This window comes from Snodgrassella sp. W8158 (genome assembly GCF_016100435.1).
In the GTDB taxonomy this organism is placed as follows: domain Bacteria; phylum Pseudomonadota; class Gammaproteobacteria; order Burkholderiales; family Neisseriaceae; genus Snodgrassella; species Snodgrassella alvi.
In genome coordinates this window covers 57488-115158 of record NZ_JACFSM010000004.1, presented here as the reverse complement: position 1 = coordinate 115158, position 57671 = coordinate 57488, and the positions used below count along the sequence as shown (strand labels likewise).

Annotated in this window: 43 protein-coding genes (2 of these 43 running past the window's edge); 33 read left to right on the top strand and 10 right to left on the bottom strand. The window is 43.9% G+C overall.

Annotated elements, in window-relative coordinates:
- The 10 genes from H3V11_RS09655 to H3V11_RS09610 form a co-directional block, all read left to right on the top strand.
- Positions 1-1009, top strand: partial view of a PLP-dependent aspartate aminotransferase family protein gene (locus H3V11_RS09655; RefSeq protein ID WP_025329993.1) — the 3' portion only. The gene continues 149 nt to the left of window position 1, outside the view; 1009 of the gene's 1158 nt are visible here — the last part of the coding sequence; its start codon lies beyond the left edge, outside the window; the stop codon is at positions 1007-1009.
- 20 nt (positions 1010-1029) lie between these two features.
- Entirely contained in the window at positions 1030-1812 is a 783-nt protein-coding gene (locus H3V11_RS09650) for a J domain-containing protein (RefSeq protein WP_198224679.1), read from the top strand.
- Positions 1813-1859: 47 nt separating this feature from the next.
- Positions 1860-2636: a ferredoxin--NADP reductase gene (locus tag H3V11_RS09645; RefSeq protein ID WP_084550758.1), complete on the top strand. Its 777-nt coding sequence runs from the start codon at positions 1860-1862 to the stop codon at positions 2634-2636.
- A gap of 107 nt (positions 2637-2743) precedes the next feature.
- Complete coding sequence (locus tag H3V11_RS09640) at positions 2744-3160, top strand: DciA family protein (protein WP_198224678.1); 417 nt, start codon at positions 2744-2746, stop codon at positions 3158-3160.
- Positions 3161-3608: 448 nt separating this feature from the next.
- Complete coding sequence (gene secA / locus H3V11_RS09635) at positions 3609-6278, top strand: preprotein translocase subunit SecA (RefSeq protein WP_084585976.1); 2670 nt, start codon at positions 3609-3611, stop codon at positions 6276-6278.
- Positions 6279-6546: 268 nt separating this feature from the next.
- Complete coding sequence (locus H3V11_RS09630) at positions 6547-7323, top strand: ferredoxin--NADP reductase (protein WP_084562489.1); 777 nt, start codon at positions 6547-6549, stop codon at positions 7321-7323.
- Positions 7324-7435: 112 nt separating this feature from the next.
- Entirely contained in the window at positions 7436-8353 is a 918-nt protein-coding gene (locus H3V11_RS09625; protein WP_198211559.1) for a lysine exporter LysO family protein, read from the top strand.
- Between the two features lie 1336 nt (positions 8354-9689).
- Positions 9690-10958, top strand: a complete 1269-nt coding sequence (locus H3V11_RS09620; RefSeq protein WP_084549702.1) for an MFS transporter — start codon at positions 9690-9692, stop codon at positions 10956-10958.
- Positions 10959-10980: 22 nt separating this feature from the next.
- Entirely contained in the window at positions 10981-11805 is an 825-nt protein-coding gene (locus H3V11_RS09615) for an amidohydrolase (protein ID WP_198224676.1), read from the top strand.
- A 275-nt stretch (positions 11806-12080) separates the two neighbouring features.
- Complete coding sequence (locus tag H3V11_RS09610; RefSeq protein WP_198224674.1) at positions 12081-12629, top strand: hypothetical protein; 549 nt, start codon at positions 12081-12083, stop codon at positions 12627-12629.
- 133 nt (positions 12630-12762) lie between these two features.
- Here the strand turns inward: H3V11_RS09610 and H3V11_RS09605 are convergent, their stop codons facing one another.
- Positions 12763-14217 carry a P-loop NTPase fold protein gene (locus H3V11_RS09605; RefSeq protein ID WP_198224672.1) on the bottom strand — a complete coding sequence of 485 codons (1455 nt, stop codon included), beginning with the start codon at positions 14215-14217 and terminating at the stop codon, positions 12763-12765.
- 458 nt (positions 14218-14675) lie between these two features.
- On the opposite strand from H3V11_RS09605, the gene uvrB reads away from it, so the two are divergent.
- From uvrB to mqo, 3 genes are all read left to right on the top strand, one after another.
- Positions 14676-16703: an excinuclease ABC subunit UvrB gene (gene uvrB / locus H3V11_RS09600; protein ID WP_084585002.1), complete on the top strand. Its 2028-nt coding sequence runs from the start codon at positions 14676-14678 to the stop codon at positions 16701-16703.
- 164 nt (positions 16704-16867) lie between these two features.
- Positions 16868-17308, top strand: coding sequence for a hypothetical protein (locus H3V11_RS09595; protein ID WP_084564126.1), 441 nt, complete (start codon positions 16868-16870; stop codon positions 17306-17308).
- A gap of 399 nt (positions 17309-17707) precedes the next feature.
- Positions 17708-19219 (top strand): malate dehydrogenase (quinone), encoded by a 1512-nt coding sequence (gene mqo / locus H3V11_RS09590; protein WP_084550029.1) that lies wholly within the window; start codon positions 17708-17710, stop codon positions 19217-19219.
- A gap of 933 nt (positions 19220-20152) precedes the next feature.
- Here the strand turns inward: mqo and H3V11_RS09585 are convergent.
- Positions 20153-20500: a helix-turn-helix domain-containing protein gene (locus H3V11_RS09585; protein ID WP_198207664.1), complete on the bottom strand. Its 348-nt coding sequence runs from the start codon at positions 20498-20500 to the stop codon at positions 20153-20155.
- 114 nt (positions 20501-20614) lie between these two features.
- On the opposite strand from H3V11_RS09585, the gene H3V11_RS09580 reads away from it, so the two are divergent.
- Positions 20615-21175, top strand: a complete 561-nt coding sequence (locus H3V11_RS09580) for an NAD(P)H-dependent oxidoreductase (RefSeq protein ID WP_198224670.1) — start codon at positions 20615-20617, stop codon at positions 21173-21175.
- 261 nt (positions 21176-21436) lie between these two features.
- Here H3V11_RS09580 and rnz read toward each other — a convergent pair whose 3' ends face one another.
- The 3 genes from rnz to H3V11_RS12085 form a co-directional block, all read right to left on the bottom strand.
- On the bottom strand, positions 21437-22354 hold the full coding sequence (gene rnz / locus H3V11_RS09575) for a ribonuclease Z (protein WP_025330012.1): 918 nt from the start codon (positions 22352-22354) through the stop codon (positions 21437-21439).
- Between the two features lie 103 nt (positions 22355-22457).
- The gene (locus tag H3V11_RS09570) at positions 22458-22691 is read right to left on the bottom strand and encodes a lysozyme inhibitor LprI family protein (RefSeq protein ID WP_198224668.1); all 234 of its coding nucleotides are present in this window, start codon (positions 22689-22691) and stop codon (positions 22458-22460) included.
- A gap of 64 nt (positions 22692-22755) precedes the next feature.
- Positions 22756-22959: an MFS transporter gene (locus H3V11_RS12085; protein ID WP_370570183.1), complete on the bottom strand. Its 204-nt coding sequence runs from the start codon at positions 22957-22959 to the stop codon at positions 22756-22758.
- 582 nt (positions 22960-23541) lie between these two features.
- Here H3V11_RS12085 and H3V11_RS09560 point away from each other — a divergent pair.
- The 13 genes from H3V11_RS09560 (at position 23542) to H3V11_RS09500 (ending at position 44506) form a co-directional block, all read left to right on the top strand.
- Positions 23542-24318: a DUF3304 domain-containing protein gene (locus H3V11_RS09560; RefSeq protein WP_198207655.1), complete on the top strand. Its 777-nt coding sequence runs from the start codon at positions 23542-23544 to the stop codon at positions 24316-24318.
- Positions 24319-24719: 401 nt separating this feature from the next.
- Positions 24720-25502 (top strand): DUF3304 domain-containing protein, encoded by a 783-nt coding sequence (locus tag H3V11_RS09555; protein WP_198207653.1) that lies wholly within the window; start codon positions 24720-24722, stop codon positions 25500-25502.
- Between the two features lie 400 nt (positions 25503-25902).
- Positions 25903-26685: a DUF3304 domain-containing protein gene (locus H3V11_RS09550; protein WP_198224664.1), complete on the top strand. Its 783-nt coding sequence runs from the start codon at positions 25903-25905 to the stop codon at positions 26683-26685.
- Between the two features lie 296 nt (positions 26686-26981).
- A complete protein-coding gene (locus tag H3V11_RS09545) occupies positions 26982-31373 on the top strand; it encodes a phospholipase effector Tle1 domain-containing protein (RefSeq protein ID WP_198224662.1) in 4392 nt (1463 codons plus the stop codon).
- 337 nt (positions 31374-31710) lie between these two features.
- Complete coding sequence (locus H3V11_RS09540; protein ID WP_198224660.1) at positions 31711-32493, top strand: DUF3304 domain-containing protein; 783 nt, start codon at positions 31711-31713, stop codon at positions 32491-32493.
- Between the two features lie 389 nt (positions 32494-32882).
- Complete coding sequence (locus tag H3V11_RS09535; protein ID WP_198224658.1) at positions 32883-33665, top strand: DUF3304 domain-containing protein; 783 nt, start codon at positions 32883-32885, stop codon at positions 33663-33665.
- A 404-nt stretch (positions 33666-34069) separates the two neighbouring features.
- Complete coding sequence (locus H3V11_RS09530; RefSeq protein ID WP_198224656.1) at positions 34070-34846, top strand: DUF3304 domain-containing protein; 777 nt, start codon at positions 34070-34072, stop codon at positions 34844-34846.
- Positions 34847-34916: 70 nt separating this feature from the next.
- Positions 34917-35699: a DUF3304 domain-containing protein gene (locus H3V11_RS09525; protein ID WP_198224654.1), complete on the top strand. Its 783-nt coding sequence runs from the start codon at positions 34917-34919 to the stop codon at positions 35697-35699.
- A 70-nt stretch (positions 35700-35769) separates the two neighbouring features.
- Positions 35770-36552 (top strand): DUF3304 domain-containing protein, encoded by a 783-nt coding sequence (locus tag H3V11_RS09520; protein WP_198224652.1) that lies wholly within the window; start codon positions 35770-35772, stop codon positions 36550-36552.
- Positions 36553-36622: 70 nt separating this feature from the next.
- Positions 36623-37399 carry a DUF3304 domain-containing protein gene (locus H3V11_RS09515; RefSeq protein ID WP_198224650.1) on the top strand — a complete coding sequence of 259 codons (777 nt, stop codon included), beginning with the start codon at positions 36623-36625 and terminating at the stop codon, positions 37397-37399.
- Between the two features lie 311 nt (positions 37400-37710).
- Positions 37711-42219 (top strand): phospholipase effector Tle1 domain-containing protein, encoded by a 4509-nt coding sequence (locus H3V11_RS09510; protein WP_198224648.1) that lies wholly within the window; start codon positions 37711-37713, stop codon positions 42217-42219.
- A 325-nt stretch (positions 42220-42544) separates the two neighbouring features.
- Positions 42545-43327: a DUF3304 domain-containing protein gene (locus H3V11_RS09505; protein ID WP_198224646.1), complete on the top strand. Its 783-nt coding sequence runs from the start codon at positions 42545-42547 to the stop codon at positions 43325-43327.
- 396 nt (positions 43328-43723) lie between these two features.
- Complete coding sequence (locus tag H3V11_RS09500; protein WP_198224645.1) at positions 43724-44506, top strand: DUF3304 domain-containing protein; 783 nt, start codon at positions 43724-43726, stop codon at positions 44504-44506.
- Between the two features lie 494 nt (positions 44507-45000).
- Here H3V11_RS09500 and H3V11_RS09495 read toward each other — a convergent pair whose 3' ends face one another.
- Complete coding sequence (locus H3V11_RS09495; protein ID WP_144235832.1) at positions 45001-45429, bottom strand: hypothetical protein; 429 nt, start codon at positions 45427-45429, stop codon at positions 45001-45003.
- A 420-nt stretch (positions 45430-45849) separates the two neighbouring features.
- Here H3V11_RS09495 and H3V11_RS09490 point away from each other — a divergent pair, with 420 nt between their 5' ends.
- From H3V11_RS09490 to H3V11_RS09470, 5 genes are all read left to right on the top strand, one after another.
- The gene (locus H3V11_RS09490; RefSeq protein WP_198224643.1) at positions 45850-46071 is read left to right on the top strand and encodes a hypothetical protein; all 222 of its coding nucleotides are present in this window, start codon (positions 45850-45852) and stop codon (positions 46069-46071) included.
- Between the two features lie 198 nt (positions 46072-46269).
- Complete coding sequence (locus H3V11_RS09485; RefSeq protein WP_198209848.1) at positions 46270-47961, top strand: glutamine--tRNA ligase/YqeY domain fusion protein; 1692 nt, start codon at positions 46270-46272, stop codon at positions 47959-47961.
- A gap of 128 nt (positions 47962-48089) precedes the next feature.
- A complete protein-coding gene (gene yccS, locus H3V11_RS09480) occupies positions 48090-50246 on the top strand; it encodes a YccS family putative transporter (RefSeq protein WP_110413893.1) in 2157 nt (718 codons plus the stop codon).
- 191 nt (positions 50247-50437) lie between these two features.
- Entirely contained in the window at positions 50438-52003 is a 1566-nt protein-coding gene (gene proP / locus H3V11_RS09475; protein ID WP_198224641.1) for a glycine betaine/L-proline transporter ProP, read from the top strand.
- A gap of 107 nt (positions 52004-52110) precedes the next feature.
- Entirely contained in the window at positions 52111-53055 is a 945-nt protein-coding gene (locus tag H3V11_RS09470; protein WP_198224639.1) for a hypothetical protein, read from the top strand.
- A gap of 319 nt (positions 53056-53374) precedes the next feature.
- Here the strand turns inward: H3V11_RS09470 and H3V11_RS09465 are convergent, their stop codons facing one another.
- The 4 genes from H3V11_RS09465 to tsaD are packed head-to-tail and all read right to left on the bottom strand — an operon-like array spanning position 53375 to position 57300.
- Entirely contained in the window at positions 53375-53803 is a 429-nt protein-coding gene (locus tag H3V11_RS09465; RefSeq protein ID WP_174829794.1) for a DUF4124 domain-containing protein, read from the bottom strand.
- Between the two features lie 20 nt (positions 53804-53823).
- The gene (locus tag H3V11_RS09460; RefSeq protein WP_025330034.1) at positions 53824-54309 is read right to left on the bottom strand and encodes a hypothetical protein; all 486 of its coding nucleotides are present in this window, start codon (positions 54307-54309) and stop codon (positions 53824-53826) included.
- A 24-nt stretch (positions 54310-54333) separates the two neighbouring features.
- Positions 54334-56238 carry an ATP-binding cassette domain-containing protein gene (locus H3V11_RS09455; RefSeq protein WP_198224637.1) on the bottom strand — a complete coding sequence of 635 codons (1905 nt, stop codon included), beginning with the start codon at positions 56236-56238 and terminating at the stop codon, positions 54334-54336.
- 39 nt (positions 56239-56277) lie between these two features.
- The gene (gene tsaD, locus H3V11_RS09450) at positions 56278-57300 is read right to left on the bottom strand and encodes a tRNA (adenosine(37)-N6)-threonylcarbamoyltransferase complex transferase subunit TsaD (protein ID WP_198224628.1); all 1023 of its coding nucleotides are present in this window, start codon (positions 57298-57300) and stop codon (positions 56278-56280) included.
- 201 nt (positions 57301-57501) lie between these two features.
- Here tsaD and queC point away from each other — a divergent pair, with 201 nt between their 5' ends.
- Positions 57502-57671, top strand: the start of a protein-coding gene (queC, locus tag H3V11_RS09445; RefSeq protein ID WP_198224626.1) for a 7-cyano-7-deazaguanine synthase QueC. 493 nt of this gene lie beyond the right edge of the window; only the first 170 of its 663 coding nucleotides appear in the window; its start codon is at positions 57502-57504; the stop codon falls past the right edge of the window.

The window sequence follows — 57671 nt, the reverse complement described above, 5'->3', positions numbered from 1 at the left end:
GACACGGCAAGTACTTGAAGACACAGTCGCCGAGCTGGAAAATGGCTGTGCCGGTTTTGCCTATGGCAGTGGTATGGCCGGAATCGATGCTGTGTGGCGTACTTTTCTGCGGCCGGGTGATACCATTGTTGCGGTAGCCGATATTTATGGCGGAGCTTATGATTTATTAACCGAAGTATATGCCCAGTGGGGTGTTAACGTTATTTTTGCCGATCTTACCAATCCGGATAATCTGGACCGGATACTGGCACAGACCAAAGTAAAAATGGTATGGCTGGAAACCCCGAGTAATCCGCTGCTGCGTCTGGTAGACATCGCCGAACTGTCTGCTAAAGCCAAAGCTGCCGGTGCCATTGTCGGTATGGATAATACTTTTGCGACACCCTACGTACAGAATCCGCTGAATCTGGGTGTGGATATCGTCTTTCATTCCGCAACCAAATACCTGTGCGGACATTCAGATGTGCTGATGGGTATTGTTGTGGTAAAAGATCCTGCACATGCAAAATTATTACGTGCCTTAAGTATTAATACCGGCGGCGTGGCCGGTCCGATGGACTGTGCACTGGTATTACGCGGTATCAAAACACTGGTTGTACGTATGGACCGGCATTTATCCAATGCGGCTGAGCTGGCCAGACGCTTGCAGCAGCACCCTGCGGTAGAAAAAGTATTTTATCCGGGTCTGGCGGAACATGAACACCATGATATCGCCTGTAAACAGATGCAGCATGGTTTTGGCGGAGTGGTCTCCATTTATTTACGTCAGAACAGTCGTGAAGCAGCCAATAGTGTGATAAAAAATCTGCGCATGATTCGGATGGCGGCCAGCCTTGGCGGCGTCGAAAGCCTGATTAATCACAGTGCCAGCCAGTCGCATAGCGGCATGAGTAAAGAAGTTAAAGAATCACTGGGCATCCGTGAAGGCCTGCTGCGTATTTCAGCCGGTATCGAAGATATTGAAGATATCTGGGATGATATCAATCATGCACTCAATACCTTGATTTAACCTGTGTAAGTGAAAAATCCGTGCACAATTATTATGAAGTATTAAATGTTGCTCAAGGGGCATCCGACGAAGTCATTCGTGCGGCCTATCGGGCTTTGTCACAAAAATACCATCCTGACCGCAATCCGCATAATCCGCAGGCACATCAGCGTATGGCTGAGATTAATAAAGCATATGCAGTATTGTCTGATCCGGAGCAGCGCCATCATCATGATGTGTGGATTGCGCGGCAAAGCCTGCAGGCAAGGTTGTCACCGGCATTGCTGGCGCGCCGGCAGACACCATTTGCGCCTCCGGTTTTATTGCCTAACCATCAGGATAAAGTTGTTGACCTGCACGAACGCGGTCATGGCTGGTTATGGATTGTGGGGATTGCCGTACTGATTGCTATGGGCGGAGTGTGGTGGAGGCTGGCATATCCGCCGGCTAATAATGTTAATGAACAGAGCAGCATGCCAGTTACCGCGGCACCCAATGGACAGCTTTTCCCGCTTAAAGCTGCTTATGTATCCGGCTATCCGATTTTGCGTGAGCGCGGCAATAACAATATTGTCGTACATGCCACCTCCTTGCAATCGCCGGTATTTGCCCAATTATACGAATTGCACGCCGGTAAATTTACTGCTATACGCACCTTTTATATTCCGGCGGGCGAAACCTTTACCCTGCATAAAATCGGTGATGGCAGTTTCAGCCTGCAATACCAGCGTATTAATGATGGAAAATGGGCAGTAAGTGATGGTATTGAAATCAGTCATACCGAAGCCAGCCGAAAATATCAGGATATCGATATCAGACTGTAATCATACTGTCACCGCTCAGGCGGTGGTACACACACAGGAATAACTGCATGCAGGCTGCCGCAGAAGCCAAATTTACTGAAGAAACCGTACTCTGGGTCAAACAGCATACCCCTAAACTGCTGACTTTTGCCATCACCCGGCCTGAAGCCTATCGCTTCAGTGCCGGTCAGTTTTCGCGTCTGGGTTTTCGAGACGGCGCAGGTTTTATCTGGCGTGCCTATTCTGTTGTATCTGCCGAATATGCAGATACACTCGAATACTTTGTGGTATTGATTGAAGGCGGACCGATGAGTGCCCGGCTGGCACAATTGCAGGCGGGCGATTCTATATTGCTGGATAAAACCGCTTTTGGCTTTTTTCTGCCAGGGCGGTTTACTGATGGCGAGCAGCTGATCATGCTCAGTACCGGCAGCGGCATTGCGCCGTTTCTGTCTATGCTGCAACAGCCTGCTGTCTGGGAACGTTTCCGGCATATCGGACTGGTACATTCCGTTTCACATGCCAATGAACTGATTTTCAGCCAGCATATAAACGAGTTAATCCATCACCCTCTGATTGGCGAATATACAGATCAACTGACTTACCAGCCGGTGGTTACCCGTGAACCTACTGCCGGAGCACTCGGTCAGCGTCTGCCGCAATTATTGCAGAATGGTACGCTGGCAGAGGGACTGGGTTTGAATTTCAACCCTGAACAAACCCGTTTTATGCTGTGTGGTAATCCGGCCATGGTCACCGATACTTTTCAGACCTTACTGGATGTGGGGTATAGCATGCACCGTAACAGAGTACCGGGACAGATTATTATGGAAAACGGCTTTTAATCACCGGATAAAATCAGCTCCTGATATAACGAGTGTAAACTTAGCTATAACTTTCAAACTAAACCAAATATTCTGATGTCACCGGCAAATTAAGTTAGTATGGCAGTATGAACCTGAATCAATTCGGCAAAAAAAACGCCCAGCTTAATCAATTATTGCAGCAATCCGCACACTGGCAACGCCTGAGTAACTGTCTGAAACAAGAGTTGCCGGCAAGTATGCGAACTCAGTTTAATGTTGCCTGTGTACGCACCGGCTGTCTGGTGGTGATTGCGCAAAATAGTATGGCTGCTTCACGTTTACGTATGGTGTTGCCGGCATTATTGCCGCAACTGCGGCAGATTGATGCTTCAATTGAAACTGTAAAGGTTAAAGTTCAGCCGGCAGAATCAAAACCCGAAGCAGTAAAGCATGCCAGTTTAAGCCCTGTGGCGCGCGATACGCTGGCACGTTCGGCACAGGCTTTAACACATCATCCAGAGCTAGCGGCAGCACTGCGCCGTTTAAGTGAAAAGAGCAATTGAGCTATTTCAGCCTGTGTATTTGTCAGACGCTTTAAGCAATGATAAAAAATAATTTAATCAGGATGACAAAATTAAAGAAATATAAATAATATTTATTCAGTTCTGATTATGAATCAATATCCTTCTACTGGTGTGCAATCAATTATTTTTAAACAAAATTCAGTTGCCGGAACAGTAATAATCGGTATTGCATATAAATTTTTTCATCTTCATATAGCAGCGTTAAAGACATGAACAGCTTCTGTTGTGTCAGACAATGCTTGGAAAAAAGGGTTTTACCATTATATTAAGCACCATAAACAGCAATCAGTAACTTCTGAACAGCTTCAGATTGCACATAATTGACACAGGCATGCAAACAGCCGCACAGCAGCGTAGGCGCTTGTGTTAAAATCTCCTATTTCCAGCTTACTATTTATTGCGCCAGCAGGTGCCGGACTGTTGATTTATGTTGAAAAACTTAGCAAAAAAAATTCTCGGAAGCCGCAACGACCGGCTTTTGAAACAATATCGTAAAGAAGTATCCAGAATCAATGCGCTCGAACCACAACTTCAAGCTTTAAGCGATACTGAACTACAGGCTAAAACTGCTGAATTCAAACAACGTCTGGCTGATGGAGAAAAACTCGATAGCCTGCTGGTAGAAGCTTTTGCCGTATGCCGTGAAGCCAGTAAGCGTGTACTCGGTATGCGGCATTTTGATGTGCAGCTTATCGGCGGTATGGTACTGCATTATGGCAAAATTGCCGAAATGCGTACCGGTGAAGGGAAAACACTGGTTGCCACGACAGCCGTCTATCTGAATGCTCTGACCGGTAAAGGCGTACATGTAGTTACCGTGAATGATTATCTGGCTGCACGTGATGCCGGAATCATGCGTCCGCTGTATGAATTTCTGGGCATGTCTGTCGGCATCATTATCAGCAACATGGATCATGCCGATAAAAAAGCCGCTTATCTGGCTGATATTACCTACGGTACCAACAATGAATACGGCTTCGATTATTTACGCGATAACATGGTAAGTGATCAAAGCGAAAAAGTGCAGCGTGAGCTGTCATTTGCAGTAGTTGATGAAGTAGACTCCATTCTGATTGACGAAGCCCGTACACCGTTGATTATTTCCGGTCAGGCTGACGATAACGTCACCCTTTATCAGGTAATGAATCAGATTCCGCCACTGCTGATTGCCCAAAAAAGCGAAGACGGTGAGGGCGATTACTGGGTAGACGAAAAAGCACGGCAGGTAGTGCTCAGTGATCAGGGGCATGAGCATGCCGAGCAGATTCTCACCAAAATGGGATTACTGCAGGAAGGCGATTCCCTGTATTCCACCACCAATATCATGCTGATGCATCATCTGATGGCTGCGCTGCGTGCTTATACACTCTACCAGCGCGACCAGCATTATGTGGTACAGGATGGGGAAGTAATTATTGTTGACGAATTTACCGGCCGCCTGATGGCCGGCCGGCGCTGGTCTGATGGTCTGCATCAGGCTGTTGAAGCCAAAGAAGGTGTGGAAATCAACAAAGAAAACCAGACACTGGCTTCCATTACTTTCCAGAATTTCTTCCGTCTGTATGACAAACTGGCCGGCATGACCGGTACTGCCGACACCGAAGCCTTTGAATTCCAGAATATTTACGGTCTGGAAACCGTTATCATCCCGCCAAACCGCCCGATGATACGTAAAGATCTGAACGACCAGATATATCGTTCTATCGAAGAAAAATACGAAGCTGTGGTTGCCGATATCAAAGAGCGCCATGCCAAAGGTCAGCCAATCCTTGTTGGTACCACCAGTATTGAAAATTCCGAACTGGTATCCGCCTTACTGGATAAAGAGCACCTCAGGCACAATGTTCTCAACGCCAAAGAACATGCGCGTGAAGCGGATATTATTGCTCAGGCAGGCCGCCCCGGCATGATTACCGTAGCCACCAACATGGCCGGTCGTGGTACGGATATTGTGCTTGGTGGCAATATCAAGCCGCAAATAGATGCCATTAATGCCGACGACAGCCTCACCGAAGAAGCGAAAAAAAGCGAAATCGACAAATTACAGCAGCAATGGCAGATTGACCACGATGCCGTGATTGCAGCTGGCGGTTTACACATTATCGGTACCGAACGCCATGAAAGCCGCCGTATTGATAATCAGCTGCGCGGCCGTGCCGGTCGTCAGGGTGATGCCGGTTCCAGCCGCTTTTACCTGTCGTTTGAAGATCCGCTGTTGCGCCTGTTTGCACTTGACCGTGCAACAGCCATTCTTAACCGTCTGGCTCCTGAACGCGGCGTAGCCATAGAAGCCGGAATGCTCAACCGTCAGATTGAAGGAGCACAGCGCAAAGTCGAAAACCGTAACTTCGACATGCGCAAACAAGTACTTGAATACGATGATGTAGCCAACGACCAGCGTAAGGTTATTTATCATCAGCGTGCCGATATTCTGGCCAGCAACGATATTGACGGTATGATGCAGGAAATACGCCATGATGCAATTGTTGATACTGTAGACAGCTTTATTCCGCCGGATAGTATGGAGGAGCAGTGGGATATTTCCGGTCTGGAAAACAAACTGGCTGCTGATTACAACATTGAAGTTTCCATCAATGACTGGCTTAAAGAAGACAACAGCCTCGACAACGAAAGCATTTCTGAACGTCTGCTGGATATAGTAGAAAAAGATTATGCTTATAAAGTCGAACTGGTTGGCATCGACACCATGCGCAAATTTGAACGCGACATCATGCTGCAAATCATTGACAGCCGCTGGCGCGAACATCTGGCCGATATGGATTACCTGCGTCAGGGTATTCATCTGCGCGGTTATGCCCAGAAAAACCCGAAACAGGAATACAAACGTGAAGCATTTGAAATGTTTCAGGCCATGTGGAGCAATATTCGCCATACCGTTGCTTCATTGCTGATTTCAGTGCGTTTTCAACCGGCCTCTGAAGAAGAGCAGCAAGAAGTATTCGCTGCTGATAATGCAGCAGAAGATGAAGATTTCAGCCCCGAAGCTCTGGAAGCACGCGGTATTGTTATTCGTCGTAACGATCCGTGCCCGTGTGGCAGCGGTTTGAAATACAAACTGTGCCATGGCCGTCTGTAACTGCGGATAAACCAGCTTAACATCAACAGGTTGCTATATTTATGGCAACCTGTTGATATATTTACTGCTGTTTAGATAAAACTGCCTGAAACAGAGTACTTTTATTAAAGTGAATACTCTAAAACCCATTGAACAGCACATCAAATTGTCTTAAAATTCACACCTTACGTCAGCAACCAGAGCATAAAATGTCCCTGAATGGCAACAGAAAGCTGGCGTGTTTTCGGTTTACGCTAATAATACCGCTTTCCTTAACCATGGATAATTAATGGCAGCCTATAACACACAAAAAGTATTGTCTGTACACCACTGGACAGACGCATATTTCACATTTACCTGCACACGGGACGAATCATTACGTTTTCAGAATGGTCAGTTTGTGATGATTGGTCTGATGGTAGACGGTAAACCCCTGATGAGAGCCTACAGTATTGCCAGTGCCAATTGGGAAGAAGAGCTGGCTTTTTTCAGTATTAAAGTACAGGATGGTCCGTTAACCAGCCGCTTACAGCATCTGAAACCGGGTGACGAAGTACTGGTGAGTAAAAAGCCCACCGGTACCCTGATTGTCGGTGACCTTAACCCCGGCAAACATCTGTATCTGCTGTCTACCGGTACCGGTCTGGCACCATTTCTCAGCGTAACCAAAGATCCGGACATCTATGAACAGTTTGAAAAAATTATTCTGATTCACGGCGTGCGCTATAAAAAAGATCTGGCCTATTTTGATCATTTCACCACAGAGTTACCCAATCATGAATATCTGGGTGAATTAGTACGTGAAAAACTGATTTACTATCCGGTGGTTTCCCGGGAAGATTTCATCCATCACGGACGCCTGACTGATTTAATGAAATCGGGTAAACTGTTTACCGACATTGGCTTGCCGCCGATTAATCCTGCTGACGACCGGGCGATGATTTGCGGCAGCCCCGAAATGCTCAGAGACAGCTGTGAAACACTTAATAGTTTTGGTTTGACTATTTCCCCGAAAATGGGGCAGCGTGGTGACTACGTTATCGAACGCGCTTTCGTTGACCAGTAAAACCTGAACGTGTATTTCACAGGCAGCCATTGTCACACAATGTGCTGCCTGTTTTGTACCTGCCTGTAGCTAAACCGTTTATTATCCCTAATTCTGCCGTACACAATTATCCATGCAACATTTAATCTCCCTGCTAATCATCCTGATTCCCTTGTTTATCGGATTTTGCATACCCACGCCGGCACGGGTTGTAAACTGGCTGAATTACGGGCTGGCATGGCTGGTGTATCTGATTTTATTTCTAATAGGATTATCTCTGGCGCAAGAGCCCGATCTGGGCGCACAACTGGCTAATATCAGCTTAACTGTAGCGGTATTATTCGTCTGCCTTATCGCAGCCAACCTCCTGATATTTATCTGGTTTGACCGTCGTTATCCGTGGCGGCTGAACCGGCAGCAGCAAACAGGCCAGTCCGGCAATACCAGTATTATGGGCAGTCTCAAGCAGGTTGGCTGTCTGCTTGCAGGGCTGATCGCCGGCAATTACCTCTCTTTTGACTGGCTGGGCAGCCCGCTGGCTGCTGTTAATAAAGCGCTGATAATTTTACTTTTACTGGTGGGCATGCAGTTGCGCAGCAGCGGCATTACCCTGCATCAGGTATTTCTCAATCGCCGCGGCGTTATCTGTGCCGGATTATTCACACTGGCCAGCCTGCTTGGCGGTTTGCTATTTGCCCTGATTATGCCTGATGTGTCTGTAAGTAAAGGGCTGGCACTTAGCAGCGGTTATGGCTGGTATTCACTTTCCAGCATTATCATGAGTCAGGCTTACGGGGCTGTCTGGGGCAGTATTGCCATGTTTAATGATCTGGCACGCGAATTCTTTGCGCTTATTTTTATTCCCGTACTGATGCGTCGTTATCCTACTACAGCCGTCAGCGTAGGTGGTGCAACCAGTCTGGATTTTACTTTGCCGGTAATACAGTCTTCCGGCGGCATTACTGCTGTACCGGTGGCAATCAGCTTTGGTTTTATTGTTAATATTACTTCGCCAGTATTGATGGTGTTTTTTTCATCACTACAGTTTTAGAGAATAATAATAATTGCTGTTACAGAATTATCCTGAAAATCTTGTATAAAGATTGATATTTGAAAACATAGCTATTTTCTTCCACTGTATATTTGCCCGAAAATAAATAATTATTGAATTCGTATTTAGATAATCACGAAGTAAGAGAAAGTCAGTTTGTATAAAGAAAATAATTATTTTTAAAACCAATACTGGGAAGAGGAGTATTACAGCACATTCTCACAATTAACATTGGTGGGTTTAAATGATTAAAAAATAGAGTGTTTGCTTACTGAAAAATAAAATAAAGGTGCAAATAAAAATATTCTTAGCTGAAATTTCATATTAACTTTAATAAATTATAAAAAATGGAATTCGGTTTCTTAATCTTATCAGGTATGGAAATTGCAGAAATTATTCTGTTTAGTATTCATACACTATATTTATTATCAAATTCAAAACTTTCATCTGTTTTATAGGTAATTTTTGAAAAAAATTTCAGCGGTATTAAAAACCTTAAATTATAGCAATAAATAAAGTAAAATTATTTAATGTTAAAATTAAATTTTTTATGTAAAAATTAATTTGATTAGATATATTGTTTAAAAATATAATCTGATATATGGGTTTGTTTTAATTTAATCAAAGTTTAAACTCAGGGAGAATAAGATGGATTATAAATAAACATCAAGACAAAGATATATATAATTTTTTATAAAAATAAAATAAAAATATATATTGTCTGACCATAAAATGGTTCATTCACCATAATAATCATTTAATATTATTTGCATAAATTGTATGCCAAATAAAATGAATGTTTTAACGCTTGTCAGGGACAACTACGGATAGATATTGGATATTTATTGGTATTTATTTTTAAAAAAATATTATTATTAATATAATATTCTTTATTAAGAATAAATTTTCATAATTTGTTGCTAAAACAAATGTAATAGAAAAAAAGGTGCACAAAATGTACCAATTTTATTAGAATTAAAATAATTTATTAATTAATAACCTTTGTGTGCAATAAAGACTTAAAGATTTGCTTAAAATCAAAACTTTATTGTATATAATTGTAGTTAAATGGAAAAAGATTAATATACTAGTGTATATATCTGGAAAGATAAATCTTGTATATCTTAATGTTTAATAGATTGATTATCAAAAAAAGGGTTATTAATGAAAAATTTTATCTGTTTTATTTTGTTTTGAATAACATTATGTTTTTTTATTGGCTTTAAATGCTATTAAGCGTAAATTAAAGACATAAAGTTTTAAAAGTTAAGTTCTATCTCTGCTGCAAGCACAACAAATTGATCTTCTCTAAATTAGATAAAGAAAGAGAAACTTTATGTTTACGTGGTACCGAGCAGTATCAGGAAATGAAAGAAAAACCTTTTGGGCATGCTTTAGTGGCTGGGCACTCGATGCTCTGGAAACACAGATGTTTGGTTTGGTGATTCCGTCACTACTTGTATATTTTGCTATCAGTAAAGGGGAGGCCGGCTTATTCAGTAGTGCCACACTTGTCACTTCAGCACTGGGTGGCTGGTTTGCAGGAGCTCTTTCAGACCGGTACGGACGCGTTAAAACATTGCAAATTATGATTATATGGTTTGCAATTTTTACATTTCTGGCGGCATTTGTTACCGAATATCACTGGTTGCTGGCGCTGAAAGCTTTACAGGGATTTGGTATTGGCGGTGAATGGGCAGCCGGAGCTGTACTGATGGCAGAAACCATTTCCAGCCAGTATCGCGGCAAAGTGATGGCAACAGTACAAAGTGCATGGGCAGTGGGATGGGGACTGGCCGTTATACTGTTTTCCGTTGTATTCAGTCTGGCTCCGGAAACTTTCGCCTGGCGCATCATGTTTGCAGTTGGTTTATTGCCGGCATTACTGATTTTCTATGTACGCCGGCATGTACAGGAGCCGGTAAAACAAACTAGCGTAGTTTCGAAAAACGAAAACAGCATGCCTATTACCGAAGCACTGTTCGGCATCTTTTCTCCTTCACTGATTCGTACTACTTTACTAGGTGGTTTACTGGGTTTGGGCGCCCATGGCGGTTATCATGCGATCATGTCGTGGCTGCCTACATATCTGAAAGCAGAACGCCACCTTTCTGTGCTCAATTCCAGTGCTTATCTGGCAGTAATCATCATTGCCTTCTGGTGTGGCTGTATGGCCAGTTCAGTTTTAATCGACAAAATTGGCAGGCGTTTTAATGTTGCCTGCTTTGCTATATGTTGTGTGATTACTGTACGTATTTATCTGTTTGTCCCCTTAACCAATACCCAGATGCTGTTTCTGGGTTTTCCGCTGGGATTTTTTGCTGCCGGTATTCCTTCCAGTCTGGGCGCATTATTTAATGAATTGTATCCGCAGAAGTACAGAGGTGCCGGAGTAGGCTTCTGTTATAACTTCGGCCGTATTCTTTCCTCAGTATTTCCATTTCTGGTCGGGCATATGAGTGCTTCAATGTCGCTGGGTTCCGCCATCGGTATAGATGCCAGCTGGGCTTATTCAATCGTGGTCATTAGCGTATTGCTGTTACCGGAAACCAAAGGGCGCAACTTAAGCGAAATTAATCAGGACGGTCAGATATCTGACAAATAGCAGATTGAAAAAGAGGAATAACATGAATCAGGAGTCGGTGGGTATTATAGACAGCCACGCCCATGTTTTTATGCTGGATTTACCGATGGTGTCCGGCCGCCGCTACACACCGGCACAAAATGCGCCGCTCGCTGATTATCTGGCACATCTGGATGCTCATGGCTGCACACATGGCGTATTGATTCAGCCCAGTTTTCTGGGTTATGACAATAGCTTTATGCTTCAGGCTATTGCACAGACTAAACCCCGTCTCAGAGGCGTTGCCTGTGTTGAGCCCTCTATCACAATGCCTGAACTTGCAGCACTGGATAAAGGCGGTATTGTCGGTATACGCCTGAATATTATTGATGGTGTCCAGCCGGATTTACAAACCGGTTCATGGCAAAATCTGCTTGATAAAGTAAAAAAGCTTAACTGGCATGTAGAAGTACATTGCCGCAGTAACAAACTCAGTGACATGATTGCAACACTGCTCAAACAGGATGTGAAAGTGGTGATTGATCATTTCGGCCGGCCTTTGGATTGTCTGCCTGCCCGAGATTATGGTTTTCAGCAGTTACTCGAGTGGGGGCGTAGCGGAATGATATGGTGTAAACTGTCCGGAGCATACCGGATTAGTGCTGCCGCAGCAGAAGGTCATAAATTCTTTGCTTCTGCCATCCCTTTATTAGTAGAAAATCTGGGCAGCCACCGGCTGATGTGGGGCAGTGACTGGCCGCATACCCAATTTGAACAGCAGATTACCCCTGATTATCTGTCTGCACAGCTGAATATGCTGTTGCAGGATAAACAGCTGACACACAATATACTCTGGGATACACCGGCAAAGCTATTCAGATTTATCTAAAAAATGCTGATTTGACTAACTGAAATCACTTAGGTAAGTAATCAGCTCAGTATGCGGAGAAAATGACTTCGGCAGACAAAAAAATATAAAACTTATTTACCATATAAACTATATCTTTAAACATTAATCATTCATTGATATCTTTATGGTGAAGTTATCATGGATTAAGAGAAACAGAATTTAAGTTTTATTGTCCGCTGTTGGCATGGAAGCTTTGGCTTTATCTGACTTGATATATAAAGTTAAAGCAATATCTGATTAACCAGGAAAACCGTATGAACAAACTGCTGCTTACCTCAGTCTTATTTTTTTGTATATCCGCCAGTGCCGCTGCCAAAGAATACAATTATGAAACCAGCGATGTGAATGATCTACCGCCGCAGTGCATTACATTAAAAGCTTTTGTATCCACAGCCAACAATCAGTATGACATGGCTTATAAAGGGCAGAAATCTTTATCTGCTGCCGATAATGTTGTTTCCACCGAAATCAGAGCGGCGTTTCTGAAAGGCACGCCGGAAGAATATCTGAATAATGGCATGCTGCAATATTATAATCTGATAAAAAGAAACGGCCTTGAAAAGGAAATTGCAGAGAACCGGATTTATAATCTGACTGGTTTTATGTCACGTGAGGATTTAATCGATATCGCTAAAAAAATCAAAAATCAGGCCTTAAGCGGTAAACTGGACAGTAAACAGTTCAGACTGAATGATGAAACAGTGATTAATGCCTGTCTTAAAAAAGCAGCCAAACCGCCGGCAGGCAGTGGTGCAGATTATTACAAAGCCATTGATTATTCTAAACGTACACCGAAAAAATAAATATTTAAACCGCCTGTATGGCGGTTTTTTTATTCAAATGTTATTTTTGCCAGCAGTTTTCAATATTTCTGGATATTAATTCTTCATTCGGAAACAGAAGATAAAAAATGTAGATAAGTACCTATCCGGAAAATTAATTAAATTTGAATGAATTAGAAATTTCAATGGCTTTTTTTATGTTTAACACCATTTGTAAATTTATGCTAGGTTTTTCGTATTCATATTCAATTTCAATGTCACTTAGTCTTTCTATTTTATTTTCATCAAAATTAAATTTTCTTACATTTTGCTCAATTTCATCTTCTGATGAATATAAATCATAAATATATGGTGATGTTCTTAACAATAAAAATTCTAATAATTCCAAATAATAATTAGAATTTTTATCATCTGAAGCACAATGTGAATCAATATTTTTTATTGTTTCATCAAGAAAATCACTAAAATTTTTATTACCCAAATTTTTATAAATATCCGGAAATTTTAATTTTAATATAATTAAAAAGATAAATATAATAAGTGTCCAATTTTTTAAACGAATATTAATTTTCGTTCTAATAACGACATTAAAAATATTACAAAGAGCTTCTTGTTCTCTTAAGCTTAATGTGTATTTGTGAACAATATCTACTAAAAATTCACTAGCCGGAACGTTTGTATCTTTTGTTTGAAAATACTTTCCAAGTGAAAATTTATTTATTAAATGAGTAATATATTTTCGATTTGATAGCGGAAGCTGATAATCAAAATCAATAAACCGGCGCAGATAGCCGTTAACATCCAGCCCTTGACCGTACACAGCCCTGATAGAATGGCCGAGCTGAGTTTTATCCGTAGCCAGTACAAAAATAATATTGTCTACGTTAAACAAATGTTTGGCTTTTTCCAGCACCTCAATCGCAAAATCAGGGCGGCAGCGATCCAATTCATCTATAAAAATTACCAACGGCTTTTGTTTATCGCCACCCGTATAGCATTTTGCCAGCTTACTTAATTCTTCTTTAAATTTGCTTAAAGTTTTCCGAGATTCTTCGTATTTTTTAATCTGTTCTTTCACCAGTGATTCCCCCAATGCACTTAAGGTTTTGGATAGTTCATCAGCATTAGTTAAACCACCTGAAATAGCTTTGATACTTAGATTGGCAGCAGAAGGTGCAACAGCTTTAGCAAATTTGGCTGCATATTTATAGATAGGCGCAATGATTTTTTCGGCCTTAGTTTTATCCTGAACTTTTAATTTTTCTATAGATAAACTAATTTCCCCAATCAGCGCAATTAAGGCATCCTCAGTATAATCACTTTCCCATGCGTTAAAATAAATAGTAGTTATATTCCGTTTCTTCAGATACTGCTGCCACATTTTGATAAAGGTGGTTTTACCTTGTCCCCAGCCACCATCAATACACAGTACAATAGACTGTTCAAAGCTGGTAATAAATTGAGTCAGAACGGTGATATTCTCCTCTCTGCCCAGTACATCGTTTTTAAATGGATTATCGGCATCAATTTCGATCGGTTGGCATTTGCTCAGACTAAGTTTACCCATAATATTTTTTCCCCTGTATAGCAATATTCTGCCGGTACTCACCGGTTATTCCGGTTGGTGTAATCAATGATTTGATTATAATGTTTCTAAATGGCTGTAATACAGAAATCAATCTGGAAAAGCGCATAAAAATATCCCTGTTAGCGGGGTTTACAACACAGCCAGACAAGGCGCAGTATGATTACGCCAACCATCTATTGCCTGCTGTCGTTCAACGCAAAACCACCGGCCGGCAGGGCAGGCTCGGCATAATATGCATAATTGGCTGCTGTGGAATATTAACTTTCTGATTAAATAACTGATTTGTTAGAAAACCACCATAAAAAGTAAAGTCTGGCAGCAGCCGGTTTTTCAGCAGGCAGAAGTGATATAAAGCATTATGTTCAAACTTGCTTTTTACCTGTAATGGCCTTATTTATAAGCCAAAACCGCTGCCGGCGGTTTTGGCTGTTTCAGCCGTGATTTTTTGCTGAGTTGAATTTTATTTAGGTTACAAACTTATGGATGTTATTCAGTATCCGGGTAGTGTGTTTAAACTGCACCAGCCATTTCCCCCTGCCGGTGATCAGCCGGCTGCAATCAAAGGATTGCTGGAGGGGCTGGAAGACGGTTTGTCCGGCCAGACTCTGCTCGGCGTTACCGGTTCCGGTAAAACATTCACCATGGCCAATGTGATTGCCCGAAGCGGCCGGCCGGCAATTATCATGGCGCATAACAAAACGCTTGCCGCCCAGTTATATGCGGAAATGCGTGAGTTTTTTCCGGAAAACGCTGTCGAGTATTTTGTTTCCTATTATGATTACTATCAGCCGGAAGCCTATGTCCCCAGCCGAGACCTGTTTATTGAAAAAGATTCGGCCATTAACGAGCATATTGAGCAGATGCGTCTGAGTGCCACCAAAAGCCTGATGCAGCGTCAGGATGTGGTGATTGTGGCAACTGTATCGGCCATTTATGGTATTGGTGACCCTAATGAGTATCACCAGATGATTCTGCACCTGAAAGAAGGGCAGAAAATCGACCAGCGCGATATCATCGCACGTTTGGTAGCCATGCAGTATGAGCGGGGCGATATCGACTTTGCCCGTGGTTCTTTCCGCGTGCGCGGTGATGTGATTGATATTTTCCCCGCGGAAAGCTCTGAGCTGGCTTTGCGTGTCAGTCTGTTTGACGACGAAGTAGACCGTATGCAGCTGTTCGACCCGATATCCGGCAGCCTGCAACAGCGGGTAGGGCGCTATACTGTATTCCCGTCCAGCCACTATGTCACCCCGCGCGAAACCGTATTGCGGGCATGCGAAAACATCAAGCAGGAGCTGGGCGACCGGATTAAATGGTTTACCCATGAAGGACGACTGGTCGAAGCGCAGCGCATTGAACAGCGCACCCGCTTTGATCTGGAAATGCTCTATGAAATGGGTTTTTGCAAAGGTATTGAAAACTACTCACGCCACTTTTCCGGCAAACCGGAAGGAGAGCCGCCGCCTACATTAATGGATTATCTGCCCAAAAATGCACTGATGTTTATCGATGAGAGCCATGTTACCGTCAGCCAGATTGGCGGTATGTACAAGGGCGATGCTTCACGTAAGCAGAATCTGGTGGATTATGGCTTTCGCCTGCCGTCTGCGCGGGATAACCGGCCGTTAAAATTCAATGAATTTGAGCGGGTGATGCCGCAAACCATATTTGTGTCGGCTACACCGGCGAAATATGAAGAAGAACATGCCGGTCAGGTAGTCGAGCAGGTGGTGCGACCCACCGGTCTGGTGGATCCGGAAATCATTATCCGTCCTGTGGCTACACAGGTAGACGACTTACTCTCGGAAATCAATATCCGCCGCGAGCTGGGCGAGCGCGTGCTGGTCACCACGCTAACCAAACGCATGGCCGAACAGCTTACCGATTACTACGCCGAGCTGGGTGTAAAAGTGCGCTATCTGCACAGTGACATTGATACCGTCGAACGGGTAGAAATCATTCGTGACCTGCGTCTGGGATTGTTTGATGTACTGGTAGGCATTAACCTGCTGCGTGAAGGGCTGGATATTCCCGAAGTTTCACTGGTGGCAATTCTGGATGCGGATAAAGAAGGTTTTCTGCGCAGTCACCGCAGCCTGATTCAGACCATAGGTCGCGCTGCACGCAATGTTAACGGTAAAGCTATACTGTATGCCGATAAAATTACCGATTCCATGAAAGCCGCCATAGACGAAACCGAGCGCCGCCGTGCCCGTCAGATATCCTTTAATGCAGAACACGGTATCGTGCCTCAGCAAATTAAAAAACAGGTACGCGACCTGATAGATGGCGTTTACCACGATGAAAACGGCAGCAAAGGGCGAGGTCGCAGCAAACTCAAAGTCGGAGAAATCCATAACGAAGATGATGCTGTTAAAGAAATCGCCAAACTGGAAAAAGCCATGCAGGCTGCTGCACGTGATTTACAGTTTGAAGAGGCAGCACAGATTCGGGACAAAATCCGTGCGATTAAAGAAAATCTGTTATTTGGTGCCAGCGAAGCTTAATCACTGGCTTTTTCTGCACCGGCTGCGGTAAAGTATCTAGTATCATGCCGGAGTAGTCAGAGATACTTAATAACCAGACAGCATACTTGCATACGGCATTGTCAGGTACACTGAATAACACAAGCCGGCTCCTGTTAGCCGGCCGGTCAGAACGGGACAGCATCATGCAGCACAAGCAGATCCATACCCATCATCCATCAGCTTTGGCCAGACTGCCCGCAATTATGCTGCAAACGCTAAGCAGTGTAATCATCACCGCTTTATTCTGTACTATATTATTTTACTGGCGCGCCAATAGTGAACTGCCCTTGATGCAGATCAGCTTACTTAATTTCAATGATATCAAGCTTATTCTTGTACTTATCTGTGGCTGCATGCTTTTTGCGTTAGTCCCTTCACTATTGGCGGCCGTATTCTGCTCTTATTTTATCTGGCGTCTGCCGCGCTTTCTGCTCAGCGCAGCCGCAGCCGCAGCCATTATTGCCTTTTCAGTCGCACTCCTGCAAAACTGGCTATTTAGCTGGCCGCTGGACTGGATACCGATACTGTTTAATGCACTGGCCGCCGCCATCAGTGCGCTGTGTGTAAGCCGTTTGCAACAATAGGCACAGAAAAAATAGCCATAACCGCAGCGGTCATAGCCGGTATAGTTATAATACCCTTGTTATTGATTTGTAAAAATTTGTATAAAAATATATAAAAATTAATTTAAAACAATAAAGATATAATCATTTGCTGTTACTATAAAATAGCATTGTCATGCTAATAAAAAACAATTTTCTTAATAAACAATAAAATAGTTAATAAAAAGCCATAGAGTCTGGTACATACCGTATTTTGCTATTGCTGCCTGTTAGTAAAAGTGCTTAAATTAACCACTTGTTATTGTCAATGATTTAAGTCAAAAACAAGTAAATCACACCAATATTGATTACTCCGTGTGCGAACTTCCAGATAAACATTTAATCAGAGTAGCCTGAAGAGAAGAGAAAAGAGTTTGCGTTATGAAAAACACCAATAGCGATAGCTCAGCAGACGTAGTATTAATCGGCGCCGGCATAATGAGCGCGACACTGGGAACCTTTCTTAAGGGGTTACAGCCAGACTGGCAGATTAATATCTACGAACGTCTCGCTGGAGTGGCTACAGAAAGCTCAGATGCATGGAATAATGCCGGTACCGGTCATTCAGCCCTATGCGAACTCAACTACACCCCTGAGCTGAAAGACGGTACAATCGAAGTATCCAAAGCAATTAAAATTATCGAACAGTTTGAATTGTCCAAACAATTCTGGGCATCACTTGTCGATGCCGGCATGATTGCCAATCCCAGTGAATTTATCCGCAGTGTGCCGCATATGAGCCTTGTACGCGGTGAAACTGATGTTGCTTTTCTGCGTAAACGTTTTGCCGCCTTGCAGCAATACCGCCTGTTTCAGGATATGGTTTATACCGAAGATAAAGAGCAGATTAGCCAGTGGGTGCCGCTCATGATGCAGGGGCGGGATAACAGTGAGCCAATAGCCGTTACCTGGTCGGATCTGGGTACCGATGTCAATTACGGCGCCTTAAGCCGCATCCTGATTAACAACCTCACCAGTCACGGCTGTCAACTGCATCTGCAACACGAAATTATCGACTTGAAACAGCAAGATGGCCGCTGGCACCTGAAAATCAAAGATTTAATTAATCAAACCTGCCAACAAGTATCTGCCCGCTTTGTATTTATCGGCGCAGGTGGCGGCTCCCTCAGACTGCTGCAGAAAAGCCAGATTGAAGCCAGCAAAGGCTACGGCGGCTTTCCCGTATCCGGTCAGTGGCTGGTATGTAAAAATCCCGAAATTGTCAGACAGCATAATGCCAAAGTATATGGCAAAGCATCAGTCGGCGCCCCGCCGATGAGTGTACCGCATCTTGATAAACGGGTTATCGATGGCGAAGATGCATTGCTTTTTGGTCCTTTTGCCGGCTTTACCACCAAATTTCTCAAATGCGGTTCATTTAAAGATCTGTTCCAGACTCTGAATTTTGCCAATATTTGCCCCATGCTCACCGTCGGCGTACATAACTTCGCCCTTGAGCATTACCTGATACAGCAGGTACGATTAAGCTTTACCGACCGCATGCAGGAATTACGTACCTTTTATCCCGAAGCCCGCGATGAAGACTGGCATCTGGCCGTTGCCGGCAATCGCGTACAGGTAATCAAAAAAGATCCGCAAAAAGGTGGCGTGCTGCAATTTGGTACTGAGCTGGTGAAATCTACCGATGGTACACTGGCTGCTCTTTTAGGCGCATCTCCGGGTGCTTCTACTTCCGTATCCATTATGCTTGAATTACTCGAACACTGCTTTGCCGATAAAGTCAGCGGCGAATGGAAGCAAAAACTGCATGAATGGATACCGAGCTATGGTCAGAAACTGGAACAAAACCCCGAGCTGGTACAGCGTATTCGCGACTGGACAATTAAATCGCTTAACTTACATACTCCGCAACAACAAACCATAAACAACTGAACACACACATACTAAAAACCATTATTGCCATAAACTTCCTTACCAAATTCTTGCTGAATTTGGTTTTTTTTGTGTTATTGCTGCAATTTAGAGCATACACGTACCAGTATATAGTGATAGTTTCGTCCGTAATTATTACTGTACTGGTTATACTGTAGTTACTTTCCAACACTATAATTTTAAAATCGCAACTAAAGCATAAAACTGAAAAAAACACTTGCTGTACGGATTAAATTTATTTAGTATAAGTTAAAAGTAAATAACATAGACATACAAAAATATATAATTATAACTAACACTTATAACTATATAGTGCAGTAATAAGCGCCACTTCATTTTTCAAAAATGCGGTGGCGTTTTTTTTGTATCAGCCCAGTCGCAACAGGTATGATTTATACCGCCGGATAAAAATTTTTCCTGATAGCAGGGCAGAGCCTGCATTCACCGTCAATCCGGCATCTTCAAGCAGTATTCCGTTTATAATAATACCGCTTAATCCAGCGGATATAGGACACTGTTTTTTTCCGTGTATCACTATCAGACACAGCAGAAATCTTATTTTCTGAACAATAGCCGCATATCCGTGCTTATCGCTAAAACTTATATAGAAAATCCATACACATAAAAATACCGCTATATCGATAACACAATAAACTCAAGATAAACTAACAAACTGATTATGCAAGAATTCCGTATAACTGCATCTACATCAGCTATCACATTGATACTAAAGCTTAAATATAGTCTGATATATTGATTTATATATCTTTACTGCGTATTGTAATCAGCAGAGGAATAAAGATCAGGCAAAGAAATACCATAAATAGAATTTGATAATTTAAAGCTTCCAGGATTACCAATCCCTCCGCCACCAAATTCTGCCTTTAGTCATATAAATACGCCGACAATGTCGGCGGATAAAGTTTTTTCAGATTATGATAATAGGTCATTTTTATGATTATTTCCCCATTGGCAAAGCATATCTAAAATAGGAACTAAAGATTTACCTCGTTCTAATAACCCATATTCCACTTTAGGTGGAATTTGCGGATATTCTTTTCTAAAAATTAATTTATCTTTTTCCATCTCTTTAAGGGTATTACTCAGTGTTTTAAAAGAAATATGATTAATGCTTCGTTTAAGTTCATTAAATCGCATTGAGGGTTGATTTTCGTTTAACCAATAAAGAATAACAATTTTATACTTACCTCGAATCATTGAGAGTGTGTAATTAAATCCACTATCCTCAAAATGATCTTCGGCACAATGATGATTTTCCATGTTCACACTTTCCATAAAGATAGTACATAACAGTAATTACCGTACTTCAAAATTAATCGTATTAATATTAGTATGACTTAATTATTGATAATAATATAGAAAGAATAATTAACAATGAAACGCACTTTAGTGATTGTTGCTCATCCTCACTTAGCCTCTTCGAGTGTTAACCGATGTTGGGTTAATAGATTAAATCAGTATCATGAACAAGTAACCATACATGATTTATATTCTTACTATTCCTCTTATAAAATAGACTCTGGTTTCGAACAAAACTTAATTGAAAATCATCAAAATTTGGTAATTCAATTTCCGATATATTGGTTTAATTGTCCACCATTATTAAAACAATGGTTAGATGACGTTTTCACTTATGGATGGGCATTTGGTGCCTTAGGCGATAAATTAAAAAGTAAAAAAGTAGGTTTAGCTGTTTCGGCAGGTATAAAGAAAGCAGACTATTCTCAAACAGGACATTATAAATATACACTTGAGCAAATTCTCAGCCCCTTTGAATTAACAATAAATTACGTTCAGGCTGATTATCAGCCCGTTTTTGCAATTTATGGCGCAAATAATGAGCCAGACTATCCGGATAAAATTACACAAAAAGATATAGATAAAAGTGCAGATGATTATGTGAATTGGATGAAAAAATTAGGAATGCTAATTTAAAACAGATCATTAAAGTTTATCCATGCTTATTACTAAATAAAATCTGCTATGGACAAAAAATAAGAAATATACAGCATATTTCTTATTTTTTCTAAAGTAATGGGTATTTAATGATTTTATTCTGAATAAAAAATGAAACGGTACAGACTCCTGAATATTTTTTACAAAATCTATAAATTTCAGGCTCAATGAGCTTTTCTTGCGAAACTTTAATACTAATTGAAACATCAGCAAACTAGCCGATAATGTCGGCATATTTTTCTATACTTGGAACGTGGCAAAATCAGTTGCGATTTCAGTATGGATAAAAATGCTCTTAGCCTCATTAACTAATTTAGCATTGTCATTGAGAGAATATCGAGGGCTTATATGCGTTATAATCAATCTTTTAACATTGGCTTGTTTAGCAATCGTGGCTGCATGAACAGTGGTAGAATGACCATGCTCAATTGCTTTTTGTCCTAATGCACTTTCATGCGTTGCTTCATGCACAAGTACGTCAACATCTTTAGCTAATTCAATTGAAGCATCACAAGGTACTGTATCACCTAAAATAGCCAGTTTTTTCCCTTGTTTAAAATCACCAAGATAATTACGACCATCAATGACACGACCATCAGCTAGTGTTACTGTTTTACCTTCTTTTAAATAGGCATAATGTGGACCAGGATTAATATTATCTTGCTGTAATTTGTCGATATCTAAGACAGGTGATGAATCCTTTTCAATAACACGATAACCAAAACAAGGTACCCGATGCGCCAATAATTTGGCTTCAACCCGTAATTTAGTATCTTCAAATACCAAACCATCTTGATCAAGTTCAATAATGTTTAAAGGATAAGTTATCCAGGAATAACTAATATCAATCACAGTTTGAATAAATTGTTTGATACCTTTAGGGCCAATCAAAGTTAGTTCCGATTGATTTTGAGTTAATGAACGTGTAGTTAAAACACCTGGTAAACCAAACAGATGATCACCATGCAAATGTGTTATAAATATCATCTCTAATTTAGCTAAGCTGAATTTTGCTTTCTGCATTTGCATTTGAGTTGCCTCACCACAATCAAAAAGCCATAATCGTCCTCTTTCTTGTCGGAGATCAAGCATAATACTACTGACATTGCGCTCAGCGGTCGGTGAGCCTGAGCTTGTTCCTAAAAAAGTGAGTTTCATAACTATATCAATCTTTTATTGAATGTCTTATTACATACTAAGAATAACAATATATAACTTTATTTTTATGCAATAGCAATAAATAGAAAAAATTTTATAGCAGTTACAAACAATCAGACCAATAAAGATCAAGTTGTTTTGTTCGTTGAAAATTTAGTTCAGCTAAATAAGTGTATTTTAACATATTTAGAGCATTACCAATTGCTCCACCCCCTAACGAATAAGCAAAGTCACACTGTAAATCACGATATTTAATCAATTCTTTATCAGATTTTTTAAGTTTATTTTTTGCAATTACCGATGTACACTTTTTCTTCATAATAATTTGAAAATACATTAAAAAATTTCTGCGGCGAATCTATTTAACTCAGCCTGACTGATATAAAATTTTTTCTAAACATTTAATTAATTCTGCTTCTGAAGAGGAGTAATAGAATCTTCTTACAGCCATACCAATCACTATAAAAACCATAAAACGGTTGCAGCACACCATACGGAAAGAGATATGCAGTTAAAATAATACTTGCCTGAGAAATAGGGCTGCCAAAATCCACTGAAATATCGGGTAAAAAAAGTGAAGCCACCCAATTATCTGCGGCTGAAATAAACCCAGTAAATCCGGGTAAGATAAGAACAAAATAAATTTTTTATAAAATTCATCATTAATTCAGCTTAATATTCTGAGTTATACATTTTGTTACATATCGAAAAAATTTTAGCTATCAGATAACTATTATAGTCCTGAATATTTTCATTTATATATCAAATGATTAACAGATACATTTTAATTATATATTAATGATTACAGAGAGCCGGCGCGTCTTTCAACGATCCTCATTAATTATTTATAATCAACTTTATCGAAATTATTTCAACAACCAATCCTAAAGAAGAAATATCAATTCCATCAATCATAATAAATTGATTCATATACAAATTTTCGACATAAATCAAACCTTCATCAGCAAAAATTAAATATAATATTCAATCTGTTGAGAGTGAATTAGCATTGCTCAATATAATTAATCCATTGCTATACTGTTTGTTTAATTCAATAACAAACAGATTTAGTGCAGATAAAATACAGTAAGCGCATTTATCGGATGATAGTCCGCTATCTATTATTGATTAAATCTGTAGGCCACAGAAACTAATATTGTCTTTTATATCTATAAAGTGAGCATTAAATGTCAGGAAGAAAAATATTCACCGCAAGCCGCCTTATCCGGCTGAGCTTATTACTACTGTCGGCTACCGCAGTTACCTCCTGCGGCGGCGGGTTTGAGCCTTTTGTCGGCGTTACTTCCGGCAAAAACAAAGCCTACGCTGCACCAGTGGAGGCACTTGTATACGTCTATGAAAATATTTCCGGTGGTTCAATCAATGGTGGTTGTATACCGAATACTAATGGTGTCGACGATTACGAAGTAGGTAAAAAGCGTTATGGTGGTGGTTCTACATGTGGAGCAGCTTATCTATCGGCGAAATGGAAACCGGGCATGATGGCACGTATTAACTGGAGGGTTTTGCCATATCCGGGCTGGCATGCGAGAGGATTAGATTTGCCTGGTGTGAATGTTGATCAAAATGAACGTGCTACTATTCAGCAATACAGTGAAAACTATTCAGCAGTAATCCCATTACCACCTCCACCACCATCTGCCGGTGATGATTTTGGCAAGGTAGCAAATATCACAGTGCATTTTCTGGCCTGTAATCAATTGTATATTACTTACGGTACAGTAGAAGAAGGCAGAAATACGCCAATGCATTACAAATTGTTTGCGAAAAGCCAGAAACTATGCACCCCACGTCCATCAATCAAATCCATGGCAGATTACCGGCGCAATAAAGCCAAGCTGGATGCAATCAAGCAGGAGCGGGCAAATATTAAGCAGGTAATCCTGCCCGAATATATTAAGGAACTCGAGCAGCAGGGTAAGCTGCCGGTTACTGCTAAATAGACGGGCAGATTTTGCTGCTTGGTGCGCCGGTTGATTTGGCAACGGCAACAGTGACAGCTGCCGGCGCTGCAACCGGCACTTTCACCACAACGGAATGAATCCCGCATAGCCATAAAAACAAATAAAAACCAGAATATCGCAATATTATGCTGTAAAAAATTAATATATACATAAATAATGTCTTGGTCCGGAAAATTAATTATATTCAGCATATTAATGTAAACAATATCCTGCGCCGGTAGCTGTAATTGTGTAAAATATTGATATGTAATAAAAGCTGGAAGCGATACCATCAATTAAAACCGGCATAAAGCAGAAAAAACAGACACGGCTGCTAATACAAAGTTAACACCGAATTTTGCATAAAAATACCGTATCAATTCAAGAATAGTGAGCATTAAATGTCTGGAAGAAAAATATTCACCGCAAACCGCCTTATCCGGCTGAGCTTATTGCTATTGTCGGTAACCGCGGTTACCTCCTGTGGCGGAGGTTTCGAACCTTTTGTCGGCGTTACGTCCGGCAAGAACAAAGCTTATGCGGCGCCAGTGGAGGCATTGGAATACAATTATGAAAATATGTCTGGTGGTTCAATCAATGGTGGTTGTATTCCCAAAACACCGGGCGTAGATGATTATGAAGTTGGTAAAAAACGCTTTGGTGGAGGTGCAACTTGCGGCGCTGCCTATTTGCCGGCGAAATGGAAACCAGGTATGACTGCGCGAATTCACTGGCGAGTGCTACCATATCCTAAATGGCATCCAAAAATGTTAAATTTGCCCGGTGTGAATTTTGATGAAAAAGAATCAGCTATTATTGGTCAATATGATGAAAATCATTCAGCGGTAATTCCTTTACCACCTCCGCCACCGTCTGCCGGTGATGATTTTGGCAAGGTAAGTAATATCACAGTGCATTTTCTGGCTTGTAATCAGTTATATATTGATTACGGTACTACAGATGATGATACCCGTGAAGCAGTAAAGAAACAGTTTGAACTATTTAGGAAAAGCCAGAAACTATGCACACCGCGCCCGTCAATCAAATTCATGGCGGATTACCGGCGCAATAAAGCCAAACTGGATGCAATCAAACAGGAGCGGGCAAATATTAAGCAGGTAATTCTGCCGGAGTACATTAAAGAACTGGAGCAGCAGGGCAAGCTGCCGGTTACTGGTAAATAGACTGGCGGTTTTTGCTGCTTAGTACGCCGGTTGATTTGGCAACAGTGACAGCCATCGCCGGCGCTGCAACGGACACTTTCACCACAACGGAATTAATCCCGCATAGCCATAAAAACAAATAAAAATCAGAATATCGCAATATTATGCTGTAAAAAATTAATAGATACATAAATAATGTCTTAGTTCGGAAAATTAATTATATTCAGCATATTAATATAAATAATATTCTGCGCCGGTAGTGGTAATTGTGTAAAATATTGATATAGGTAGTAAAAGCCGGAAGCGATACCATCAACCAAAACCGGCATAAAGCAGAAAAAACAGACACGGCTGCTAATACAAAGTTAACACCGAATTTTGCATAAAAATACCGTATCAATTTAAGAATAGTGAGAATCAAATGTCTGGAAGAAAAATATTTACGGCAAGCCGCCTTATCCGGCTGAGCTTATTGCTATTGTCGGTAACCGCTGTTACTTCTTGTGGCGGAGGATTTGAACCTTTTGTCGGCGTTACTTCCGGTAAAAACAAAGCTTATGCTGCGCCGGTGGAGGCACTTGTATACGTCTATGAAAATATCTCTGGTGGTTCAATCAATGGTGGCTGCATTCCGAATACTAATGGTGTTGACGATTATGAGGTTGGTAAAAAACGCTTTGGGGGGGGATCTACTTGTGGTGCAGCTTATCTGCAGGCGAAATGGAAGCCGGGTATGACTGCGCGTATTAACTGGCGAGTGTTACCTTACCCCGGCTGGAAAGCCCGTATGTTAGATATGCCGGGAGTTAATTTTGATGAAAGTCAAAAAAGTATAATGAGGCAATATTATGAAAACTATTCCGCAGTAATACCATTACCACCACCGCCACCGTCTGCCGGTGATGATTTTGGCAAAGTAAGTAATATTACTGTCCATTTTCTGGCTTGTAATCAGTTATATATTGATTACGGTACTACAGATGATGATACCCGCGAAGCGGTAAAGAAACAGTTTGAACTATTTAAGAAAAGCCAGAAGCTGTGTACCCCCCGCCCGTCAATCAAATCCATGGCGGATTACCGGCGTAATAAAGCTAAGATGGATGCAATCAAGCAGGAACGGACAAATATTAAGCAGGTGATTCTGCCGGAATATATAAAGGAACTGGAGCGGCAGGGCAAAATTCCTACGCCTAGTAAATAAAAAATTATTTAATTTTTCGCAGCCATACCGCAGCTTGCCGGTATGGCTGCGTTTTTTATATTGTATTTTTGTTTATAATTATGTAAACAAAAATACAGAAATTGTATTAAATATGTTAAAATAAGCGGTTATGAAAACGGTGCATTCAGATAGCGCTTATATCTGCACAAATGCACAGACCAGGGAGCAGCGTCGGCATCCGGGCAAATACAATCAGCCTGCCTCACAATACGAAGTACTACCGGCCACCGGCACTCAGCTTATTTGTATTTCTTAGTTAAAGAGGGAAACCAGTTATGGCGAGTAACGACGATAATAAAAAACAGCCGAATGCACCTGCCGGTGCACCGCAGCCGGGAGCTAGCGGCGGCGGTAAACCGGGTGAAGGCGGAAAGCCTGCCGGTGGTGGTGCCGCAGGCGGTAAGCCGGGTGCAGGAGATAAACCCGCCGGTGCCGCAGGAGCGGGCAAGCCGGGTGGTGGTAAACCCCCGCTGCCAACGCCGAATAATCCGTTTAATAAAGAAATCAATATAACTAGCATCACTGCCGGCCACTCGCCAGAGCAGAATGATTTCGGAATTTATAAGGATGGTGACGCTGCCGATGCTGCCAATCATCCGCCTCCTGCCAACCCGAAAAAACCGCAGTCCGGGCAAAACCAGCAGAATAAGCCGGCAGCTTCGCAGCAAGGTCAAAAACCGGGCGCTAAAACACCGGCGAAAACAACATCGAATGGTAACAAGCCCGACGACAAATTTCTGCCGCAAACCGGGCCGGGAGTGCCCGCTCTGGACAAACCGCCGAGTATCGGAAAAAAGATCGGCGATAAGCTTAAGCCGTATTTGCCGACGATTAAGCCGATTGAATTTCAGTGGCCGGGCGTGCTTAAACCGGATGAGTTTCCTACTGCCGCCGGTGGTCGCCTGCCGGCTTCAATCAGCAGCATTCAGGAAAACCGCAAAGACAATAATTTTGTTGATCGCACTAAAGCCAAGCCGTGCCAGAAAGTGCTTAAAATCAATTTCTTTTTTGATGGCACCAATAACCATGAAAAAGCTGACAGCGTGGTATCGGGTGCTACACCACCGACCGAAGAACAGCTTGATCCGCTTAAAGAAGCCGCAGCTCAGCAGGCAAAGCTGATTAAGCCGTATACTTATCCGCGTACTTCCAATGCTGCGCGCCTGTTTCATGCCTGTATGGGTGCAGGTGGTCGCCCCGGCGATAATGATAGTAATGAGGAAATGATTAAATACGGCTGGTTCAGGCATTATATTCAGGGCGTCGGCACCCGTTTTGAAGAAATCGGCGATGATGATCCGGGAATGCTCGGCGAGGCACTGGCAAAGTTCGGCCAGGCGCGGATAAACTGGGGTTTAACCCGTTTATGTGCCAGCTTAGGTATCAGTAAAATATTTAATGAGCAGAAACTACCGCTGGAAACCGCGCAGAAAATGGTAAAGGGCATGGATTCGCGTGCCGGGCGCAAAAGCCAGCTCGACAGCTTTCTGGATACCTTGCAGCGCCCGGATTCCAAACCATTACCCGATGCCATTAAGTTGTATGTGGTCGGCTTTTCCCGCGGTGCCGCCGAGGCACGCACTTTTATGAACTGGCTGCTCGACTATCTGCTCGACCGTGATGAAAATGCTGACGCACGCGAGCAGTTGGAAAAGCTGATGGCGGAGCAGGCGAAAGAGCGTATCAAACAGCGTAAGGACGACCGCGCTGCGGCAGAGGCTAAAGCCAAGGAGGAAGCCGAGGCGAAAAACAAAGACAAATCAGATGAGCAGGACAAGGATAATAAAGCCAAGCAGCCGGCTCCTACCGCCGCCGCGCCGGTAAACAGCAGCGCTACCAAAGCCGCCATGCAGCGGGTGCAGGCGCAGGCTGCTACCATGAGCGCCAATGCTCCCAAAGGCAACAAACCGGCTAAGGCCGATGATAAGAAAACAGAAAAACCCTATGAAGGCATAGAACTGAAACTGCTCGGTATCCCGATTTATGTGGAGATGTGTGGTTTGTTTGATACCGTTGCAACAGTTGGTATGTCGCCGCTGGTGGCTATGGTAACCGGTCACTGTTCATGGGCGCATGGCACCATGTCGCTGCAGCGCGCCGGCAGCGCCGGCTTTATTAAAAACTGTTATCACTTTGTTTCTGCGCATGAGCAGCGCAAAAGCTTCTCGGTTGACAGTATCTGTGTTGATGGCGGTTATCCGAAAGGCAATTTCAAGGAATATATCTATCCTGGTGTGCATTCCGATATTGGCGGTGGCTATCCGCCCGGTGAGCAGTTTAAGAGTAATTATGGTATGGGGCATGTGTTGTCACAAATTACCCTGCATGATATGTATGCGCGCTGCTGGGAGCATGGTATGCCTTTACAGGTATCAATGCAACATCCACAATTAGCTACAGATGTAAAGAAGCATACACGTTATAAGTTAAAAAACTATGAAATAATGAGTGATGATGTTGATGATGAATTTGCAACTAAACCAGAAATGGTAGAACGTTTCAATGCTTGGCTGAAAACACTGGAAACCTCAAATATCAGCACCGCACTGCAAAAGCAAGTCCATCATTTCACTGCTTACCGGATTCTGCGCTGGGTACGCTCCGGTATCGCCGGCTATGCGCGTTTCCTTGGTTTACAGCTTTCGAAGGATGGCAGCGTCGGAGAAAAGGAAGACAAAGACACCAAAAACGGTCGTACGGATATTATCAATAAAGGGCGTAAAGAAGCCAACGAAGCCGGTAAAGGCAATTTCCCCGATAAGCCGGTTGCCGATAATGATGAAATGTGGAAACAGGCCGGTCTGGAAGATATTCCGAAAGAAAAACGGCAGGAGTTTCTCGACGGCATTATCAATAAAAATTACGTACCCGGCAACGACGGCTGGGACTTGATTGAAGGCGCCAAGGATTTCAAAGCCGATTATCTGCATGAATTTCATCTGGAGAATATGCTTTCCGCCGGTTTCCTGCTTGATACCCTGTTTGCCGGCAGCATGTATATGCTGAATAACGACGACGAGGCGGCCGAATACAAAGACATTCATGATAATGGCGATGAGCTGTATTTCGGCGCAAAAGTTGCTGATCTTAAAACGCCGGCATCGGGTAATACCAATACCCTTCCGCTGCCGCCACTGGCAAAAAATATTGTTGCCTCAGGCCCGCCGGCAGGCGGTAGTGCACCGGCAGACGGTAAAGGGCAGAAAGGCGAGAATAAAACCAAAATGCCATGGGATTATTCAACGCAGGAAATCAGCGAGATGTTCAAGAATGCCGATAAAGGCGCACTGGTTACCGGTACTCTGCTCGATGTCCTGCGCCAGCGTTATCAGAAGAATCTCCACGGCCTCGAACTGGCTACAAGTTCGGTGATGGATATCTGGCAGCGGCTGCAAAAGGCAGATTTGAGTGAGAAAACGGCGATTATAAACCGGCTGAAAAACCATGCAGAAAAATATTCCGCCAATTATCCGCAGATGGTGCAGATTTTCGACGACCAGATTCATGATTCGCGTGCCTGGTTTATGCATGATTCGCTGCTGCAAAGCCGTGAACCGTTTACCAGCTATTTTGCCCACCGTCTGGTGTTCAGCGGCGGCTTTTCGAATAAGCCGCTGTCGCCGGTGCTATTGGCGAATCGCGTGGTCGGGATAGCCGGGATTGCCCGCAGCGCCTATATGAGCGTGAAATACGGCAATCCGGCCTATATTCTGATTGGTCTGAATAATCCCGAGCTGTTTGTTACCGATGCAGACAGAGCCGCATGGGGGCTGCTCACTCAGGACTATCAGGCGCTGGCTATCGATCCGGATACCGGTAAAATTCTGCCGACTGCTGACAACCTGAAAAAGCTGCGTCAGTTCACCAAGGATTTGCAAACCGCCACCCAGCAGATTAAAGCTGAATATGACAAGCAGAAGCCGTGGACCGATAAGGAATTTCTCGACAAAACCCTCGGTCAGGTTATTCAGAACAGTGATGAAACCATCAAGAATCTGAATGAAATCCGCGAGCTGCTTACCGAGCAGCAAAAGGCGCTGGATAAGATGAAAGAGTCCAATGCCCAGCTGAAGCAGCAGGCTGAGCAGGTGAAACAAATGCTGGATAAGGTTACCGAGAATCAGAAACAACTGGAAAATGCGGTGCAGCAGGCTAAAGCCGGCACACTGGATAAGCAGCAGCTGCAGGAAGCCCTTAAACAGGGGATGACCGTTTATTCCGATCCGGTAGCGGCGCTGCCGCAGGCGAGCCTGATGCAGCCGCCCGGTCTGGAAGACATCAGCAAAGACAGTCTGGCCGAGCATTTACGCCAGCAAATCAGCCAGTACCAGCAAAACAGCCGCATTAGCGCGCAAAACAGTACTGCCTTGCTGGAGAGCGGTGCACAGGATCCGCAAACCCTTGCGCAGGCTTTTTACAACAACAGCGGCGGCGATATTTACGATCAGGCGGTAGAGCAGATGGGTAAATCCGCGCTCAACCGTCTTGGTCTCGGCGATCTGGAAATCAACCAGTATCTGCCGGAAAATATTGCCAGCCGCAGCCAGCCGGAAATCGCCAGCCTGTTGCAGCAGCTGCAAAGCGGTAATATTCCGGCGCAGATGCAGGCGATTTCGCCGCAAAAGATGGAGTTGATTAAAAAAGTACTGCAAAGCTGGCTGCTGTAGCCGTAAGCGGCACGCAGCGTTGTATTCACACTGTTTTTGTTGCAACGCCATTGCCGCCGTACCGGGGCAATGGCGTTTTATTCTGCTGCTCTGCCTGTATGTGAGTAAAGCGCATAGCCAGAATTTTTATCATCGCCGCTTAATTGCTTAAGCTGTTAACAAATATACTGCGCTATTGTGTATGATTGTGTAATATATTGATATATGGAATAAATACCGGAAGTAATACGATAGCTGACAATTGAATAAAGGGAAGGCAGAGATGCAGCGATGAAATCAATTATTAAATACACAATGCAGTAATCACAGCGTTTAACCTAAGAAGAGTGAGAATCAAATGCCTGCTAAAAAAATATTCACCCTAAACCGTTTTATCCGGCTAAGTTTATTGCTGCTGTCGGCTAGCGCCATTACCTCCTGTGGCGGCGGGTTTGAACCTTTTGTCGGCGTTACCTCCGGTAAAAACAAAGCTTATGCTGCACCGGTAGAGGCTCTTGAATACAATTATGAAGATCTGTCTGGTGGTTCAATTAATGGTGGTTGTATTCCCAAAACACCGGGCGTAGATGATTATGAGGTTGGTAAAAAACGCTACGGCGGTGGTTCTACATGTGGCGCAGCCTATTTGTCGGCGAAATGGAAGCCAGGTATGACAGCTCGTATTAACTGGCGAGTTTTGCCTTATCCAGATTGGCGACCAAAAATATTGAATAAACCGGGCTTAGTTATAGATCGTAAAGAATCAGATATTATGGATCAGTATGCTGAGAACTATTCAGCAGTAATCCCATTACCACCCCCGCCACCATCTGCCGGAGATAATTTTGGTAAAGTAAGTAATATTACTGTTCATTTTCTGGCTTGTAATCAGTTATATATTGATTATGGCACCACGGATGATGATACACGCGAAGCAGTCAAGAAACAGTTCGCACTGTTTGCGAAAAGTGAGAAGCTATGCACGCCGCGCCCTATAGTAAAAACCATGGCAGATTACCGGCGTAACAAAGCCAAAATGGATGCAATTAAGCAGGAACGGGCTAATATTAAGCAGGTGATTCTGCCCGAATATATAAAGGAACTGGAGCAGCAGGGCAAGCTGCCGGTTAGCAGTAAATAAGTTTTGCAGGCTTGCTGTGGTCGCCGGCTGACAACTTACCGGTGCAAGTAAGCTTGCGCCGGCGAGCCTGAACTGTTCTCTTTGCAAAAAAGCCGGCTGATTTAGCCATAGCCGGAATCTTCTGAAAATAACGCCATTGTTCCCATACGGGTACAGTGGCGTTTTATTATCCGCAGTACAAATATCGGTTCGACTAATAAAAAACTTTCGTTTCTGCGCCAGATATTGGTAATATCATTGCATAAAAACTGACAGATGTAAGCAGTACCGGCAACAGGACGATAACAAAAACCGGAATAAAGCGGAAATCAGAGATGCAGCTACCAAATCAATTATTAAATACACAATGCAGTAATCACAGCGTTTAACCCAAAAAGAGTGAGAATCAAATGTCTGGTAAAAAAATATTCACCGTAAACCGCCTTATTCAGCTAAGTGTATTACTGCTGTCGGCTACCGCCATTACCTCCTGCGGCGGCGGCTTCGAACCGTTTGTCGGTGTTACTTCCGGCAAAAATAAAGCCTACGCTGCACCAGTTGAGGCACTTGTATACGTCTATGAAAATATTTCCGGCGGCTCAATCAATGGTGGCTGCATTCCGAATACTAATGGTGTCGACGATTATGAAGTTGGTAAAAAACGCTTTGGTGGAGGATCTACTTGTGGAGCAGCCTATCTGCCGGCGAAATGGAAGCCGGGCATGATGGCGCGTATTAACTGGCGGGTTTTACCTTATCCTGCTTGGCATCCAAGAATGTTAAATTTACCCGGTGTGAATTTTGATGAGAAAGAGTTTGCTATTATTGATCAGTATGCTGAAAACTATTCAGCAGTAATCCCATTACCACCTCCGCCATCATCTATGGGTGATGATTTTGGCAAGGTAAGTAATATCACCGTGCATTTTCTGGCTTGTAATCAGTTATATATTGATTATGGCACCACAAATGATGATACCCGTGAAGCAGTAAAGAAACAGTTTGAACTATTTAGGAAAAGCCAGAAACTATGCACACCGCGCCCATCAATTAAATCTATGGCAGATTACCGGCGCAATAAAGCCAAGCTGGATGCAATCAAGCAGGAGCGGGCAAATATTAAGCAGGTAATCCTGCCCGAATATATAAAGGAACTGGAGCAGCAGGGCAAGCTGCCGGTTACTGGTAAATAGACTGGCGGTTTTTGCTGCTTAGTGCGCCGGTTGATTTGGCAACGGCAACAGTGACAGCCGCTGCCGGCTCTGCAACCGGCACTTTCACCACAACAGAATTAATTCCGAATAGCCATAAAACTAAATAAAAACCAGAATATCGCAATATTATGCTGTAAAAAACTTAGCATATACATAAAAATGTCTTAGTCCGGAAAATTAATTATATTCAGCATATTAATGTAAACAATATTCTGTGCCGGTAGCTGTAATTGTGTAAAATATTGATATGTAATAAAAGCTGGAAGCGATACCATCAATTAAAACCGGCATAAAGCAGGCAAATCAGACACGGCTGCTAATACAAAGTTAACACCGAATTTTGCATAAAAATACCGTATTAATTTAAGAATAGTGAGAATCAAATGTCCGGAAGAAAAATATTTACGGCAAGCCGTCTTATCCGGTTGAGTTTATTGCTGCTGTCGGCTACTGCCATTACCTCCTGCGGCGGAGGCTTTGAACCTTTTGTTGGCGTTACTTCCGGCAAAAACAAATCCTATGCCGCGCCGGTCGAGGCACTGGAGTATAACTATGAAAATATGTCCGGTGGTTCGATTAATGGTGGTTGTATTCCCGGGACTAATGGTGTAGATGATTATGAGGTGGGTAAAAAACGCTTTGGTGGAGGATCTACTTGTGGAGCTGCCTATCTGCCGGCGAAATGGAAGCCGGGTATGACTGCGCGAATTCACTGGCGAGTGCTACCATATCCTAAATGGCATCCAAAAATGTTAAATTTGCCCGGTGTGAATTTTGATGAAAAAGAATCAGCTATTATTGATCAATATGATGAAAATCATTCAGCGGTAATTCCTTTACCGCCTCCACCGCCATCAGCCGGTGATGATTTTGGCAAAGTAAGGAATATCACAGTGCATTTTCTGGCCTGTAATCAATTGTATATTACTTACGGTACAGTAGAAGAAGGCAGAAATACCCCGATGCATTACCAGCTTTTTGCGAAAAGTGAGAAACTATGCACACCGCGCCCATCAATTAAATCCATGGCAGATTACCGGCGTAATAAAGCAAAAATGGATGCAATCAAACAGGAGCGGGCAAATATTAAGCAGGTAATCCTGCCGGAATATATAAAGGAACTGGAGCAACAGGGCAAGTTGCCGGTTACAGGTAAATAGACGACACATAACGGGCTGTGAATATTATCTGTAGTGTTTTTTAAAACAAGAATAGAAGAGTGAGCATTAAATGTCTGGAAGAAAAATATTTACTGCTAGCCGCCTTATCCGGCTAAGTTTATTGCTGCTGTCGGCTACCGCCATCACCTCCTGCGGCGGCGGTTTTGAACCTTTTGTCGGTGTTACCTCCGGTAAAAATAAAGCCTACGCTGCACCAGTTGAGGCACTTGTATACGTCTATGAAAATATTTCCGGCGGCTCAATCAATGGTGGCTGTATTCCCGGGACTAATGGTGTCGACGATTATGAAGTTGGTAAAAAACGCTTTGGTGGAGGATCTACTTGTGGAGCTGCCTATCTGCCGGCGAAATGGAAACCGGGCATGACAGCACGTATCAACTGGGAGGTTTTACCTTACCCAGGCTGGAAAGCACGTATGTTAGATATGCCGGGAGTTAATTTTGATGAAAGTCAAAAAAGTATAATGAGGCAATATTATGAAAACTATTCAGCAGTAATCCCATTACCACCACCGCCAGCATTTGCTGGTGATGATTTTGGCAAGGTAAGAAATATCACAGTGCATTTTCTGGCCTGTAATCAGATTTTTATTGATTACGGTACCCGACAGGAAAATGCACCGGAAGTAGTAAAAAAACAGTTTGAACTATTCGCGAAAAGCCAGAAACTATGTACACCGCGCCCGTCAATCAAATCCATGGCAGATTACCGGCGTAATAAAGCCAAGATGGATGCAATTAAGCAGGAACGGGCAAATATTAAGCAGGTAATCTTGCCGGAATATATAAAGGAACTGGAGCAACAGGGCAAGTTGCCGGTTACAGGTAAATAGACGACACATAACGGGCTGTGAATATTATCTGTAGTGTTTTTTAAAACAAGAATAGAAGAGTGAGCATTAAATGTCTGGTAAAAAAATATTCACCGTAAACCGTTTTATCCGGCTAAGTTTATTACTGCTGTCGGCTACCGCTATTACCTCCTGTGGCGGCGGTTTTGAACCATTTGTCGGCGTTACTTCCGGCAAAAATAAAGCCTACGCTGCACCAGTTGAGGCACTTGTATACGTCTATGAAAATATTTCCGGTGGCTCAATCAATGGTGGCTGCATTCCCGGGACTAATGGTGTAGATGATTATGAGGTGGGCAAAAAACGTTACGGTGGTGGTGCTACTTGTGGAGCTGCCTATTTGCCGGCGAAATGGAAACCGGGCATGACAGCACGTATTTACTGGCGGGTTTTACCTTATCCTGCTTGGAATCCCAGAGCTCTAAATTTACCCGGTGTAAATGTTGATAAGAATGAAGAAGCTATTATAGCTCAGTATGATGAAAATCATTCAGCAGTAATACCATTACCCCCTCCACCACCATCTGCCGGTGATGATTTTGGCAAAGTAAGTAATATCACTGTCCATTTTCTGGCTTGTAATCAGTTATATATTGATTACGGTACTACAGACGATGATACCCGTGAGGCAGTAAAGAAACAGTTTGAACTATTTAAGAAAAGCCAGAAGCTGTGTACCCCGCGCCCATCAATCAAATCCATGGCGGACTACCGTCGCAATAAAGCCAAGCTGGATGCAATCAAGCAGGAGCGGGCAAATATTAAGCAGGTAATCCTGCCGGAATATATAAAGGAACTGGAGCAACAGGGCAAGTTGCCGGTTACAGGTAAATAGACGACACATAACGGGCTGTGAATATTATCTGTAGTGTTTTTTAAAACAAGAATAGAAGAGTGAGCATTAAATGTCTGGAAGAAAAATATTTACTGCTAGCCGCCTTATCCGGCTAAGTTTATTGCTGCTGTCGGCTAGCGCCATCACCTCCTGCGGCGGCGGTTTTGAACCTTTTGTTGGCGTTACTTCCGGCAAAAACAAATCCTATGCCGCACCAGTGGAGGCGCTTGTATACGTCTATGAAAATGTAGGTGGTGGTTCAATCAATGGTGGCTGTATTCCCAATACCAATGGTGTTGACGATTATGAGGTGGGTAAAAAACGCTATGGAGGTGGTTCTACGTGTGGCGCAGCTTATCTACCAGCGAAATGGAAACCGGGTATGACGGCGCGTATTAACTGGAGAGTTTTCCCTTACCCCGGTTGGCGTGCGCGTGGATTAAATGTACCTGGAGTAGTAATAGATCGTAAAGAAGCAAATATCATTGATCAGTATGATGAGCACTATTCAGCAGTAATCCCATTACCACCCCCGCCACCGTCTGCCGGTGATGATTTTGGCAAGGTGGCAAATATTACAGTGCATTTTCTGGCTTGTAATCAATTGTATATTACTTACGGTACAATCGAGGAAGGCAGAAATACGCCAATGCATTATAAGCTTTTTGCCAAAAGCCAGAAGCTGTGTACGCCGCGTCCATCAATTAAATCCATGGCAGATTACCGGCGCAATAAAGCTAAGCTGGATGCAATTAAAAAAGAACGTGACAATATCCAGCAGGTAATCCTGCCCGAATATATTAAGGAGCTGGAGCAGCAGGGCAAAATTCCTACGCCGAGTAAATAAAATATCATTTAATTTTTCGCAGCCATACCGCAGCTTGCCGGTATGGCTGCGTTTTTTTTTATCGTGTATTTTTATTTATAATTATGTAAACAAATCTATATAAACTGTATTATATATGTTAAAATAAGTAGTTACAAAAAATTGTGTATCGGGCATGCAAATAATGATTATATCTGAATAAATGCACAAAACAGACAAGGGAGCAGCGTCGGCATCCGGGCAAACAGAATCAGCCTGCCAGACAATATGGAGCACTACCGGCCACCGGCACTCAGCTTATTTGTATTTCTAAGTTAAAGAGGAAACCAGTTATGGCGAGTAACGACGATAATAAAAAACAGCCGGATGCACCAGCCGGTGCTGCGCAGCCGGGAGGGAGCGGTGGCGGTAAACCGGGTGCAGGCGGAAAACCTGCCGGTGGCGGTGCCGCAGGTGGTAAACCGGGTGCAGGAGATAAACCGGCTGCTGGCGCAGGAGCGGGCAAGCCGGGTGGCGGCAAAGCGCCGCTGCCAACGCCGAATAACCCGCACAATAAAGAAATCAGTATAACGGATATCACTGCCGGCCACTCGACAGAGCAGAATGATTACGGTATTTATCAGGATGGTGACGCTGCTGCCGCAGCCAACCGTCTGCCTCCTGCCGAGCAGAAAAAACCGGAGGCCGGGAAAAAACAGCCAAATAAGCCGGCAGCTTCGCAGCAAGGTCAAAAACCGGGCGGTAAAACGCCGGCGAGTACAACACCGGACGGTAAAAAGCCTGATGCTAAAACACCGGATGGTAACAAGACCGACGGCAAAAACCTGCCATCAACCGTGCCGGGAGCACCCGCTCTGGACAAACCACCGAGTATCGAAAAAAAGATCGGCGATATGCTTGAGCCGTATTTGCCGACGATTAAGCCGATTGAATTTCAGTGGCCGGGGGTGCTTAAGCCGGATGAGTTTCCTACTACTCCGGCAGGTCGTTTGCCGGCTTCCATCAGCAGCATTCAGGAAAACCGCAAAGACAATAATTTTGTCGACCGCACTAAAGCCAAGCCGTGCCAGAAAGTGCTTAAAATCAGCTTCTTTTTTGATGGCACCGATAACCACGAAAAAGCCGATAGTGCAGTGTCCGGCGCTACGCCGCCAACTGCAGAGCAGCTCGATCCGCTTAAAGATGCAGCGGCTCAGCAGGCAAAGCTGATTAAACCATATACTTTTCCGCGTACTTCCAATGTCGCGCGCCTGTTTCATGCCTGTATGGGGGCCGGTGGGCGCCCCGGCGATAATAACCGCGATGAGGAAATGATTAAAAACGGCTGGTTTCGTTATTATATTCAGGGCGTCGGCACCCGCTTTGAAGAAATCGGCGACGATAATCCGGTGATACTTGGTGAGGCGCTGGCGAAATTCGGCCAGGCACGGATTAACTGGGGTTTAACCCGTATCTGCGATTGTTTGGGTATCAGTAAAATATTTAATGAAAAAGATTTACCGCTGGAAATGGCGCAGAAAATGGTAAAGGGCATGGATTCGCGTGCCGGGCGCAAAAGCCAGCTCGACAGCTTTCTGAATACCTTGCAGCGCCCGGATTCCAAACCATTGCCGAAGGCAATTAAGCTGTATGTGGTCGGTTTTTCCCGCGGTGCCGCTGAAGCACGCACCTTTCTGAACTGGCTGCTTGACTACCTGCTCGACCGTGACGAAAATGCTGCGGCGCGCGAGCAGCTGGAGAAGCTGGTGGCGCAGCAGGCAGAAGAGCGCACCAAACAGCGTAAGAACGACCGCGCTGCGGCAGAGGCAGCGGCTAAAGCCAAACAGGAAGCCGAGGCGAAAAATAAAGACAAGTCAGCCGGGCAGGACAAGGATAAAACCCCGGCCGATGCACAGGGTAAAGATAAAGACCAGCCCGATGCACAGAACAAGGATAAAGCCCGGCAGGCCTGCGGACCGGTAAACAGCAGCGCCGACAAAGCTGCCATGCAGCGGGTGCAGGCGCAGGCTGCCAGCATGACTGCCGATGCTTCCAAAGGCAAAAAACCGGCTAAGACTGATGATAAAGAAAAAGAAAAACCTTATGAAGGTATTGAGCTGAAACTGCTCGGTATCCCGATTTATGTTGAGATGTGCGGCTTGTTTGATACCGTAGCTACTGTCGGTATGTCGCCGCTGGTGGCTATGGTAACCGGCCACTGTTCATGGGCGCACCGCACCATGTCGCTGCAGCGCGCCGGCAGCGCCGGCTTTATCAAAAACTGCTATCACTTTGTTTCCGCGCATGAGCAGCGCAAGAGCTTCTCAGTCGACAGTATCTGTGTTGACGGCGGCTATCCGAAAGGCAATTTCAAGGAATATATCTACCCCGGTGTGCATTCCGATATCGGTGGTGGCTATCCGCCCGGCGAGCAGTTTAAGAGTAATTATGGTATGGGGCATGTGCTGGCACAGATTACCCTGCATGATATGTATGCGCGCTGCTGGGAACATGGCATGCCTTTGCAAGTATTACGAGATCATCCAGCCTTAAAGAAAGATATGCAGAAACATCCGCGCTTTCAGTTGAAAAACTATGAATATATGGATGATAAAACTGAGAATGAATTTGCAACTAAAACAGAAATGGTAGAGCGCTTTAATGCCTGGCTGAAAACGCTGGAAACCTCGAATATCAGCACCGCACTGCAAAAGCAGATTCACCATTTCACCGCCTATCGCATTCTGCGCTGGGTGCGCTCGGGTATTGCCGGTTATGCGCGTTTCCTCGGCTTACAGCTTACGCCTGGCGGCAGCGTCGGAGAAAAGGAAGACAAAGACACCAAAAAAGGCCGTACTGAAATTATTGACAAGGGGCGTAAAGAATCCAATGAAGCCGGTAAAGGCAATTTTCCCGATAAGCCGGTTGCCGATAATGATGAAATGTGGGAGCAGGCCGGTCTGGGGGATATTCCGAAAGAGCAGCGGCAGGAATTTCTCGACGGCATTATCAATAAAAATTATGTAGCCGGTAATGACGGCTGGGATCTGATTGAAGGTGCCAAGGATTTCAAGGCCGATTATCTGCATGAATTCAATCTGGAAAATATGCTCTCCGCCGGCTTCCTGCTTAATACAATGTTTGCCGGCAGTATGTATATGCTGAATAACGACGACGAGGCGGCAGAATACAAAGACATCCATGATAACGGCGACGAGCTGTATTTCGGTGCGAAAGTTGCTGATCTTAAAACGCCGGCATCGGGTAATACCGGTACCATTCCTCTGCCGCCAATGGCGAAAAATATTGTCGCCTCAGACACGCCGCCGGGGAGCAGCACACCAGCCGGCGGCACTGCCCCGGCAGACGGCAAAGCTCCTGCCGATGGCAAAGCCCCGGCAGACGCAAACAAAGGCAAAAAGCCATGGGAATATTCGGCGAAGCAAATCAGCGAGATGTTCCAGAATGCCGATAAAGGCGCACTGGTTACCGGTACCATGCTTAATGTCCTGCGCCAGCGCTATCAGAATAATCTGCACGGTCGTGATCTGGCGACAAATGCGGTCAAGGATATCTGGCAGCGGCTGCAACAGGCAGATTTGCGCGAGAAAATTGTCATTCACAAGCGGCTGAAAACCCATGCAGAAAAATATTCGGCCAATTATCCGCAGATGGTGCGGATTTTCGACGACCAGATTCATGATTCGCGCGCCTGGTTTATGCATGATTCGCTGCTGAAAAGCCGCGAACCGTTTACCAGTTATTTTTCCCACCGTCTGGTGTTCAGCGACGGCTTTTCAAATAAACCGCTGTCGCCGGTGCTGCTGGCTAATCGCGTGGTCGGGATAGCGGGGATTGCCCGCAGCGCCTATATGAGCGTGAAATACGGCAATCCGGCCTATATTCTGATTGGTCTGAATAATCCCGAGCTGTTTGTTACCGATGCAGACAGGGCCGCATGGGGGCTGCTCACTCAGGACTATCAGGCACTGGCCATTGATCCGGATACCGGTAAAATTCTGCCGACTGCCGACAACCTGAAAAATCTGCGCAAGTTCACCAAGGATTTGCAAACCGCCACCCAGCAGATTAAAGCCCAATATGACAAACAGCAGCCGTGGACAGATAAGGAATTTCTCGATAAAGCCCTCGGCCAGGTTATTCAGAGCAGTGATGAAACCATCAAGAATCTGAATGAAATCCGCGAACTGCTTACCGAGCAGCAAAAAGCACTGGATCAGATGAAAGAGTCCAATGCCCAGCTGAAGCAGCAGGCTGAGCAGGTGAAACAAATGCTGGATAAGGTTACCGAAAATCAGAAACAGCTGGAAAATGCGGTGCAGCAGGCTAAAGCCGGCACACTGGATAAGCAGCAGTTGCAGGAAGCCCTTAAGCAGGGGATGACCGTTTATTCCGATCCGGCAGCGGCGCTGCCGCAGGCAAGCCTGATGCAGCCGCCCGGTCTGGAAGACATCAGCAAAGACAGTCTGGCCGACCATCTGCGCCAGCAAATCAGCCAGTACCAGCAAAACAGCCGCATCAGCGCGCAGAACAGTACAGCCTTGCTGGAGAGCGGTGCACAGGATCCGCAGACGCTTGCGCAGGCTTTTTACAACAACAGCGGCGGCGATATTTATGATCAGGCAGTAGAGCAGATGAGTAAATCCGCGCTCAGCCGGCTTGGTCTCGGCGATCTGGAAATCAACCAGTATCTGCCGGAAAATATTGCCAGCCGCAGCCAGCCGGAAATCGCCAGCCTGTTGCAGCAGCTGCAAAGCGGTAATATTCCGGCGCAGATGCAGGCGATATCGCCGCAAAAGATGGAATTGATTAAAAAAGTACTGCAAAGCTGGCTGCTGTAGCCGTAAGCGGCACGCAGCGTTGTATTCACGCTGCCTTTGTTGCAACGCCATTGCCGCCATACCGGGGCAATGGCGTTTTATTCTGCTGCTTTGCCTGTACTGTGAGTAAAGCGCATAGCCAGAATTCTTATCATCGCTGCTTAATCGTTTAGGCTGTTAACAAAGATACTGCGCTACTGCGTATAATTGTGTAATATATTGATATATGGAATAAATGCCGGAAGTAGTACGATATTAACAATTAAATAAAGGAGATATAGAAATGCAATTATTAAATACACAATGCAGTAATCACAGTGTTTAACCCAAGAAGAGTGAGAATCAAATGCCTGCTAAAAAAATATTCAGCGTAAACCGTCTTATCCGGCTAAGTTTATTGCTGCTATCGGTAACCGCTGTTACCTCCTGCGGCGGCGGTTTTGAGCCTTTTGTCGGCGTTACTTCCGGTAAAAACAAATCTTATGCCGCGCCAGTGGAAGCGCTGGAATACAACTATGAAAATGTACACGGTGGTTCAATTAATGGTGGTTGTATACCAAATACACCGGGCGTAGATGATTATGAAGTCGGAAAAAAACGTTATGGTGGTGGCGGCTCTTGTGGCGCTGCCTATCTGCCGGCGAAATGGAAGCCAGGGATGACAGCAAAAATTTATTGGACAGTATTACCTTATCCGGGTTGGCATGCGAAAGTTCTTAATGTTCCTGGATTAGAATTTGACCAAAATGAAAAAAATGCAATAGGACAGTATCATGAAAGTCATTCAGCAATTATACCTTTGCCGCCTCCACCACCATTTGCAGGTGATGATTTTGGTAAGGTAAGAAATATTACCGTTCATTTTTTAGCCTGTAATCAGATATTTATTGATTATGGCACCCGACAGGAAAATGCACCGGAAGTAGTAAAAAAACAGTTTGAACTATTTAAGAAAAGCCAGAAACTGTGTACTCCACGCCCTTCAATAAAATCTATGGCGGATTACCGGCGCAATAAAGCTAAGCTGGATGCAATTAAGCAGGAGCGGGCAAATATTAAGCAGGTAATCCTGCCGGAATATATAAAGGAGCTGGAGCAGCAGGGCAAACTGCCGGTTAGCAGTAAATAAATTCTGCAGGCTTGCCGGGGTCGCCGGCTGACAATTTACCGGTGCAAGTAAGCTTGCGCCGGCAAGCCTGAACTGTTGTCTTTGCAAAAAAGCTGGCTGATTCAGCCATAGCCTGAATCTGGAATTTTATTAAAATAACGCCATTGTTCCCATACGGGTGCAGTGGCGTTTTATTATCCGCAGTGTAAATACAGGTTCGACTAATAAAAAATTTCCGTTTCTGCGCCAGATATTGGTAATATCATTGCATAAAAACTGACAGATGTAAGCAGTACCGTCAACAGGGTGATAACAAAAACCGGAATAAAGGGGAAGGTGCAGATGCAGCGATGAAATCAATTATTAAATACACCATGCAGTAATCACAGTGTTTAACCCAAGAAGAGTGAGCATCAAATGTCTGCTAAAAAAATATTCACCGTAAACCGCCTTATCCGGCTAAGTTTATTGCTGCTGTCGGCTACCGCCATCACCTCCTGCGGCGGCGGTTTTGAGCCTTTTGTCGGCGTTACTTCCGGTAAAAACAAATCCTATGCCGCGCCGGTAGAGGCATTGGAATACAACTATGAAAATGTACATGGTGGTTCAATTAATGGTGGTTGTATTCCAAACACAGCGGGCGTAGATGATTATGAGGTTGGCAAAAAACGCTTTGGTGGTGGTTCAACTTGCGGTGCCGCCTATCTGCCGGCGAAATGGAAACCGGGTATGACTGCGCGTATTAACTGGACAGTGTTACCTTATCCGGGTTGGCATGCAAGAGGATTAAATTTACCAGGGGTCAATTTTGATGAAAATGAAAAAAAAGCAATAGCACAATATCATGAAAGTCATTCAGCAGTAATACCACTTCCACCTCCACCACCATCTATGGGTGATGATTTTGGTAAGACAAGTAATATTACTGTCCATTTCCTAGCTTGTAACCAAATATATATTGATTATGGCACCAAAGATGATGATGCTCGTGAGGCAGTAAAGAAACAGTTTGAACTATTTAAGAAAAGCCAGAAACTGTGTACACCACGCCCTTCAATCAAATCTATGGCGGATTACCGGCGCAATAAAGCTAAACTGGATGCAATTAAAAAAGAACGTGACAATATCCAGCAGGTAATCCTGCCCGAATATATAAAGGAACTGGAGCAGCAGGGCAAGCTGCCGGTTAGCAGTAAGTAAGTTTTGCAGGCTTGCTGTGGTCGCCGGCTGACAATTTACCGGTGCATGTAAGCTTGCGCCGGCAAGCCTGAACTGTTCTCTTTGCAAAAAAGCCGGCTGATTTAGCCATAGCCGGAATCTGGAATTTTATTAAAATAACGCTATTGTTCCTCTATTGGGGCAGTGGCGTTTTATTATCCGCAGTGAATATGGCAAATATCGTTTGAATAATAACAAATCTCCAGTTCTGTGCTGGTTATTGATAATATATTTGCATAAAATGCTGATGGATGTATTTAATTATTTTTAATAAAGCAATAAAAATAAATAGGAATACAGACCAGTGGAAAAATAAATTAACAGCTAAATCCTGAATATAAAGATAAAACGTTCAGCTGTTAATTTTGCCGGATTGGTTAAATATGCTGATGGTTTTATTTGATATTATAAATTATTTTCTCTGTTATTATTCTCTCACTAATAATACGGTATGTGACTATTAAAAATTTATCTGGTTAATGATGTTCTTGCCGGATTTTGTGCTCTTTGTTTCGGGATTGTGTACTGCTATTGCGGATTTTGATGGGAGCAGGTGTATTTTTGATACCGGAATTCGGTAAAGTGTGTGTGTTGGTGATGCTGGCATGTTTTAATCTGATAATATTTCTGACCGATGCAAAGATAATTAAAGCAATACATATTAATACGGAGAATCTGGCGCTTGTTTGCAGTGAGCTTATGCGGTTTTTTCTTCTTACGGTTTTATCAGGGTTGAAATAGTAATGATACAGGCGCAAAAACAGGGAAGGGGTTGCGGTGCGTGCAGATGTCTGTGTTTCCGGGCTGATTTTGCCTTTGCTTAGGGGCTGCTTATCACTGCCTGTTTGTTGCCGGTTTATTTTTTTAAATTTATTCTGCCGGTTGAATTTGTTTACTCGTACCATGATTAATCCTTTGATATCAGCTGCTTCCTGCCGGATATTCGTGCTCTTAATGCCTGAATAACTATTTGCCGGTATTAAGACCTGCACTAAGGCTGGTAACTATGCAGGTTGTATGCCGGATTGTGTCTGGCACTGAAACCGGAAGAAAGCATGTGTTGATAAAAATTTCGGGTTGTTGATTGTGCGGGTAAAGATGTGTGTATTTTTATTTGAATGAATTTTCAAATTTAATTCTGATAATTGTACATAAAAACTTAGTTTTGTAGTCTGATTATTATATGAAATAAATTAATGCAGATATTAATGTATGCATGGGTTTATGGCGGCTCAGTGATTTATTATGGCTTTTTGTAACTGGCTGATGTGATGCGGTTCATTTCCGGAAGATGTTTTGCTGAAAATATGTTTACGGAATGAATTGTGTTGAAGGCGCAATGCCATTTTAACGGATGTGGTATGACAGCTTGTGTGTTGTATTCTGTGCTTTCTGGCTGGCTGGATTTTTATGCTTTGAATATTAAGCATATTTTATTTTATACGGGCAGTGTGCGTCTGACAGGTAAGTATTTCGCTGTTAAGTCTGCCCGATGGCAGACAAAGGCAATTTGGGTTTTTCCGGTGATGGATGCTGAATTTAATTAATCGGTAAATTATTGTTTGTATTTCATCTGATTTGGTTTAGTATTTGCTTAATTATTACTAAACTGTTTAATTGATACGTTTTTGGTTAGTATAATTGTATATTGCTTATATAAATTGGGTATATAATTATTACCTTTTACTTGGTGTTTTCAGGCGTTTTTATTCTGCAAAACACATTTGCACATATTCAGAAGAACTATGCTTAATAAAGATCAGTTTGCCGATAATCATTTTATACGCTCTATTATTGAGGAAGACCTGCAAAGCGGGAAATGCCGGCAGGTAATTACGCGTTTCCCTCCCGAACCTAATGGTTATCTGCATATCGGCCATGCTAAATCGATCTGCCTGAATTTTGGTCTGGCTTATATTTATGATGGTTTGTGTAATCTGCGCTTTGATGATACGAATCCTGAGAAAGAATCGGATGAGTATGTGCGCTCGATTAAGGAAGATGTGCAGTGGCTGGGTTTCCAGTGGCATGAGGAACGTTTTGCTTCAGATTATTTTGAACGTTTGTATGAGTATGCGCTGGAGCTGATTAAAGCAGGTAAGGCGTATGTGGATGATCTGGATGCTGAGGAAATGCGTCAGTATCGCGGTACGTTAACGGAGCCGGGTAAAAACAGCCCGTATCGTGAACGTACGATAGAAGAAAATCTGGATTTGTTTGCCCGTATGCGCAATGGGGAGTTTCCGGACGGCAGTAAAACGCTGCGGCTGAAAATTGATATGGCTGCGGGCAATATTAATCTGCGTGATCCGGTAATCTACCGTATCCGCCGTGTGCATCATCATCGCACTGGTGATAAATGGGTTATTTATCCGATGTATGATTATACGCATGCGATTTCGGATGCGATTGAAAATATTACTCATTCGCTGTGTACGCTGGAATTTGAATCACACCGGCCGCTGTATGACTGGGTGGTGGAGAATATTACGATTGCGCATCAGCCGCATCAGTATGAATTTTCTCGGCTGGAACTGCTGTATTCGATTACTTCCAAACGCAAGCTGAATCAGCTGGTAGTGCAAGACCATGTGTCCGGCTGGGACGACCCGCGTATGCCAACTATTTCCGGTATGCGCCGCCGCGGTTATACGCCGGAAGGGCTGCGTCTGTTTGCCAAACGGGTAGGTATTTCCAAGAGTGAAAATGTGGTGGATATGAGTGTTCTGGAAGGTGCTATTCGTGAAGATCTGGAAAGTGTGGCACCTCGGATGATTGCGGTGCTCAATCCGATTAAAGTTGAGCTGATTAATTTTGATGAGGCGATAACGCAAAGCCGTGAAGCACCGTTTCATCCGCATCATCCGGAAATGGGCGAGCGTCTGATACCGCTAACGAAAACGATTTATATTGAAGCAGACGATTTTGCGCTGGAGCCGCCTAAAGGCTGGCAGCGTTTAACGCTGGGCGGTGAAGTGCGCCTGCGTTACAGCTATGTGATTAAGTGTGAGGAAGTGGTGCAGGATGCGTCCGGACGGGTGGTGTCGCTGAAATGCTCGATAGACCATGACACGCTGGCTTCTAAGCCGCAGGGACGTAAGGTGAAAGGTGTTATTCACTGGCTGTCTACTGAATATGCTGTGCCGGCTAAGGTGCGGTTGTATGACCGGCTGTTTACTGTGGAACGTCCGGATGCGGTACGCGGTGATGATGGTCAGTATCGTGATTTTACTGAGTTTCTGAATCCGGCCTCGGTAACAGAAATTGATGCACTGGTGGAGCCGGTAGCAAATACGCTGGCACCGGAAACGCGCTATCAGTTTGAGCGTCTGGGCTACTTTGTGACTGACCGCTATGACCATACTGCGGAAAATCCGGTATTTAACCGTACTGTAACTTTGCGTGATACCTGGCAGGCACAGGTTGAGAAGAAATAATTGTGTCTGTATATGGAAAACCGGCTTTTTGAAGCCGGTTTTTTTATGCTGTAAATAATCTGTCCGGTTTATCCGGCAGCTTGCTAAAATGGGGCAGGTTGTGTTTTCTGGTCATTAGAGGCGATTAGATGCGAACAATTCCGGTACGTGCAGGTTATCTGGCCAATTTACCGATGCTGCTCAGTATGATGCTGGCGGCACTGTGGGTATGGTATACGGGCAATACGGCTGAAAGTACGGCACTGTTTCTGGGAATTATTGCCGGCGGGCTGGTGGATCTGGATGATGGATTTACCGGCCGTTTACGCAATCTGTTTTTTACGCTGATACATTTTTCTCTGGCTGCTACTGCGGTGCAGTGGACATTCGGGCATCCGCTGGCGTTTTCGCTGCTGATGGTGTGGGCGGCATTCAGTATGACGATGATGGGTGCTATTGATGTGCGATACCGCACGATTGCTTTTGGTACGCTGCTGGTGATGCTGTATACGGTGCTGACTTATTCGCCGCTTTTACCCTGGTATACCAATCCGATTATGCTGGTTTGCGGTACCAGTTTGTTTAGTCTGTGTACGCTGGTGCTGCATCTGCTGTTTCCTAACCGGCCGGTGCAGGACAATCTGGCCGGCTCTTTTGCCAGACTGGCCGATTATATGCTGGTAAAAGCTCAGTTTTTTGACCCGGATGAGGTGGATTTGCTTGCAGAAAGGGAACTTGAGCTGGCAATGAAAAATACGGCGGTGATTAATGGTTTTAATCAGTGCCGTACTGCTTTGTTTTACCGTCTGCGCCGGCAGCACCGGCAGCGTAGTATTGGTATGCTGCTGCAATATTATCTGACTGCACAGAATATCCATGAACGTATCAGTTCGCGCCATGTTGATTATGCGGCACTGGCGCACAAGCTGGCACATTCTGATTTAATTTACCGTATTCAGCGCTTGATTGTGTTGCAGGCTCAGGCTTGCCGGCAGATGGGTGAATGCCTGCAGGAAGATAAGCCGTATGCATTTAATCTGATGCTTCAGCGTGCCGGTGAAGGTGTACAGCAGGCTGTGGCACGTTATTGTGCAGAACATGGCAGTGATGAGGATTTACCGGGTTTACAGCAGTTAACGGCTAATATTCTGGCGATTAATGAGCAGCTGTTGTGGCTGGAACAGGTAAAGAATAACAGTAAAGAACAAAACATCGGTGATTTGCAGATTGCCGGGCTGGATGTTGACCGGATACGCGATATTCTGCCGGCGTTAAAAGCACATTTTACTTTTCAGTCGAATGTGTTGCGCCATGCTGTGCGTTTGGCCATTCTGACTGCTGTTACCTGTGTGGTGGTTGAAAGTTTCCATCTGAAAATGGGTTACTGGATTTTGCTGACCGGGGTTATTGTCTGTCAGCCGAATTATTCGGCAACAACAGCCAGGCTGAAACAAAGAATTGTGGGTACGCTGCTTGGGGTAGTAGTGGGTTCGGCATTGCCCTATTTTGTGCCTGCGCTGTCTGGCAGGCTGATAATTGTGGTGGTTAGTACGGTGCTGTTTTTTGCATTCAGGGTTCGTCGCTACAGTTTCTCCACGTTTTTTATTACGGTTCAGGTGCTGGTGGGCTTTGCGATTATCGGTATGGATACGCAGTCAGCCATGCTGTCACGCTTTACGGATACGATTCTTGGCTCTGTGCTGGCATGGTGTGCGGTATCGTATTTGTGGCCGGACTGGCGTTATCTGACGCTGGGACGGATTGCCGGACGCGCCTTAAGCAGTGATGGTGTCTATCTGCGACAGGTAGCGCAGCAGTTGCAGAACGGGCTGAGCGACGATGTTGTTTATCGCGCGGCGCGACGCAATGCACACGAGCTGGCGGTTACGCTGAGTAATACTGTAGCTGATATGTCGATGGAACCAAAACGTTACGGGCAACATCTGGCTGAGGGTAAGACCTTGCTGCAACTGAATTATGTATTGTTAAGCTGTATTTCTGCACTGGGTGCGATTCGTGCTCAGGTGGATCGCCTGCGTCCACAGCTGACGCCGGAACAGGTGCAATACTGGATGACGATTGCCGGCAGTCTGGCAGAATTGATGGAGCAGAAACCCGATTCCGCACTTTTTCAAACTAAGTGGGAGGCATTGGCAGAGCTGTTAAAAGTGAGCAGGCCGCTGCCGGATGATGATGTGGTTGAAAAGGTATTATGGCGGCAATTGCATCAGATTCATGTACAGCTGCCACTGTACAGGCAGGCTTTGCGGGCTGATGCCGGAGCAGGCAGGATAGCGGCTCAGTAATGCGGCAAACAGGCTGTGAAAGTGAATTAATAAACTATGAAAAATCGGGGTGGAATAAAATAATTGTAGCACAAGCGCTCTTTTATCGATTATGCTGTAGATAGTTTTCTTTAAAATTCAATTACAAAGCGTTTTTCAGACGCATGTTATAATTGAAATATCATTTAAATATTAATAATGAGAGGATTATCATGACAGCTGTTAATAAACAAAATGAGGCTTCTTCTCATGTTCCACCACTGATTCCTACTCAGAACGGAACGCTGGAATTACACGATATCACTATTGTTGACCAGAATAAGCTTAAAAAGGCCATTTCTGCCGCTGCACTGGGTAATGCCATGGAGTGGTTTGATTTTGGGGTATATGGTTTTGTGGCTTATGCGCTGGGACAGGTATTTTTTCCGTCTGCTTCGCCCAGTGTGCAGATAATCGCCGCACTGGGTACCTTCTCCGTACCATTTCTGGTGCGCCCGCTTGGTGGTGTATTTTTCGGGATACTTGGCGATCGCTTCGGCCGGCAGAAAGTATTGTCGACTACCATTATTATTATGGCACTCAGTACTTTTTGTATTGGTCTGATTCCATCGTATAACAGTATTGGTATGTGGGCACCTGTGCTGTTGCTGTTGTGTAAGCTGGCTCAAGGGTTTTCTGTGGGCGGTGAATATACGGGAGCGGCTATTTTTGTCGCGGAATATTCACCCGACAGGCAGCGCGGTTTTCTGGGCAGTTTTCTGGATTTTGGTTCAATCTGCGGGTTTGTGCTTGGTGCAGGGCTGGTGGTATTGCTGGAAAATATTATGGGTTCGGCACATTTTCTCTCGTGGGGCTGGCGCATTCCGTTTTTTCTGGCTGCTCCTTTAGGTCTGCTGGGCTTGTATTTGCGCCATGCTGCGGAGGAAACTCCGGCTTTTCAGCAACATCTGGATATGATGGAAAAGGCTGAGCAGGAAGACGTTGGTAACCGGCCTCAGGTTTCGTTTAAGAAAATTATGCAGCGTTTCTGGCCTACATTGCTGGTGAGTGTCGGGCTGGTGTTAACCACAAATATCACTTACTACATGCTGCTGACTTATATGCCCAGCTATCTGTCGCATAATCTGCATTATGGTGAAGAGCGCGGTGTGCTGATTATTATTGCGATTATGATTGGTATGATGTTTATGCAGCCGATTATTGGTTTTGTCAGCGATAAAATCGGACGCAAGCCATTTGTGATTGGCGGCTCAATTGCATTGCTGATTCTGGCTATTCCGTGTTTTCAGCTGATTACCAGTGGCAAAGTAGGGCTGATTTTTCTCGGGCTGTTTATTCTGGCGCTGATTCTGAATTCTTTTACCGGTGTTATGGCTTCTACGCTGCCGGCACTGTTTCCTACCCGTATCCGTTACAGTGCTCTGGCCAGTGCATTTAATATTGCGATTATTATTGCTGGTTTAACGCCGACTATTGCCGCTGCGCTGGTGGATGCTACTAATGATTTGTTTATTCCGGCTTATTATCTGATGCTGGTGGGAATTATCGGAATTGTTACCGGTATCTGCCTGAAAGAAACAGCCAATCGTCCGCTGCGCGGTGTGTCTCCTTCAGCTTCGAATAAGCAGGAAGCGCGTGAGCTGCTGGTGCAGACTTATCAGCATATTGAGCAGAGTGTGGATGATATTGATGCAGAAATTGCCCGCTTACAGGAGCAGATAGGCGAACTGGAAAAGCGTAAGCAGCAATATATTGATTTACATCCGAAGCTGGAGTGAATAATTAAATAGATGGAATAAAATAAAATCAACTAATGTTAACTTGTGTATGTTAATATTAGTTGATTTTTTATTGATATAACATGATGATATGTCAAATTTAATTTATGGAAAAAATTAAAGAAATTACTCAATTAATACTAAATATATTTAAGATTATAAGTATTACATGCCCAACTATTGGAATTATTATTTTTACTTTTTACTGTATGGAGATACATTTTATTCCCCCAGATGTACAAATTAGTGAAACTTTAATATTTATATTAATAACTATAAGTTTTGGTATGCTATATGCATTAATTATTGGTTTGCTATATTTGACAAATTTAGCAATTTTCTTTTTTGTTTATATGTTAATAATAGGATTACCTTCTATTATATATTATAGAATAAAAGATTATAAAATTAAAAATTATAAATTAAAAGGAATTCCGTCATTAAGTATTATAATATTTATAATGGCTTATGGAATAGTATCAGAAACATTTATATTAGCATTTAGTAATGGATCAGATATTTTTAGTTTAGAAAAAATAGTTACGGTACAAATTTTAATATTTATATTTTTTAGTTTAAAATTCTGTGTTGATAATAATATCTTTAAAAAATTAAAAAAAGCATCAACTCAAAAAATTGAAAAAGAAAAATCTGATAAAAATGAAAAAATTAAAAATATTACATTTTATATATTTTTATTGATTATAATTCTAATAGGAATAGGTCCGTTTTCAACTAATTCATTTAAATTTTCTTTTACTATATATGGTCTTAGAAAAACTAATGTATCACTATTAATAGATAAAAATTATTATAAAGTATTACAAAAAAATATAAATGAATTAAATTCGAAAGATTCTAAATCCAACTTCAAAATTACATGTGATAATAATTTTTGCGAACTAGAACATATAGATATTCTACTGACTAACGTTGGTTCCAAAACTTTAATTTTTATTCCGTCAATAGAGAATAAGACAAAAGGCTTACGAGTGGAGTTACCAAACAGTGCGATAAAATTAAATCTACAGGATTATTCACAAAGTAATTAAGTTAAAAATTTGAGAAAATAATCATCAGATGTAATTGATTAATCAGGAAATGAAAATCTTTTTGTACTGATAGTGATGTTTATCTATTATTTAATCAATTTTGATAGTAGTTTTAACAGATATTTGATCAATGCGTTGAGGCTGAGAATAATGTTATTACTTTAATATCAGGAATGCTTTTATATGGTTTTATCTACGATTTATATTTGATAATCCTGCCTGAATAATAGAGCTAATTCTCAGATATATACTTTTAATGAATCATTCAAGTTATTTACCGGCTAAAAAATATTTTAAGCCGGTAAATTCTAAGCAGATTTTATTTGCCATTCAGAGCGTTATCCAAATCCTGCTGCCGGGATTTTACGGCATCTTCCAGACCTTTTATGCGTTCCTGATAGCGCACGTAGTTGCGTTCATTTCCCATACGAATTTTTTTACCGTCTTCCAGTGCTTTTTTGGCATCGGCAAGGTTTTTACGGGCAGCAGAAATTGCGGCCTGATCGGGCTGGTTGCGGGCGGCTGAATCTGCATCTTTGGAATTGGTATCAGGAGTAGCTACGGCCGGTTTGTAGGCAGAAGTGGTTGAGAAATTCCCGCCCAGATTGCTGACAGAATGGCAGTTTTTACCTTTCGGAACTTCGCTGTAACTGTGATTCCCCCTGCTGTCGGTGCATTCATATATCTGTGCCAGTGCAGAAGTGCTTATCAGTGTACACAATGTGGCAAGTATCAGGGATTTTCTCATGATTTATCCTTTATCTGGGTTTACATACGACCAAGTTCCCGCTGTATGGCCTGAATGTTCTGCTGCCGGTCAAGTACCGCACTTTGCAGTTCGGTAATATTACCGCCTTTACCGGTACGGCTGCGGTTCAGTGCCTGCTGTGCCTGAGCAAGAGCATTACGTTCATTGGTCAGCTCCTGCTGCAAAATGGCACGACGGGTATTGTCGCTGCCTTTAGGAACGATATTAACTGTGGGTTGCAGGCCGCTATAGGCTGTTGCTACCTTGGTTGCAGGCCGCGGGCGGCTGCGTATTGTGGCCGAAGCACTACTGTTGCGGTAGCTGGGACGGCTGTCGCTATAGCTACCGATAGCCGGTAAGTTGGCTACGGCACAATTTCCCTTTAGTTTTGAGGTATAGACAACTTCGCCGTTTTCAAGACAGGTATACACTTTTGCAACGGCACTCTGTCCTATAAACAGGCCACTGGTAAATATTAGTATGGGAATGATTTTTTTGTATGTCATTATTGAGCCTTATACTGCAATAATTCAAGTAGTCTGGTTAATGTTTTCTACTTCTTGCTGCCATTCAAGCCATTTTTCTTCAGTCTGAGCTAATTTTACTTTGAGCTCGGCCAATTGGGTAAGGGTTTGTTGTAATTTTGTCTGATTTTCGTCAAGATATGCTTCTTCACTGGCTAGAAATGCTTCATGTTGTTTGCGTTGCTGCTGCCAGTTTCCCATATCCCGTTCGGCTTTTTCGATATTTTTCAATAACGGTTTAATCAGACGGGCACGCTGCTGACGTTGTTGTGCTTCAATGCGTTTCTGCTCTTTGCGATTGTGGTTATCACGCGAATCCTGCGGCTGTTCACCGTTATGCTGATCCTGAGTTAAACGCCACTGGCGGTAATTGCTGAGGTCACCATCAAAGTGTTTCAGTTCGCCATCACTGAGATAAATTAAAGCATCAGTAGTCGATTCAAGCAGGCTGCGGTCGTGAGAGACTACGATCAGTGCGCCTTTAAACGTCTGTAATGCTACAGTTAATGCATGGCGCATGTCCAGATCAAGATGGTTTGTCGGTTCGTCCAGTAGCAGCAGGTTCGGTTTTTGCCAGACTATCATTGCCAGTGCCAGACGGGCTTTTTCACCGCCGGAAAAGGGGGCGATTGGTTGTAAAGCCATATCTCCGATGAAGGCAAAGCTACCGAGGAAGTTGCGGATTTCCTGTTCGCGTACAGCCGGTGACAGCTGCTGGATATGCCAGACCGGACTTTGGTCTGCACGCAGTGTTTCGAGCTGATGCTGGGCGAAATAACCGATTTTGAGTTTTTCCGCACGGATAATCTGGCCGCTTAGTGGTTTCAGGCTACCGGAAATGGCTTTGATAAGGGTGGATTTACCGCTGCCGTTTACCCCGAGCAGACCATAACGTGCTCCGGATTCAACTGAAAGGTCGATATCGTGCAGAACGGTTTTGTCACCATAGCCAAGGCTGATGTGTTCCAGTTTCAGCAGCGGATTAGGCAGATGGTCAGGCTGCGCAAACTGAAACGAAAACTCACTGTCCAGATGTGCCGGGGCAATGCGTTCAAGCCGTGCCAGTGCTTTGATTCGGCTTTGTGCCTGTACTGCTTTGGTGGCTTTGGCTTTAAAGCGGTCGATAAAGGATTGCAGGTGCTGAATATGAGCCTGCTGTTTAAGATAGGCAGCCTGCTGCTGAGTCAGCCGCTGTGCACGTTCCTGCTGATAAAAATCATAGTTGCCGCCGTAGAGGATAAGCTGCTGTTGTGTCAGTTCAACTGTCTGGGTAGTGGTGGCATTCAGAAAATCACGGTCATGCGAAATGATTATCTGGGTGGTATCCAGACCGGCCAGATGCTGTTCCAGCCACAATACTGTTTCCAGATCCAGATGGTTGGTAGGTTCATCCAGCAGGAGTAAATCTGTACGGCACATCAGTGCCTGAGCCAGATTCAGGCGCATACGCCAGCCGCCGCTGAATGATTTTACCGGTTGCTGCTGTTCCTGCTGTGAGAAACCAAGACCGTTGAGCAGTTTGGCTGCACGTGCCGGCGCACTGTATGCGCCGATTTCATCCAGCCTTGCATGATATTCTGCCTGTTTGAAGCCGTCGTCGGCATCTTCGGCCTGTTGCAGTAGCTGTTGCAGTAGCTGCAATTCGCTGTCGCCCTGCAAAACATAGTCCAGCGCGGGTATATCCAGTGCGGGTGTTTCCTGTTTGACAGTGGCCAGTTGCCAGTGTTTGGGTAAACGGATATCACCGCTGTCATGGCTGATTTTACCTTCAATCAGAGCGAACAGGCTGGATTTGCCGGTGCCGTTTTTACCAATCAGGCCGATACGCTGACCCGGGTAGATGGTCAGGCTGGCATTATTCAAAAGTTGTTTATTACCACGTTGTAAACTAAGGTTTTTAATTTCAATCATATTAATCTGTGCGGTTAACCGTGCTGAGGGTGCACGGTATTACTGAACAATCTGGCTGAGCGGCCAGCGCGGCTTTACATTAAAACCGGCAGCAGGCTGTGCGTTGCTCAGGTGCATGGCACCGGCAAAAGCAATCATGGCGCCATTATCTGTGCAGTAGGCCATTGGCGGAAAGAATGTCTGTATTCCCGGCAGGTTGCTGAGGCTCTGACGTAACTGCCAGTTTGCGCCGACACCGCCGGCAACAACCAGCTGCTGATAACCGGTTTGTTTTAATGCCTGTCTGGCTTTGCTGGTGAGTACATCTACTACGGCGTTCTGAAATTCGCGGCAAATATCATTGCGAATTTGCTCCGGAAGCTGTTCTTTACAGCCTGTTTCTGTGCGGATTTTGTTTACTGCGGTCAATACTGCGGTTTTTAAACCGGAAAAACTCATGTTTAAGTCGTGTGAATGCAGCATGGGGCGGGGAAAATGCAGGCTGCCCGGTTGTCCCAGTCTGGCCAGTTCTGACAGTCTGGCACCGCCGGGATAAGGCAGGCCAAGCAGTTTGGCGGTTTTATCGAAAGCTTCTCCGGCAGCGTCATCTATGCTTTCCCCCAGAAGGGTATAGTTGCCAATCCCTTTTACGGCCATAAACTGGGTATGGCCGCCGGAAACCAGTAAGGCGACGAAGGGAAAGGCAGGTTTGTCTTCGCTCAGTAATGGCGAGAGCATGTGTCCTTCAAGGTGATGTACCGGAATAACCGGTTTGTTCAGGGCGAATGCCAGAGCATTGGCAAAGCTGGCGCCGGCCAAAAGTGCACCGCCCAGACCCGGTCCCTGTGTGTAGGCAATAGCGTCGATATCACTGTATGTTTTATCTGCCTCTTGCAGACAGGCCTGAGTAAGCGGTGTCAGCCGGCGGATGTGATCGCGGCTGGCCAGTTCAGGCACGACACCGCCATATTCTGCATGCATGGCAATTTGTGTATGCAGTTGATGAGCCAGCAGACCGTGCGCGCTGTCGTACAGGGCGACGCCGGTTTCATCACAAGAAGATTCTATTCCCAGTACCAACATGTTTGTGTATTTGAAATATCAGCAATAAAGCCGGTTATTTTACCTGTTTTACACGCTTTCGTGACCAAACTGTCAGTATAAGAGGGCAAATGTTTTATAATTTGTAATAAATGACTGCGTGGTTCGCAAACCTCCCACGTCAGGCGGCCGGAAAGAAGGCTTTCCGGCTGGTTCTGAAATCAAAACTAAGGAATCTGGATAATGAAACAATATTCTAAGGCTCTGGTAATTTTTTCCGGCGGTCAGGATTCAACTACCTGCCTGTTGCAGGCCATTGCTGCTTACGGGCGTGAGAATGTGCAGACGATTACGTTTCAGTATGGTCAGCGTCATGCGATTGAGCTGGAAAAAGCACGCTGGATTGCCCAGGA

Bases quoted from the DNA above. Each gene is read 5' to 3' on its own strand.
- H3V11_RS09645 (WP_084550758.1), top strand. From the start codon at position 1,860: ATGCAGGCTGCCGCAGAAGCCAAATTTACTGAAGAAACCGTACTCTGG.
- H3V11_RS09640 (WP_198224678.1), top strand. From the start codon at position 2,744: ATGAACCTGAATCAATTCGGCAAAAAAAACGCCCAGCTTAATCAATTA.
- secA (WP_084585976.1), top strand. From the start codon at position 3,609: ATGTTGAAAAACTTAGCAAAAAAAATTCTCGGAAGCCGCAACGACCGG.
- H3V11_RS09630 (WP_084562489.1), top strand. From the start codon at position 6,547: ATGGCAGCCTATAACACACAAAAAGTATTGTCTGTACACCACTGGACA.
- H3V11_RS09625 (WP_198211559.1), top strand. From the start codon at position 7,436: ATGCAACATTTAATCTCCCTGCTAATCATCCTGATTCCCTTGTTTATC.
- H3V11_RS09620 (WP_084549702.1), top strand. From the start codon at position 9,690: ATGTTTACGTGGTACCGAGCAGTATCAGGAAATGAAAGAAAAACCTTT.
- H3V11_RS09615 (WP_198224676.1), top strand. From the start codon at position 10,981: ATGAATCAGGAGTCGGTGGGTATTATAGACAGCCACGCCCATGTTTTT.
- H3V11_RS09610 (WP_198224674.1), top strand. From the start codon at position 12,081: ATGAACAAACTGCTGCTTACCTCAGTCTTATTTTTTTGTATATCCGCC.
- uvrB (WP_084585002.1), top strand. From the start codon at position 14,676: ATGGATGTTATTCAGTATCCGGGTAGTGTGTTTAAACTGCACCAGCCA.
- H3V11_RS09595 (WP_084564126.1), top strand. From the start codon at position 16,868: ATGCAGCACAAGCAGATCCATACCCATCATCCATCAGCTTTGGCCAGA.
- mqo (WP_084550029.1), top strand. From the start codon at position 17,708: ATGAAAAACACCAATAGCGATAGCTCAGCAGACGTAGTATTAATCGGC.
- H3V11_RS09585 (WP_198207664.1), bottom strand. From the start codon at position 20,500: ATGGAAAATCATCATTGTGCCGAAGATCATTTTGAGGATAGTGGATTT.
- H3V11_RS09580 (WP_198224670.1), top strand. From the start codon at position 20,615: ATGAAACGCACTTTAGTGATTGTTGCTCATCCTCACTTAGCCTCTTCG.
- rnz (WP_025330012.1), bottom strand. From the start codon at position 22,354: ATGAAACTCACTTTTTTAGGAACAAGCTCAGGCTCACCGACCGCTGAG.
- H3V11_RS09570 (WP_198224668.1), bottom strand. From the start codon at position 22,691: ATGTATTTTCAAATTATTATGAAGAAAAAGTGTACATCGGTAATTGCA.
- H3V11_RS09560 (WP_198207655.1), top strand. From the start codon at position 23,542: ATGTCAGGAAGAAAAATATTCACCGCAAGCCGCCTTATCCGGCTGAGC.
- H3V11_RS09555 (WP_198207653.1), top strand. From the start codon at position 24,720: ATGTCTGGAAGAAAAATATTCACCGCAAACCGCCTTATCCGGCTGAGC.
- H3V11_RS09550 (WP_198224664.1), top strand. From the start codon at position 25,903: ATGTCTGGAAGAAAAATATTTACGGCAAGCCGCCTTATCCGGCTGAGC.
- H3V11_RS09545 (WP_198224662.1), top strand. From the start codon at position 26,982: ATGGCGAGTAACGACGATAATAAAAAACAGCCGAATGCACCTGCCGGT.
- H3V11_RS09540 (WP_198224660.1), top strand. From the start codon at position 31,711: ATGCCTGCTAAAAAAATATTCACCCTAAACCGTTTTATCCGGCTAAGT.
- H3V11_RS09535 (WP_198224658.1), top strand. From the start codon at position 32,883: ATGTCTGGTAAAAAAATATTCACCGTAAACCGCCTTATTCAGCTAAGT.
- H3V11_RS09530 (WP_198224656.1), top strand. From the start codon at position 34,070: ATGTCCGGAAGAAAAATATTTACGGCAAGCCGTCTTATCCGGTTGAGT.
- H3V11_RS09525 (WP_198224654.1), top strand. From the start codon at position 34,917: ATGTCTGGAAGAAAAATATTTACTGCTAGCCGCCTTATCCGGCTAAGT.
- H3V11_RS09520 (WP_198224652.1), top strand. From the start codon at position 35,770: ATGTCTGGTAAAAAAATATTCACCGTAAACCGTTTTATCCGGCTAAGT.
- H3V11_RS09515 (WP_198224650.1), top strand. From the start codon at position 36,623: ATGTCTGGAAGAAAAATATTTACTGCTAGCCGCCTTATCCGGCTAAGT.
- H3V11_RS09510 (WP_198224648.1), top strand. From the start codon at position 37,711: ATGGCGAGTAACGACGATAATAAAAAACAGCCGGATGCACCAGCCGGT.
- H3V11_RS09505 (WP_198224646.1), top strand. From the start codon at position 42,545: ATGCCTGCTAAAAAAATATTCAGCGTAAACCGTCTTATCCGGCTAAGT.
- H3V11_RS09500 (WP_198224645.1), top strand. From the start codon at position 43,724: ATGTCTGCTAAAAAAATATTCACCGTAAACCGCCTTATCCGGCTAAGT.
- H3V11_RS09495 (WP_144235832.1), bottom strand. From the start codon at position 45,429: ATGGTACGAGTAAACAAATTCAACCGGCAGAATAAATTTAAAAAAATA.
- H3V11_RS09485 (WP_198209848.1), top strand. From the start codon at position 46,270: ATGCTTAATAAAGATCAGTTTGCCGATAATCATTTTATACGCTCTATT.
- yccS (WP_110413893.1), top strand. From the start codon at position 48,090: ATGCGAACAATTCCGGTACGTGCAGGTTATCTGGCCAATTTACCGATG.
- proP (WP_198224641.1), top strand. From the start codon at position 50,438: ATGACAGCTGTTAATAAACAAAATGAGGCTTCTTCTCATGTTCCACCA.
- H3V11_RS09470 (WP_198224639.1), top strand. From the start codon at position 52,111: ATGGAAAAAATTAAAGAAATTACTCAATTAATACTAAATATATTTAAG.
- H3V11_RS09465 (WP_174829794.1), bottom strand. From the start codon at position 53,803: ATGAGAAAATCCCTGATACTTGCCACATTGTGTACACTGATAAGCACT.
- H3V11_RS09460 (WP_025330034.1), bottom strand. From the start codon at position 54,309: ATGACATACAAAAAAATCATTCCCATACTAATATTTACCAGTGGCCTG.
- H3V11_RS09455 (WP_198224637.1), bottom strand. From the start codon at position 56,238: ATGATTGAAATTAAAAACCTTAGTTTACAACGTGGTAATAAACAACTT.
- tsaD (WP_198224628.1), bottom strand. From the start codon at position 57,300: ATGTTGGTACTGGGAATAGAATCTTCTTGTGATGAAACCGGCGTCGCC.